At 69.1% G+C, this 57671-nt stretch carries 51 protein-coding genes, 1 tRNA gene, 2 pseudogenes and 1 other annotated feature; of the genes and pseudogenes, 17 read left to right on the top strand and 37 right to left on the bottom strand.

The genetic code is table 11. The features are described 5' to 3' along the window. Positions 1–30: 30 nt before the first annotated feature. Positions 31–735, bottom strand: coding sequence for a hypothetical protein (locus MFF22_RS07350; protein ID WP_238248312.1), 705 nt, complete (start codon positions 733–735; stop codon positions 31–33). A 321-nt stretch (positions 736–1056) separates the two neighbouring features. Between MFF22_RS07350 and MFF22_RS07345 the strand changes: the two genes are divergently transcribed. Beyond that, a complete protein-coding gene (locus MFF22_RS07345) occupies positions 1057–1332 on the top strand; it encodes a hypothetical protein (protein ID WP_238248311.1) in 276 nt (91 codons plus the stop codon). Here MFF22_RS07345 and MFF22_RS07340 read toward each other — a convergent pair. The 9 genes from MFF22_RS07340 to MFF22_RS07305 all read right to left on the bottom strand — a co-directional run bounded on the left by MFF22_RS07340 (position 1326) and on the right by MFF22_RS07305 (position 11260). Then, the gene (locus tag MFF22_RS07340) at positions 1326–2297 is read right to left on the bottom strand and encodes a lytic transglycosylase domain-containing protein (protein ID WP_238248310.1); all 972 of its coding nucleotides are present in this window, start codon (positions 2295–2297) and stop codon (positions 1326–1328) included. The two genes, MFF22_RS07345 and MFF22_RS07340, sit on opposite strands and share 7 nt — an antisense overlap. Positions 2298–2299: 2 nt before the next feature. After that, positions 2300–3124, bottom strand: a complete 825-nt coding sequence (locus tag MFF22_RS07335) for a CsgG/HfaB family protein (RefSeq protein ID WP_238248309.1) — start codon at positions 3122–3124, stop codon at positions 2300–2302. A 161-nt stretch (positions 3125–3285) separates the two neighbouring features. Then, positions 3286–3726, bottom strand: a complete 441-nt coding sequence (locus MFF22_RS07330) for a curli assembly protein CsgF (protein ID WP_238248308.1) — start codon at positions 3724–3726, stop codon at positions 3286–3288. A 24-nt stretch (positions 3727–3750) separates the two neighbouring features. Next, a complete protein-coding gene (locus MFF22_RS07325; RefSeq protein WP_238248307.1) occupies positions 3751–4290 on the bottom strand; it encodes a hypothetical protein in 540 nt (179 codons plus the stop codon). After that, the gene (gene csgH / locus MFF22_RS24815; protein WP_370877617.1) at positions 4277–4600 is read right to left on the bottom strand and encodes a curli-like amyloid fiber formation chaperone CsgH; all 324 of its coding nucleotides are present in this window, start codon (positions 4598–4600) and stop codon (positions 4277–4279) included. The genes MFF22_RS07325 and csgH overlap by 14 nt, the downstream gene beginning before the upstream one ends. 96 nt (positions 4601–4696) lie before the next feature. Next, the gene (locus MFF22_RS07320) at positions 4697–6175 is read right to left on the bottom strand and encodes a hypothetical protein (RefSeq protein WP_238248306.1); all 1479 of its coding nucleotides are present in this window, start codon (positions 6173–6175) and stop codon (positions 4697–4699) included. Between the two features lie 1162 nt (positions 6176–7337). After that, positions 7338–7487 (bottom strand): hypothetical protein, encoded by a 150-nt coding sequence (locus MFF22_RS07315; protein WP_238248305.1) that lies wholly within the window; start codon positions 7485–7487, stop codon positions 7338–7340. A gap of 1609 nt (positions 7488–9096) precedes the next feature. After that, positions 9097–9173, bottom strand: a tRNA-Met gene (locus tag MFF22_RS07310). A gap of 95 nt (positions 9174–9268) precedes the next feature. Further along, positions 9269–11260, bottom strand: coding sequence for an OPT family oligopeptide transporter (locus MFF22_RS07305; protein WP_238248304.1), 1992 nt, complete (start codon positions 11258–11260; stop codon positions 9269–9271). A gap of 132 nt (positions 11261–11392) precedes the next feature. Here MFF22_RS07305 and MFF22_RS07300 point away from each other — a divergent pair, with 132 nt between their 5' ends. From MFF22_RS07300 to MFF22_RS07280, 5 genes are all read left to right on the top strand, one after another. Continuing rightward, positions 11393–11824, top strand: a complete 432-nt coding sequence (locus MFF22_RS07300; RefSeq protein ID WP_238248303.1) for a CHRD domain-containing protein — start codon at positions 11393–11395, stop codon at positions 11822–11824. A 45-nt stretch (positions 11825–11869) separates the two neighbouring features. Further along, positions 11870–12205 (top strand): hypothetical protein, encoded by a 336-nt coding sequence (locus MFF22_RS07295; RefSeq protein WP_238248302.1) that lies wholly within the window; start codon positions 11870–11872, stop codon positions 12203–12205. 42 nt (positions 12206–12247) lie between these two features. Continuing rightward, a complete protein-coding gene (locus tag MFF22_RS07290) occupies positions 12248–13150 on the top strand; it encodes an aldo/keto reductase (protein WP_238248301.1) in 903 nt (300 codons plus the stop codon). Then, positions 13140–13880 carry an NADPH-dependent F420 reductase gene (locus tag MFF22_RS07285; RefSeq protein ID WP_238248300.1) on the top strand — a complete coding sequence of 247 codons (741 nt, stop codon included), beginning with the start codon at positions 13140–13142 and terminating at the stop codon, positions 13878–13880. Before MFF22_RS07290 ends, MFF22_RS07285 begins: the two co-directional genes overlap by 11 nt. A 172-nt stretch (positions 13881–14052) precedes the next feature. Then, entirely contained in the window at positions 14053–15354 is a 1302-nt protein-coding gene (locus MFF22_RS07280) for an NTP/NDP exchange transporter (RefSeq protein ID WP_238248299.1), read from the top strand. Positions 15355–16806: 1452 nt separating this feature from the next. Here the strand turns inward: MFF22_RS07280 and MFF22_RS07275 are convergent. The 5 genes from MFF22_RS07275 to MFF22_RS07255 form a co-directional block, all read right to left on the bottom strand. Beyond that, positions 16807–18864 carry an AAA family ATPase gene (locus MFF22_RS07275; RefSeq protein ID WP_122160795.1) on the bottom strand — a complete coding sequence of 686 codons (2058 nt, stop codon included), beginning with the start codon at positions 18862–18864 and terminating at the stop codon, positions 16807–16809. Continuing rightward, the gene (locus tag MFF22_RS07270; protein WP_122160796.1) at positions 18861–19391 is read right to left on the bottom strand and encodes a hypothetical protein; all 531 of its coding nucleotides are present in this window, start codon (positions 19389–19391) and stop codon (positions 18861–18863) included. Before MFF22_RS07270 ends, MFF22_RS07275 begins: the two co-directional genes overlap by 4 nt. Beyond that, positions 19391–20743, bottom strand: a complete 1353-nt coding sequence (locus MFF22_RS07265; protein WP_238248298.1) for an SIR2 family protein — start codon at positions 20741–20743, stop codon at positions 19391–19393. The genes MFF22_RS07270 and MFF22_RS07265 overlap by 1 nt, the downstream gene beginning before the upstream one ends. A gap of 243 nt (positions 20744–20986) precedes the next feature. Then, positions 20987–21655, bottom strand: a complete 669-nt coding sequence (locus MFF22_RS07260; protein ID WP_050735148.1) for a uracil-DNA glycosylase — start codon at positions 21653–21655, stop codon at positions 20987–20989. Beyond that, entirely contained in the window at positions 21652–22803 is a 1152-nt protein-coding gene (locus MFF22_RS07255; RefSeq protein WP_122160798.1) for a nucleoside triphosphate pyrophosphohydrolase family protein, read from the bottom strand. Before MFF22_RS07255 ends, MFF22_RS07260 begins: the two co-directional genes overlap by 4 nt. Before the next feature lie 204 nt (positions 22804–23007). Between MFF22_RS07255 and MFF22_RS07250 the strand changes: the two genes are divergently transcribed. Together MFF22_RS07250 and MFF22_RS07245 are read left to right on the top strand one after the other, a co-directional pair. After that, complete coding sequence (locus tag MFF22_RS07250) at positions 23008–23535, top strand: hypothetical protein (protein WP_122160799.1); 528 nt, start codon at positions 23008–23010, stop codon at positions 23533–23535. Between the two features lie 7 nt (positions 23536–23542). Then, complete coding sequence (locus tag MFF22_RS07245; RefSeq protein ID WP_122160800.1) at positions 23543–24136, top strand: Nmad2 family putative nucleotide modification protein; 594 nt, start codon at positions 23543–23545, stop codon at positions 24134–24136. A gap of 617 nt (positions 24137–24753) precedes the next feature. Here the strand turns inward: MFF22_RS07245 and MFF22_RS07240 are convergent. The 3 genes from MFF22_RS07240 to MFF22_RS07230 form a co-directional block, all read right to left on the bottom strand. Then, entirely contained in the window at positions 24754–28047 is a 3294-nt protein-coding gene (locus MFF22_RS07240; RefSeq protein WP_122160801.1) for an efflux RND transporter permease subunit, read from the bottom strand. A gap of 3 nt (positions 28048–28050) precedes the next feature. Continuing rightward, positions 28051–29277: an efflux RND transporter periplasmic adaptor subunit gene (locus MFF22_RS07235; protein ID WP_122162802.1), complete on the bottom strand. Its 1227-nt coding sequence runs from the start codon at positions 29275–29277 to the stop codon at positions 28051–28053. A gap of 70 nt (positions 29278–29347) precedes the next feature. Then, complete coding sequence (locus MFF22_RS07230; protein ID WP_122160802.1) at positions 29348–29659, bottom strand: hypothetical protein; 312 nt, start codon at positions 29657–29659, stop codon at positions 29348–29350. Between the two features lie 107 nt (positions 29660–29766). Between MFF22_RS07230 and MFF22_RS07225 the strand changes: the two genes are divergently transcribed. Together MFF22_RS07225 and MFF22_RS07220 are read left to right on the top strand one after the other, a co-directional pair. Further along, the gene (locus tag MFF22_RS07225; protein ID WP_122160803.1) at positions 29767–30039 is read left to right on the top strand and encodes a metal-sensing transcriptional repressor; all 273 of its coding nucleotides are present in this window, start codon (positions 29767–29769) and stop codon (positions 30037–30039) included. An 8-nt stretch (positions 30040–30047) separates the two neighbouring features. Continuing rightward, entirely contained in the window at positions 30048–31382 is a 1335-nt protein-coding gene (locus MFF22_RS07220; RefSeq protein WP_122160804.1) for an MFS transporter, read from the top strand. Between the two features lie 299 nt (positions 31383–31681). Here MFF22_RS07220 and MFF22_RS07215 read toward each other — a convergent pair whose 3' ends face one another. Together MFF22_RS07215 and MFF22_RS07210 are read right to left on the bottom strand one after the other, a co-directional pair. Continuing rightward, complete coding sequence (locus MFF22_RS07215) at positions 31682–32806, bottom strand: nickel/cobalt efflux transporter (RefSeq protein ID WP_122160805.1); 1125 nt, start codon at positions 32804–32806, stop codon at positions 31682–31684. 13 nt (positions 32807–32819) lie between these two features. Continuing rightward, positions 32820–33098, bottom strand: a complete 279-nt coding sequence (locus tag MFF22_RS07210) for a metal/formaldehyde-sensitive transcriptional repressor (protein ID WP_050735140.1) — start codon at positions 33096–33098, stop codon at positions 32820–32822. A gap of 45 nt (positions 33099–33143) precedes the next feature. Between MFF22_RS07210 and MFF22_RS07205 the strand changes: the two genes are divergently transcribed. Beyond that, complete coding sequence (locus MFF22_RS07205; protein ID WP_306424667.1) at positions 33144–33389, top strand: DUF1289 domain-containing protein; 246 nt, start codon at positions 33144–33146, stop codon at positions 33387–33389. A 93-nt stretch (positions 33390–33482) separates the two neighbouring features. Here the strand turns inward: MFF22_RS07205 and MFF22_RS07200 are convergent, their stop codons facing one another. From MFF22_RS07200 to MFF22_RS07125, 16 genes are all read right to left on the bottom strand, one after another. Then, complete coding sequence (locus MFF22_RS07200) at positions 33483–33698, bottom strand: hypothetical protein (RefSeq protein WP_122160807.1); 216 nt, start codon at positions 33696–33698, stop codon at positions 33483–33485. Positions 33699–33931: 233 nt separating this feature from the next. Then, positions 33932–35887 carry a TniQ family protein gene (locus MFF22_RS07195; protein ID WP_238248297.1) on the bottom strand — a complete coding sequence of 652 codons (1956 nt, stop codon included), beginning with the start codon at positions 35885–35887 and terminating at the stop codon, positions 33932–33934. A gap of 162 nt (positions 35888–36049) precedes the next feature. Then, positions 36050–37180: an ATP-binding protein gene (locus MFF22_RS07190; RefSeq protein ID WP_122160808.1), complete on the bottom strand. Its 1131-nt coding sequence runs from the start codon at positions 37178–37180 to the stop codon at positions 36050–36052. Positions 37181–37190: 10 nt separating this feature from the next. After that, entirely contained in the window at positions 37191–39425 is a 2235-nt protein-coding gene (locus MFF22_RS07185) for a TnsB C-terminal domain-containing protein (protein ID WP_238248296.1), read from the bottom strand. 2 nt (positions 39426–39427) lie between these two features. Beyond that, positions 39428–39649: a hypothetical protein gene (locus MFF22_RS07180; protein ID WP_122160809.1), complete on the bottom strand. Its 222-nt coding sequence runs from the start codon at positions 39647–39649 to the stop codon at positions 39428–39430. Next, entirely contained in the window at positions 39646–40341 is a 696-nt protein-coding gene (locus MFF22_RS07175; RefSeq protein ID WP_122160810.1) for a TnsA endonuclease N-terminal domain-containing protein, read from the bottom strand. Before MFF22_RS07175 ends, MFF22_RS07180 begins: the two co-directional genes overlap by 4 nt. Beyond that, entirely contained in the window at positions 40341–41540 is a 1200-nt protein-coding gene (locus tag MFF22_RS07170) for a hypothetical protein (protein ID WP_122160811.1), read from the bottom strand. The genes MFF22_RS07175 and MFF22_RS07170 overlap by 1 nt, the downstream gene beginning before the upstream one ends. A 108-nt stretch (positions 41541–41648) precedes the next feature. Beyond that, on the bottom strand, positions 41649–41819 hold the full coding sequence (locus tag MFF22_RS07165; protein ID WP_163006047.1) for a hypothetical protein: 171 nt from the start codon (positions 41817–41819) through the stop codon (positions 41649–41651). A gap of 464 nt (positions 41820–42283) precedes the next feature. Further along, positions 42284–42793: a hypothetical protein gene (locus MFF22_RS07160; RefSeq protein WP_122160812.1), complete on the bottom strand. Its 510-nt coding sequence runs from the start codon at positions 42791–42793 to the stop codon at positions 42284–42286. Between the two features lie 544 nt (positions 42794–43337). Further along, positions 43338–44702, bottom strand: a complete 1365-nt coding sequence (locus MFF22_RS07155; RefSeq protein WP_122160813.1) for a hypothetical protein — start codon at positions 44700–44702, stop codon at positions 43338–43340. 551 nt (positions 44703–45253) lie between these two features. Then, positions 45254–46174 carry a 3'-5' exonuclease gene (locus tag MFF22_RS07150; protein ID WP_238248295.1) on the bottom strand — a complete coding sequence of 307 codons (921 nt, stop codon included), beginning with the start codon at positions 46172–46174 and terminating at the stop codon, positions 45254–45256. Between the two features lie 23 nt (positions 46175–46197). Further along, positions 46198–47178 carry a metallophosphoesterase family protein gene (locus MFF22_RS07145; protein ID WP_122160815.1) on the bottom strand — a complete coding sequence of 327 codons (981 nt, stop codon included), beginning with the start codon at positions 47176–47178 and terminating at the stop codon, positions 46198–46200. Continuing rightward, positions 47175–49118 carry an AAA family ATPase gene (locus tag MFF22_RS07140; RefSeq protein WP_238248294.1) on the bottom strand — a complete coding sequence of 648 codons (1944 nt, stop codon included), beginning with the start codon at positions 49116–49118 and terminating at the stop codon, positions 47175–47177. Before MFF22_RS07140 ends, MFF22_RS07145 begins: the two co-directional genes overlap by 4 nt. An 84-nt stretch (positions 49119–49202) precedes the next feature. Further along, positions 49203–49988, bottom strand: coding sequence for a metallophosphoesterase (locus MFF22_RS07135; RefSeq protein ID WP_053620337.1), 786 nt, complete (start codon positions 49986–49988; stop codon positions 49203–49205). A 54-nt stretch (positions 49989–50042) separates the two neighbouring features. Continuing rightward, the gene (locus tag MFF22_RS07130) at positions 50043–50474 is read right to left on the bottom strand and encodes a hypothetical protein (RefSeq protein WP_122160817.1); all 432 of its coding nucleotides are present in this window, start codon (positions 50472–50474) and stop codon (positions 50043–50045) included. An 89-nt stretch (positions 50475–50563) separates the two neighbouring features. Next, on the bottom strand, positions 50564–51592 hold the full coding sequence (locus tag MFF22_RS07125; RefSeq protein ID WP_122160818.1) for a hypothetical protein: 1029 nt from the start codon (positions 51590–51592) through the stop codon (positions 50564–50566). Positions 51593–52237: 645 nt separating this feature from the next. Here MFF22_RS07125 and MFF22_RS07120 point away from each other — a divergent pair. From MFF22_RS07120 to MFF22_RS07095, 6 genes and pseudogenes are all read left to right on the top strand, one after another. Next, positions 52238–53023, top strand: a complete 786-nt coding sequence (locus MFF22_RS07120) for a hypothetical protein (protein ID WP_122160819.1) — start codon at positions 52238–52240, stop codon at positions 53021–53023. 128 nt (positions 53024–53151) lie between these two features. Continuing rightward, on the top strand, positions 53152–53373 hold the full coding sequence (locus MFF22_RS07115) for a hypothetical protein (protein ID WP_122160820.1): 222 nt from the start codon (positions 53152–53154) through the stop codon (positions 53371–53373). Positions 53374–53990: 617 nt separating this feature from the next. After that, positions 53991–54296 carry an ArsR/SmtB family transcription factor gene (locus MFF22_RS07110; protein WP_122160821.1) on the top strand — a complete coding sequence of 102 codons (306 nt, stop codon included), beginning with the start codon at positions 53991–53993 and terminating at the stop codon, positions 54294–54296. 217 nt (positions 54297–54513) lie between these two features. Then, positions 54514–55036: pseudogene (locus MFF22_RS07105) on the top strand (transposase); the annotation flags it as partial. Beyond that, positions 54791–54907 (top strand) — a sequence feature (AL1L pseudoknot). It overlaps the preceding pseudogene by 117 nt. A gap of 474 nt (positions 55037–55510) precedes the next feature. Continuing rightward, complete coding sequence (locus MFF22_RS07100; RefSeq protein ID WP_238248293.1) at positions 55511–56161, top strand: sigma-70 family RNA polymerase sigma factor; 651 nt, start codon at positions 55511–55513, stop codon at positions 56159–56161. A gap of 168 nt (positions 56162–56329) precedes the next feature. Beyond that, complete coding sequence (locus tag MFF22_RS07095; RefSeq protein WP_163006048.1) at positions 56330–56593, top strand: hypothetical protein; 264 nt, start codon at positions 56330–56332, stop codon at positions 56591–56593. A gap of 466 nt (positions 56594–57059) precedes the next feature. Here MFF22_RS07095 and MFF22_RS07090 read toward each other — a convergent pair. Further along, positions 57060–57549 (bottom strand): annotated as a pseudogene (locus MFF22_RS07090) (transposase); the annotation flags it as partial. Between the last annotated feature and the right edge of the window lie 122 nt (positions 57550–57671).

Raw genomic sequence — 57671 nt, 5'->3', positions numbered from 1 at the left:
AAACGGATATGGGGGGTCGCAGGTCCGCACTTACCGGCCGGTGGGATTGACCTGAAGAATTTCGATGCTGTTCGGTTCCCCGGGTTTCGGCTTGCGCTTCGGGGGCGGCAGGGCGACGGGGGCGGCAGGTCCGCCGGGCTGCGGCGGGGCGGTCGCCACGCGTCCGCCCTGGGGGGTCGGCGGCAGGCCGCGTCCGTTCAACCGGCCGAGGCGGACCGTCACGCCCTCGACGCGCTGGGTGGCCGAATTGAAGGCGCACTCGTACGTGATGCGGACCCATTCCCGTTGCGGGCTCATGAAGCGGATTGAATCTCCCTTGTAGCGCACGACGGCACTGCCGGCCGCCGGGGGATCGGCCTCTTGGAAGATGCCGCCATACGGACGCGTCAGCCACTCGAAGTCGAAGGGCGCTTCATTCTCGATCCGGGGCGAACAGGATTGCGAGGCCCGTTCGGCCCCCGCGCGAACGCATGCCGCATCGCAGCTGGACGGTCGCGCCTCGGCGGTCGCCGGGCTCTGGGCTGACGCGGGCGCCTCGGTCTTTGAAACCTCACCTTTGGGGGCCTCGGCCTTCGGCGTTTGCGCAGACGCGGCCATCGCCCAAGCCACCACCGGATAGACGGCGAGGCAGGCGGGCACCCACCGCCGCAGGTCATGGCGCCTCCGGCGCCAGCCACCGGAGCGCGGGGACCCGACCGGGCGTTTCAGGTCGAACGGGATGCCGGGCGTTCTCACTAGGGTGATCCTCACGACAGATCGGGCAGCGATCGCGCTACACGGATGGCTTTACTGGCTCAGAATTGAATCGGGGATTATTTCGGAATGGGTTTCCAATACTTTTCAGTGTCGGGCTCGATGCAGCTTCGGGAACCTCGCGACAAGGACGACGTTGGGCCGACAGGTTAGGTCGACAGCTGTTGACAGACGGCGCCCACGATCGATCACCGTGCAGGCCGATCATCTCCTATGTTCAGAAAGCTCATCCTGTCGTTCCTTCTCGTCCTGGCATCGGTCGCAGGGGTCCGGGCGCAATTCATCGAGCGGCGCAACGTCCCGGTGAACATCAACGACTGCACGTTCGTGCGCGACCCGACGATCCTTCGCGATTGCATCGACCTAATACAGGGTCAGCGGCTCGGGCCTCCCATCGATCGCAGTCCGTCCGATCCGATCGTCAGTTCGAAGCTCCTGCGGCAGGCTGGCCCCATTCCGGCTGGCAACCGCCGAGCCGATCGCCGGGAGCGTGCGCGCTCGCCGGTCCGGCCCGTTGCGTTCGATCCGGTGCGCGTCGAGCAGGTCGCGCCGCTTCGGCGAGGCGCGCGGGCTCAATAGGTCCTCCTCACGATGCAGGCGTTGGAATGGCCGCCGACCAGAGCGCACAGCTCATCTTCTGATCGGGCCGTGGCGTCGAAGCGCCGTGCTTCGATGCTGCGGGGACCGGCCTTTCCGGCCTTGAGGCGCGGGGTCGGCCGTTCGGCCGGGGGATGTAGCGACAGGGCGCCCGGCATCGGCAACCGAACCGCCCATCCCGGGCCGGCCGGGGCCATCTGGTCCGGTCCGCGTTCCAGGGAAACCCACCGTCCGGCTGGCGCCCAACCCTCCACCGTCCGGCCGGTCACGATCTGCACATAGTCGCGCGTCTCCTGCGGAATGCCGGACTGGCCGGCCAGCCACTTCTCGACCCGTCCGGGGCCGGCGTTGTAGGCTGCCGCCGCGAGCCCGAGACTGCCGAAGCGGACCCAATGGTCCCGCAGCAGCTCGGCCGCCTTGATGACCGCTTGGCTGGGGTCGAACGGGTTGGTCAGGCCGCGTTCCAGAGCCGTCGCCGGCATGAACTGCGCGATTCCCAAGGCGCCCTTGGGACTGATCGCGTCGGCCCGCAATCCACTTTCCTGACGCAGCAGGCGGTAAAGGAAATCATAGGGCACCCCCGTACGGGCGGCGGCGTCGGAGATCAGCGGACTGAAGCTGACGTCGCGATGCCGAACGGGCCATGCGCCCCAGAGCGCGGTGGCGGGCTGGTCGGGGCCCGCCCCCTCCGTGAGCGATAGCATCGGCTCGGAGGATGCGGGCCGATCGCTGTCGCGCAGGGCAATGTCGCGAAGATCGATCGCCGCGATGGGACTGGAGAGGGCCGCCTTCGGTGCAGGCTTACTCTCGGTCGCCTGATCGGGTACGTCGACGGACGCCGCCGCCATCCGCGGCGCGGCGACGCTGTTGCCGCGGACCTGCGGGATCAGTGCGAACGTGGAGAGTAAGGCGGCCGCGGCGAGCGCGGCTGTCAGGCGGACGGTCATGGTCAGTTCTTCGCCGTGACGACGACCTCCCGTTTCGGCGCCTGGGTGACCGCCTCGACGGGAACTTCCCCCTTGTCGCGGAGCAGGTACTCATCGACCAGGAGCCGTCCGACGCCGGGATCCCGGAAGCGCCAGAGGCCTTTCTTCACGCCCTCCATGACGGTCGAGTAGACGGCGAGCTCGATCGCCTCGCGCACCGCCATCTGGGTGGGCTCGTTGCGGGTGATGCCCGCATCAACGGCCAGCAGCTTGTTGAGGGCGGTGTAGCGGTAGGTGCTGGCATCCAGGGCGACCGAGTAGATCGTCTTGGTCACGGTGACGTTCTCGAGCACCTCGGCGGTCTGCACTGATACGATCCGCATCCCGACCGTGACGATGTCCCGGCGATACTTCATGTCGCCGCCGATGCCGAGGTAGCGCGCACCGAGGCCGCCGGTGATCGTGTTGGCGTCGTAGGCTAGGATGCCGCCCTCGACGATCAGGCCGGCGAAGCGGACCGGGGGCAGCGGCTTGGCGTTCTCGGGCGCGAATTCCGTGCGCGTGGCCCGGATCAGCTGGCGCTCCTGCAGCACGTCGGCGAGGTTGGCGCGTTCGACGACCCGGAACCACGCGCCGTTGCCGGCCCGGCGCAGGGCATCGATCACGAAGGCCGCGCCGCCCTGCGTCACCGCGCGCGAATACTCGGCGATGTTGTCGTTAGGCTTGTTCTGACCGGTCAGATCCGGAAAGTTGTAGACCGCGATATCGACGCTGCGCGACGGCGGCGGCAGGCTCGCCAGATTGAACCCCGTCGTCGATTGCGGCGTGATGGTGGGTGCCTCCGACAACGGGTCGCCGAGCCAGGACCCGGTAGAGCACGAACTGGTGGTAAATACGGCCGCGGCCAAGGCAGCACAGCGCAACATTTTGCAGACCAAAACAATATCCCCCCGCCTGATGCATTTATAGCTTTCAATGCTATACTTAAAGCATCAAGTTTTAGATTTCATTATGGCCCGGCCGGGACGGTGACTTGCGTGATTGTCTGGCCGTCGTTGATCGTGACATTCACGTTCGCACCATCGCGCACGAACGAAATGGACGTTCCCTGAAAGCTGAATTGGCCGCTGTTCTGCGCGTTCTCGCCGAAGATCGCGGAGGTGATCTTGTTGGCAAGGGAGCTGTAGAGCTGTGACTGCAGCTGCTGGGCAAAAATTTGGCCAGGCGTCTGCCTCTGCTGCTGCTGCTGAAGCGTGCTTTGGATGGTGGACCGACGCTGCTCCTCGCGTTGGTAGAAATTCTGCGCCGTGGCCTCAGATTGCAACCATGTGCCGTTGAGCGGGCTGCCGCCGAAGGCCGGGTTGACCGGCTGGTAGATGAGATTGCCGGCCTGCGCTCCAGAGGCGGCGAGGGCGAGCAGCGCCGTGACGGCGGTTAGGCTGGTGCGCATCTTCAGTCCTCTGACAGACCCGGCTTATCGGCTCTGGACCACGGATACCGCTTTGCCGACTCCGCCCTGCGTGATCGCATTGCTCATGCCGGATCCGATTTGTTGGCTCGTCACAGTTGCGCCTTGGCCAAAGAGCTTGATGTCGGAACGATTGTTGTCCCCGATTTGCTGGACGCCGACAGTGTTAGAGCCGATCGTGGTGATCGAACTCGTATTGCCGGTGCCTGTCTGGATGAGGGACAGAGCGTTCTGATCGCCGCGCAGCGTCGCGCTCGCCGTGTTGGAAGAACCGAGCTGTTGCGTCATCGCGACGGAGCGGCCCTGCTGCTCAAGGTTGAGCGCATTGGATTGCCCCGTCTGCGTGACGGAGGCCTGGTTTCCGCCAATCGAGAGAAGCGGGATCGGGATGGTCTCGCGGCCGATCACTGCGTATTCCTGAGCCGGCGCGGCCATTTGCGCCTCGGGGGTCAGGACCGTCTGCGCCGCGGCAGGGCCGGCACCGAACAGACTCACGAGCGCCAGTGCAGCGCGACCTTGAAGGGTTGCCTTTCTAAAGTCTCTCATGGACATCCTCGCATTCGGCGCGGCTGTCGCCGGACGCTACCAGAAGGTGAGCAGTGTAGCCGCCGCCCGCCTCGACGCTGAGAGCCAGATGTCCGATCGGACTCGCCTCAGAAGGCTTCGCCGTGAACGTTCCGCCCTGATTGAGAACAGAGGTGCCGGCCGGCCCCTTCTTCACGACCCGGAGCTGGTAAGTACCCACCTTAACTTCGCTTGCGAATACCAATCCCGTGATTGATACGGTCGCACCCTGAACTTGCTGGGTCAATTCACAGCGCAGTCCCGGAGGATCAGGGGGAGTGGATAACGGCATACTGTGACCTCGCGGATACAGCAATGAGGAGGGCCGCACTAGTCAGCGCGGCCCCCACACGGATCTACGCCGCGTAATTTGTCTCTATTGAGACGATCAACGCTGCGTGACGGTCAGACGGTTTCCGCTGCCGCTCTGACCGTAGCCCACCGTGTTGGAGTTGTTGTACTGCGACACGGTAGCGTGATTGTCCTGTCCGATCTGCTGGCCATTGATCACGTTGTTATCGCCACTCTGAAGCAAGGTGGCCTGGTTCCGGATACCGTCCTGCGTGGAGTTAACGTAGTTGCTGTTGCCGTTCTGTGTCACCATCAGCATCGCCAAGTCGCTGCCAGACGTCTGGTTGCTGAACACCTGGTTCGAGTTGCCGACCTGGCTGGACGTCATGCTGCCGCGCGACCCGTACTGATCGTTCCTCAGATAGTTGCTGTTACCCTGCTGCAGGACATCGGCCGTGTTGCCCGAACCGCGCTGCGTGTTGAACAGCTGATTGTAATTTCCATTCTGATAAGCGGCCTGCTGGTAGGGATAGCTGAAGTCAGATCCCGGCCCGCGCAGAGCGTTGTTCTCGCCGCCCTGCGAGGAAATTGCGTAGTTGCCGGTGCCGGCCTGCTGGAGGCTGGCGTAGGCGTTATAGCTGCCGCTGTCCTGCGCGATTGAAGCGTAGTTGCCGTCTCCCTGACGCTGGAAAATGGCGGCCGTCCCAGCGCTGCCGTACTGGCTGGAGTAAGCCTGGTTGCTGTTTCCGTCGTACTGGAAGGTATACGCCTTGTTGTTATTCCCGTATTGAGTTGCTTGGATGACGTTGCCGACATTGGTGCCGGAATTGAAGTAATTCTGCTGCCCGGCATCGACGCGGTTGTTATTGCCGGCCTGCGTCACGGTGATCGAACTGAACGCTTGATCATTCTGATAAGCGCTGGCGTAGTTCTGATTCTGAAGCGAAGTCCCCGTCTGCGTGACCGAGATGCTGCTGTTGTTGGTCGTCGAGGCCTGGTTGGTTGCCACCTGGTTGCCGTCGCCCGACTGGCGCACGGTCTGCCGGTTGTCGGCGCCGCTCTGGATCAAGCTGAACTCGCCGCCATTGGAGCCGTCCTGGCGCAGATCAATGGTGCTGCGGAGGGCGTTGGAATCCTGCTTGATCAGGTTGCTGGCAGTGGAGTTGTCATTCGCGTCCAGGAAGACGCGGCCGGAGACTTGACCATTGTTGCTGCCGTTCTGCAGCAGTTCGACCCGGCCGTCCCGGCCCTGCTGCAGCACGTTCGCGGTGTTGTTCGTGCCAGCCTGCGAGCCGACATCGAAACCGAGGGCGTTGCTGGTGCCGGTCTGATTAACGGTCAGGGCATTGCCGTAACCGGACTGCTGGAACGAATGGCCGTCGTAGCCGACATAGTTGTTGCCGCCATCGCCAGCAGTCACAACACGACCATTGTCGCCCGAATTCTGGTTGATGACGATGCTGCCACCAGTGCCCGACTGGTCAGTATAAGACTTGTTGCTGCCAGCGGCGAAGGCGGCACCCGCGAGAGCGCAAGCGGCGACGCCCATGGACAGCCCGAGAAGATGCTTTTTCATGGAATGAATCTCCCTTGAAGACTTGAAATTTGTTGGACGCGCCGTCTCAATGGGTGCGTCAGGTGTCGTTCCGGAACATCCACTCCGATCGAACCTTAAGCATCCAGTAACCGCTTTCTCCGAGGTGTCCAGCCCAGAGATGCGGCCTACGCAGTATTCGCGCTTCGCAGAGACTAATTTGCAACATCGAATACTTGTAATCGCCGGTCGATTGACTGCTATGCAAGGAAAAATACGCGCAGCACCCACATTCCCGGGCGCTGAGCTGCGCACAGGTCGCGATCGAACAAACTGGATTGATTAATTCCAGCCCTACACGCGGACTTGCCGCGATCCGTCTGCAGCCTAGACTGCATTCACAGCCTGATAACCATTGCGAATCGATCTGTCCAGCGGAATTCGATGCAACGGATAGTTTATGATCTCGATATACTGAGGGTATCTGTTTTGAAGATTTGCAGATAGCGAAATGCGATTATCAGATCTGATCATTAACAGTAGTCGCCGCAATCGGAACCTAACAGCTAAGTTTGCCGTGGCTCAAATCGAATTTAACTCGATGAGTAAGAAATTTAACTTTGTTTGGCTCGGTTCGAATTGATTGGAATACGATTATTTATGCAGCCTACCTCAAGTGCTGCAACGCGCCGTCGGGGAGGCTGCGCCGATCACGCGAACGGGGGCGATTCGAACGCCGCGCGATGGCGCCGCCGATCGGGGCGGGTGGCCTCAGATCCGCAGCACCGGCGGCAGTGGCTCAGCCAGGAGTTGTGGGGGACGCCTATGACCGAATCGACCGGTCCGCTGCAGAGCTGGACCGCCTGCGGCGGGCGACATTCGAGATGTGGCTCAGGGTCGGCATTTCGGCGAAAGTTGGCGCCGGAGAGCGCGGCGGCCTCGCGAACCGGTGCGGCCTGCCCCTCGACACACCGTAAGGGAAGGGTTGAGTGCGTTCCTGATTGTCCGCGTCGGCCTCGTGCGGGCGACAGCGAATTTCAGCTGGCAGGCAGCCAGCACCAGAGGATGGATGTCCGCCCGTCGTTCGGCTCGGGCGGATATACCTGCACCGACGCCGAAGCTGCGACCCCCACTCCGAGTCCGTCAGCGGGGCTCCTCGCTCCGCGAACGCGAGCTTCCAGCGGGCCATCGCTTCCGCTCGCATTCAGAGGCATGGATGTCGGCCGGGCCGCGAGCGGTACGTGATGACGGCCTGCTGGGGGCGGCCCAGCATCGGGCTCGACTTGAAGGCGAAGGCCAGCATTTCACGAACGGCGCCGATCTCGTCTTGCACCTGCGGAAGGTGGTCGGACACGACTCGTAAAATGGCTACATCGCGTCAGCGATGGCCTCGATCTGCGCCAGCACCGCTTCTCAGCAACGTCGGCATGACCGGCGCGTTGTCGTAACCGACTAATCTGCGCACCGTAGGCAGGATGGGATTCTCGCCGTTCGCCAGCAGCTTCGGGCAGGCCTCAGCCTTTTCTTGGGGTAGCCTTCAGGACGCTGACGCACTGTCCGCACGGTAGCCATGAAGCCCCAACCGATGAACGGGAGCGTCTCGCCGGACACGATGCGTCCCCTCGCCGACTGAGGGGTGCCGATGACCATGAACGAATAGACGCAATACCGTTCGAGCTCGCGCCGCTGGTGCGTGGTCTTGGCATCTTCGATGGCGAGCGAGCAACGGGCCGGTCATCGGCACGGCCATTCGATCGGCTCAAAGCGGAGGGCCGGAAGTGAAGAGAAGCAGGCCTATTGCTGAGATCGCGCCGATGTCTGCTTCGGAGAAGTCACCAAACGCGACTGAGCGGCCGAGATGGGCGCAAAGCAGCCAGCCAAACTTGGCCGTTATCTGACTGCTTTGCGCCCATCCCGGTCGTTCATACGGGTTCGACGATCTCCCGTTAGCGGACGCGGCCCGCTGCGATGGGCCCTTCACCTAAGGGCGGTGAGGGTGATATCGGCGCAAGAAGTGGTGCCGTCATGCCGACGATGGCTGTAATTTTTTGTTCAAAGCCGGTGAAGTCACGCGCTCGATACTTCCAACATTGAAACCGAAGGTCGTCGCCGGCATCTTAAATCCGTCCGAGGGTAGGAATGCGAAACGTCGATCGCGAACCGAAGTGCGCCTCGACGAACGCGCAAGTCCGCGGGTCGGGCGATGCCTCCCAGTTATCGCGTCAGGCTATCTCTGAGGTCTAAGACTCAGATCGGCTTGATGACACCCTGCATTCCAAACACGGTTTCTTGTGCGAGCGATCAATCTCAATCGGCCCGGTCGAAAGCCAGCCGGTCACGTCACGACGCGGTTAAAGGAACGACACGACCAGCACGGGTGTCCGCGCGAAGGAACAAACGTACCCGCCGCGATCCGCCCTCGGGTTGTCGGTTCGTGGCGCGATTTGGCGGCACGACGTAATCCTTTGTGTAAGCCACGCATTCCCGATCTGGCGAGAGCTGGGAATTTGCGACCGCTTAAGTGACCTTAATCGCTCAAAAAATTTAATGGAGCGGGCGATCGGGATCGAACCAACGAAATTCAGCTTGGGAAGCGGACCGATAAGAAGGTGTCGACGTCAAGCGCCTGACGTCGCAAGCTCGCGCGCGGCCCAGGTTAACAACCTTATCAGCACGGTTTCAGGTCGCGAGTAGCCCCGGTTTAAGGAGTGCCAATATCTTCGCGAAGCGACACTGGGGACGGTGCGGAACCATTGCTTCGCAGCAAGCGAGAGGCGTGATGGAGGCTCGCTTCAAATGCCATAGAAGCGCTCGACCGAAAGAACGGAGTTTCCAGGTAAGGGCCGCCAGCGGAGGTGGGTGCGATCCTTGGACCCGCCGGACCTTCTGCGACCCAAATGCGACCCAGAGATGGATTACTTCGAGCGTCGCTTTCAAATCTGCACTTAAGTTACTGAAACCTTTGGTAGCGAGGGAGGGATTTGAACCCCCGACACAAGGATTATGATTCCTCTGCTCTAACCAGCTGAGCTACCCCGCCCCAATGCGCCGCCGGCCCTCAGGGGGCTCGACGAGACCGGCGGGGTATAGGGAAATGGAACGCCCGGTGTCAACGGGCGCCCGGACCATTCCGACTCAATTCGCGTGGGCGCGTGGACGGGTCAGCGCGGCGGCGAAGGCACCGAGGCCGAGGCCGAAAACGGCCAGCCCGAGCCAGGCCGCCCCAGGCTCCCCGACAAGCCATGCCAGGGACAATGATCCCGTCCGGCCGGTGAACGCGTCGATGGCGGCAAGGCCAACGCCGACGAAACTCTCGCCCACCAGCAGCCCCGACGCGATCAGGATCCCCCGACGCCGGGACGGATCAAGGGCTTCGGAATCGCGCCGTCGCAGGTACCGCTCGCAGACGAAACCGAGGAGGCCACCGAGCCCGATCGTCACCTCTACGGAAAGGGGCAGATACATCCCGATCCCGACGGTCAGCGCCGGGAAACCGAAGCCCCGGCGCTTCAGAACCACCTCAAGCCCCACGGCGAGGACGCCCAGCAGAACGCCCAGCAGCAGCATCGGCCAGGGTAAGGTGGCGTGCACGATGCCCAGGGCGATCTGCGTGACGAGGGAGGCCTGCGGAACCGCCAGGGCCTCCCGCGGGTCCATGCCCGGCCGCGGCATGGCGCCGACGAAGCCATAGGCGTTGTAGAGCAGCGACAGGAGCGGCACGATCACCACGGACCCCACCGCCACCCCGAGCAACAGGACCGCCTGCTGGCGCCAGGGTGTCGCTCCCACGATTTGCCCGGTCTTCAAATCCTGCAAGTTGTCGTTGGCGATGGATGACGCCGTGACCACCACCGAAGCCGCGAGCAGCACGGTCGCCAGGGCGAAGCGCTGAAGGTCGGGATCGGCGGAGATACCGATCAGGGAAGGCACGACCGACGCGCCGACCATCGCCGCCAGGATCCCGATCCCCGAGATCGGACTGGTGGAGGAGCCCAGAAGCCCCGCAAGGTAACCGCATACGGCGGCCATCGCCGCGCCGAAGAGCAGACAGAAGAGGACGCAGGCCGCCGTGACGCCCGCCGTGGCCGGGACCGACAGGCCGGCCGACAGGCTGAAGCGCGCGAAGAGGGCGGCCAGGGGCAAGGTGAGGAGCAGGGCTCCCACCGCGACCCACCGGATGGGAAGGTCCCTCTCCTGCCGCGGCAGGTCACGGATGGGGCGGCCGGCAGCGGAGGCCGCCGTGACGATGCTCATCAGGATCGGCCGCGCCAGGGCGCCCACCGTCCAGAACCCGCCGACCGCGATGATGCCGGCGCCAACGAGGCGCACCTGCCCGGCCCAGACCGCCTGCGCCGCGTCCCCCGGCGTCCCGCCGACGGAGGGGCCGAAGGCAGTCAGCAGGGGCACGAGAATCCCCCAGGCGATCACGACGCCGGTCAGGAGGGCGAGGCAGGCACCGATCCCGACGAGGTAGCCGACCCCGATGAGGGCAAGGGAGAAGCCGCTGCCCAGGCTGAACGCGGCGCCGCGGACGGCAAAGGCCGTCAGCACGCCATCGGCGAGAAGACGCAAGCCGCTGGTGAGAAAGGCCACGAGGCCTGAGCCCGCCGCAGCGGTGAGGAGGACCGCGAGCCCACCCCTGCCCTCTTCCGTATGCCCGGCACGCAGGACCTCGGCCGCGGCGATCCCTTCCGGATAGGGAAGGTTGCTTCCCGACACGAGGGCGCGCCGGAGGGGGATCGAGAACCCCACGCCCAACCAGCCTCCCACGAGGCAGATTAGGCTCGTCTCCCAGAAGGGGAAACCGTGCCACGTGCCGATCAGCACGAGGCCCGGCAGGACAAGGATGACGTTGCAGAGGGTGCCCGCGGCCGAGGCCTGCGTCTGGACGATGTTGTTCTCGAGGATGCCGCCGCCGGCAAGACGCAAGGCTCCCATGGACAGGAGCGCGGCGGGGATAGAGGACGAGAACGTCATCCCCGTCTTCAGCCCCATGTAGATGTTGGCGGCCATGAACGCGACAGTGATCACTGCGCCGAGAATGAGGCCCCGTACGGTGATCTCGGCACCGTGGATCTCGCCCATCTGACCGCCCGTGACGGCCGCGACCTCGTTCCTGACGTCCATCACCCCTCGCCCATTGCCCCGCCCGGAAGACACCACGTTCCCGCTGACACCACAACGGGATGGCCCCAGGCGCCTCAGGCCCCTATCTGCGACGCCGGGCCCCACGCAGGGCTCGACCGGGAGACGACGACCATGAAGACGCGCGCCGCATTCCTCAGCCTGGGCTTCGCCTGCCTTACCCTGTCCGCCGCACAGGCCGCGGGCGAGTCGACCCGCTACACGGCCCATCTCGTTGGAACGAGTGAAGTCCCCAAGACCGAGTCGAAGGGCACAGGCGACATCACCGCGACCTACGATCCCTCGACCAAGCGGCTGAGCTGGAATGGCAGCTACAGCGGCCTGACCGGGCCCGTCACCGCGGCCCATTTCCATGGCCCGGCCAAGGCCGGCGAGAATGCGGGGGTGCTGGTGCCGGTGGACGCCAAGACGAGCCCCTTCTCCGGCGAAGCGACCCTGGACGACGCCAAGGCCGCGGATCTCAGTGCCGGGACGGTGTATTTCAACCTGCATACCGCCGCGAACCCGAAGGGCGAGCTGCGCGGGCAGGTCGAGGCGGCGCGCTAAGGCCGTCCCACGGGCCGCGGCGCTCAGGACGGGATACCCGACACAATGAAGCAACTTGAGGCCATTATCGCCTGGACGCCGGCCCGCTGGGCGGAGCTCCGCCCGGACACGGCCGGGCAAGTCACGGTGCTGCCCCTCGACGCCGCCGGGGAGGCCAGACGTTTCGCCATGCGGGCGGGGGCGAGTTCCTCCGCCCTCGCCACCCTGTCGGAGGAGGCGCGGATCGCGCGCCTGTTCATCGACTTCCAGACTCTCGTGGTCCGGGACGGGATCGACGTCCAGGCCGCCCACCGGGCCTTTCTGGCCATCGACGAGTACCGCTTCCGGATCGCCCCGGACACCGAAGGTGCGGAGTTCGAGGATCCACCCGAAGAGGACTGACGACCCTTCCGTCTGGCTCCCCCGCCTGGAGACACAAGCCCGATGCCCGTATCCCGCCGCGCCTTCATCGCCGCCGCCCTCGCGCCCGTTGCGATCCGGGCGGCCGGGGCGGAGCCCGCCCTGATCCGGCGGCCGATCCCCTCCTCCGGCGAGATGCTGCCCGCCATCGGCATCGGAACGTCCCGCCGGTACGAGGTCGAGCCGGTCGCGGAACAGGTGAAGCCCCTGCGCGAGGCGGTGGAGACCTTCCTGCGCCTGGGCGGCTCGGTGATCGACACCGCCCCGAGCTATGGCACCGCCGAGGACGTCCTGGGAATGATCCTCTCCGACGGGGACCTGCGCCGGAAGGTCTTCCTGGCGACCAAGGTCGACACACGCGGCCGTGACGAGACCCGGGCCGAGTTCGCGCGTTCCCTGAAGCGCCTGAGGACGGACACGATCGATCTGGCGGCCGTCCACAACCTCATCGACGCGAAGGACAACCTCGCCGTCCTGCGCGACCTGAAGGGGGAAAAGAAAATCCGCTACGTCGGCGTGACGGTCTGGAAGGACAACCAGTTCGAGGGCCTCGAGCCGGTGATGCGTAGCGAGTCCATGGACTTCGTGCAGGTGAACTACACCATCGACAACCGGGGTGCCGCAGAGCGCATCCTGCCGCTGGCCGCGGAGAAGGGCATCGCCGTCATGGTCAACGTGCCGTTCGGGCGCGATCGGTTGTTCAAGGCCGTGCACGGCAAGGAGCTTCCTCCGGTGGCGAAGGAGATCGGCTGCGCGAGCTGGCCGCAGTTCTTCCTGAAATACGTCCTCGGGAACAGGGCCGTGACCTGTCCGATCCCCGGAATGGCCAAGGCCGCCTACGTCGAGGACAACCTCGGCGCCGCCCACGATCCGCTGCCCGATCCCGGCCAGCGCAAGCAGATGGAAGCCTTTATCGATGCGCTCTGACTTCCTTTCGCGCCGCGCGGCGCTCGCCCTCGGGGCCGCCCTGGCCCTCGCCGCCTCCCCCGTGCTTGCCCAGGATATGCCGGCCAAGATCAAGATCGGCATCATCGGTGGCGGCAATATCGGCGGCACGATCGGCGGTTTGTGGGTGAAGGACGGCCACGAGGTGATGTTCGCCTCCCGCCACCCTGAGAAACTCAAGCCGCTGGTGGACGAACTCGGCTCCAAGGCGAAGGCCGGCACGCCGGAGGAGGCGATCAAGTTCGGCGACGCGGTGTTCCTGGCGGTGCCCTACAAGTCCTATCCCGAGCTGTCGAAGGAGGTCGCACCCCTGCTGAAGGGCAAGGTCGTTCTCGATGCCGGCAACGCCACCGAGCGGCGCGACGGTGACCTCTACGCCGAGGCGCAGAAGAACGGCATCGGCGAGACGTCGGCGAAGTACTTCCCCGGCGCGAAGCTGGTTCGTGCCTTCAACGCGGCGAACTACAAGGTCTTCGCGAAGGAAGGGGCCAACGGCGGAAAGGACCGCACCGGCGGACGCATGGCGATCCCGATCGCCGGAGACGACCCGGAGGCGCTGAAGGTGGCCGAGGGGCTGGTGCGCGACGCCGGTTTCGAGCCCGTCGTGGTCGGGGGACTTAAGGATGCCGACAAGTTCGCCATGGGCACTCCGGGCTTCGGGCACGATGTGACGGCGCCGGAACTGAAGGAAAAGCTCGGGCTGACGCAGTGACGGCCCGCCGCCGGGCGGCGCCGACCTGAACCGTCTTTGCGAGCGAAGCGAAGCAATCCAGGGACACGCGACATCCTGAGCCGTCCCGCTGCCCTGGGTCGCTTCGCTGCGCTCGCGATGACGGCGTGGGTGTCGCGGGACGAGGCATCCTTCCGGAATCGAAGTACCAAAGATGCTTGATGCAACTCCCGCCCGCGGACCCTTCGCCCGGCTCATCGACATCCGGCCGGGGGAAGGGCCGGCGCTGGCGTGGTCGTGGGCGTATATCTTCTCGATTCTTGCCGCCTACTACGTGCTGCGTCCGATCCGCGACCAGATGGGCGTGGCAGGGGGTATCGAGAACCTGCCCTGGCTGTTCACCGCCACCCTCGTCGGGATGCTGACGCTCAACGTGCCCTTCGCGTGGCTTGTGAAGCGGATGCCCCGGGCACGGTTCGTACCGCTGACCTACCGCTTCTTCGCCCTGAACATCATCGGCTTCGCCGCCGCCCTCTACCTCGCTCCGCCGGATTGGGACGTGTGGATCGGCCGGGTGTTCTTCATCTGGTTGTCGATCTTCAACCTGTTCGTGGTTTCGATCTTCTGGGCGACCATCGTCGATGTCTTCTCGAACGAGCAGGGCCGGCGCCTGTTCGGCTTCATCGCGGCGGGGGCGACGCTGGGCGCCATCGCCGGCTCGGCCACCACGGCCGGGCTCGCCAAGAACGTCCCGACCTGGGGGCTGATGCTCTGCGCCGTGGTGCTGCTGGAGGCGGCGGTCTTCTCCATGCGCGGCCTCGCCCGGTTGGCGCAGCAGCTCCACGAGGTGCCGGGTGGCGGCAACGAGGGTACGACCCGGGACACCGCCATCGGCGGCAGCATCTGGTCGGGCATCACGCGAACCCTCGCCTCACCCTACCTCTTGAACATCGCCCTGTTCCTGCTGCTGTTCTCCATCACCTCGACCTTCCTCTATTTCGAGCAGGCGGGCATCGCGAAGCGCAGCTTCCCCGACCGGCAGTCGCAGACGGCGTTCTTTGCGAGCGTCGACCTTGCGGTGAACGTGCTGACCCTGGGGGTGCAGCTGTTCCTGACGGGGCGGATCGTGGCACGGCTCGGGGTGGCGGCAACGCTCGCCCTGTTGCCCGCCTTCAGCGTCCTCGGCTTTGCGGCCCTGGCCGTCGCGCCGACCATCGGCGTCATCGTAGCCTTCCAGGTCCTGCGCCGGGCGGGGAACTTCGCCATCGCCCGGCCGATTCGGGAGGTGCTGTTCACGGTGGTCCCAAGGGAGGACCGCTACAAGGCCAAGAGCTTCATCGATACGGTGGTCTACCGACTTGGGGACCAGGCCGGGGCATGGTCTTTCACCGGTCTCGGCGCGGTCGGCCTCGGGGTGGCGGGGGTTTCCGGCGTCGCGGTGCCGCTCTCGATGCTGTGGTTCGTCAACAGCCTCTGGCTCGGCCGGGCCCAGGAAAAGCGGCGGGCAGACCACTAGAGCCGTTTCGGCAATCCAGCGGTTTCGGCAATCCTTGGATCGCGTGCTTTCCATCATTGCGAGCGGAGCGAAGCAATTCAGGGGCACACCATAGTCTGGGATGGCCTATACCCCAGGATTGCTTCACGCCGTTCGCAATAACGAGGGTGTCATTTCTCGGCAAAGCTTGTCCTGATTTGAGGGATCCCCACAGGGAGTGCCCTCAAATGAGTTTGACTTAAAGCACACGGAACTCTGTCCTTACAGATCCGTGCTTACAGAGAAGTTTGACCCTGTTCGCGAACGGCCTCTCACGTCCGCTCAGCTTTGGGTTTCCGCGTTCTCGACCGACTGCGGCTTCCTCGATGGCTCGGAGGATAACAGATTGCCCTCTTCTCACCGTCAGGCGGGCACAGTTTTCCGGATTGAGGCGGCTGCACCACAGCCTGGTTCGGGAAAACAGTCTGCGCAGAACATTCCGCAGCAGATCCGACAACCCGCCTTGGCGCAAGCTAACATGAGAATTTGCCTCGATTTCTGTTACTCCCGGAGGGGCGGTCTCATTTAAGTTTATCTCGATTTGTAGGGAACGTGGTCCGCCTGCTCCCTAGACCCGACATGCCCAGGCGCGGATGCCTGGTCCAACCCTTGGAAACAGAGGCCGGCATCAAACCCGATGCCGGCTCGATCATAGGGCCGATGGGTCCAGACCGCACCCTTAGCGTGATCTGCGGACCGGGCCATGCCCTTCGAGTTTCCGTACTTTCTTTTCGGAATGGCCGCGAGGATACCACCGGCCCCCAACGCCGGGGTGGGCATCCGGTCGAGCGCCCAGATCGGTCAGGCCCGCGAAGGCGCCCTGGCGGTCGGCTCGGCTGGCTTCGCCGATACAGTCGCTGCGGTCCTCACGTGGTCGGATCGGCCGCTCCACGATGATCTGGACGGCGGCCCGGCACGCACGAGGAAGCCGCCTCGGGACGAGGCGAGCCGGACGGCTAGGACAGCCGAGGCAGACTATCAGGAAAGCGTGTCCCGATTTGCGGCCCTGCCAATGGTACGAACTCAAGAGAGCTTGTCCCGATTGTCAGGGAAGCCTGTCCTCACGCCCGGGATGTGCTTGAACCCGGTGGCCTCCGCAGAGGGGCGCCCGTGACCGCGCGCCCCTCTGCGGACATGATGATCCCCGTGTCGGGCTTGAGCCAGGACCGCTGGCCGGGACGAAACCTTTTCGATTTCGCGGCCTGATCGGGCATCCACTCCCCGGAATTGCCGCGCGCAGGAATGCTCTCCGCTTTCGGCGGGCAGGGCGCCACCCACGTCGGACGCGGTCTGCGGAGAGCGGGGAGCGTTTGCGAGGCGGTCGTCGAGCTCCCTGCCCTCTTCCCTCGTCGAGGTCACGAAATCGGGGACCGCGGGTCGAAACACCGGTCCGGGGCGGGCACAGTCCCGACGCCGTCGGTAATCAAGGCCGTTTCAGCTCGCCGCGCTCAGGTCCCTTGCCCTCCTGAGCACGCCGACCATGGCTGGTGCGATGTCCGTCGAGCGAGTGACCGAGGCACCCCCGCCGGGAACAAGATCCAGGTCGTGGCGGCGACCGAGCGCCGTGGGCTCGCTCATGAGGCGCCGGCACAGCAATTCCGCCAACGACGGATCCTCGACGGCACAGACGATCTGCCGCCCCGACCGCTGCAGGGCCGACAGGACCTCGACCAAGTGCAAGGCCCGGAAATCATCGATGTGCTGGACCGGATCGTCGAGCATGAGCGTCCGCCAATTGCACCAAGGCCGGGACAGGTGAACGGAGAGGAGGAAGGCCAGCCCGGCCGCGCGCCTCTGCCCGCTGCTGAACACGAATTGCGGGTTCAAGCCGTTGCCGACCCGCAGGCTCAGGAAACGCCTGACGTCGCCGCGTATGCCGTAATCGATGGACCGCCACTCGGAATGCGGGCGAAGCCGCTGGTACAGCTCGTTCAGCAGCGGGCTGATAACCGCCAGGCGCTCGTCGATGATCTCGGCATTCGTCCTGCGGACCGTACGGTCCAGCGTCCGGGTGGTCCTCACCGCAGCGTGGGCGCGCGCGAGCCGGTCGCTCGCGTCGTCGGCCTCTGCCCGGAGCGCTTCGAGGCGCGCTTCGAGCTCCGTTACGCGTTCCACCGCCTGCGAAGCTTCCAAGGTGAGGATGCTTCGTTCCAGGTCGATCAACCGACTCCGTTCGGCCTGCACCACCTCCTCCAGGGCCTCTGGGTCGTAGGCCAGCCCTCCATCCAGGGAACGTCGCACGAGCTCGGCCGAAAGCGCCTCTTCCCGGGCTTCCAGTTCGGCTTGGGCGGACGCGAGCCGATGGACGACCGTCTCGGCCTGCTTCAGGATCTCGCCGGCATCCTCGACCCGGGTTCGGGCCGCCGCGACCTCGCCGCGCGCCTCCGGCACTGCCGACCGCCGGGCGGCGAGGCGCTCGCGCGCGGATGCGAGCCCCTTCTCGAACTCGGGGGCGCCCTGCGGCGCGCGGCATAGCGGGCAGCGGTCGTCATGCAGGCCGATCCGGCTGCCGTGATCGACCAGGATCGCGAGCGACGCGGCGAGGCCGTCGCTTTCCTGTTCCCGGTCCAGGCGCGCCTCGGCGGCCTGCAGCTGGCGGCGGGCTTCCTGGACCGCGATCTCGGCTTCGGCCACCGCCGCCGCGTCACGGCCTGCGCTGTCGCCGTGTCGCGCGACCGTGTCGCGCAATGCGGCCACCGCGCGAGCCTCGTCGGCGACCCATCCCATCTCGCCGAGGTTCGACCGGCGCCTGGCCAGCGCCTTCCGGGCTGCCGCGACCCGAGCTCCCAGGTCGGGGCCGGCCCCGGGCGTTAGCTCGTCCAGGGTGGTAAGGACGGCCGCGACGTCCCCGGCCTGCAGGGCGACGTCCCGGATCTGCTCCAGGTCGGTCAGCGCCGCAGTCAGACGTGCGCGCGCCTCCTCATAGGACTGCGCGGCGGCATTGTGCACGGCCTCGGCGGAGGACAGGGCCTCGCGAGCCTTGGCGGCGTAATCCGGACCCTCGATGGCGCCCAGCGCCGCGCGCACGAACTCGAACCGTTGCGTTTCCGTCAGGTCGAGGCTGAGCGCAGCGATCCATTCGTCGCGAATGATGGATGTCCTGCAGACCTGCTGGAGCGCCCGCTCGGGCTTCGCGCCCGGAACGCAGAGCATCGCCTCGATGCGTGCCGCGTCCCGGTCGGCGCCGGTCTCGCGCGAGCGCGTCACCGCGAAGCCGCTCCCGTCATCGGCGCGGAATCCCACGGTGACGAAGTGCGCCTCCGGGTGGCCTTCGCCGCGCCACCAGACGTAGTCGTCGAGGCTTTCCTTCGCCGCCTTGTCGACGAGGTACTTGTCGATTTGGCCGGTGAGGGCGAATTCGACCGCGTCGCACAGCGTGCTCTTCCCGACGCCGTTGCGTCCGCAGATCACGGTGAAGCCAGTGCCGAAATCGACCCGTTGGCGCTCCAGGAAGCCCCGGAAGCCGCACAGTTCGAGGTAGTCGAGCCTCATGGCGCATCCACCAGGATGCGCGCCACCTCGGAAGCGCTCGCCGCGCCCAGGAACGCGGCCACCGCGTCGTCCGGAAGGTCGCTCAACCGCGCCCGCAGACGGGCCCGGTAATCGGCCCCGCCGATTACGGGTGCGCTGAGGACCGGCAGGAGGGGCAACAACGTCCTTCGCAAGTCGGCCACCGTGCGCAAGTCGCCCCGCGCGATCTTGCGGGTCATGGAGAAATCCTCCTCGATCCGCTCGATCCGCCGCGCGAGGGCCGGTTCGGAGCCGCAAGCCAGGAACAAGGCGTAAACGTTCCAGGCCTTCGTGCCTGCAGAGCGCAACGAGGCCGCATGCCGGCCGAGCGTGGTCTGCTGGATTTGCTGCCAATCGGCGAGCAGGCTCTCGCCGCTCGCGAAGACGTGCAGGAAACCGACGACCGTTGCGTTCTCGAAGCAGACGACCGGCACGCTGCCGCCCGGCCAGGTCCACGTCTCATAACCTGCCGACCGAAGGAGCACCTCGGACTGGGTCGCTATGTCCATCACACGTCGAGCTCCCTGCGGGCGGCAGAAAGGTCGAGCCATGCCGCGGAGGCGCTCGGCCGGATTATGTCGCCCGGTCGCCCTTCCCGAACGACGTTCAACGGCAGGCCGACGTCGGTGGCTCCGGCGCAGACCACGATATCGGCGACCTCGAACGGCGTCTCCCTGAACCGGTCCTGCACCGTCTGGAGCAGCATGCCCGAACCGTTCACGACCCTGATCCGGCGGCCCGCGAGATCATAGCCGACGGGGGTCTGGCTGGCACCGGCACGCCTCAGCAACAGGTGCGCGTAGCCCAGGACCTCGGACGGCCCCGGGTTCCGCAAGGTCGCCGCGGCGGTGGCCGGCACGCCCTCGGCGTCCCGTCGAAGGTCGTAGAGTTCCTCGCTGCCCAGGTCGGGCGGATCGAGCCAGCCCGCCTCGCACTCCGCCCCGAGCTCGCTCTCCAACGCGGCGCGCCCGGCGTGCAGGACCTTGCGTAGGTACGCCTGGGAAAACGCCCTCCGGAGTTCGTCCAGGACTTCGGCCCCCGAACGCTGGACATGCGTGAACCGGACGTTCTCCGAATTGGCCAGGGTCCAGAGTTCGGGCGCCTTGGCCTGCAGGACGTCCTCGGGCGCCAGGTCGACCAGCGTCACCGACAGCGGCGCGACGCCCGTCAGCGCCTCGGCGAGAACGGTGTTGAGATAGGACCAATCCGACCAGAAGCCGACCACGAGCAGGTCGCTCTCGCGGAGGTGGTGGGCCATCCACGTCTTCGTCTTCTCGATGCGCGCGGCGATCACCCGGTCCTCGGTGAGCTGCGAGGCCGTCCAGACCGTGGCTCGCCGCTCGCGGACGGAGCAGCCATGAAACTTGAGCAGGGGCGCGTGCTTGCGGGCCTGGACCTTTGCCTCGTCGCCGTCGAGGGAGGCGAGGAGATCGAACCCGTATTCCTGCGCGCGGCGCTCGATCAGGGTGTCGTAATTCGCCGACACGACACCGGCGGCCAAGCGCGTGATCAGGAAGTCCGCCACCGCGGCGTGCCCGACGTTGGGCGGCCGGACGAAATCCTCCCAGGGCACGAGAGCGTCGATGAAGACCGACCCGAGCATGTCCTCCTTGGCGAAGATCTCCGCCAGGGACTCCAGGTCGCCGCGCAGTTCCTGCGGGCACGCCGGATCGATGCTCATGACATAGCGGTCGTAGCACCTGGCGGCCACGGTCCAGGCCGACGGCAGGGAACTCGGCGGCGCCATCGACAGGCCGGCGCCGCAGAGGAGGACGAGGCGCCCGGCTTCCATGGAGGCGAGCAATCGCGCACGAACCGCCGCGTCCAAACCGCCCCCCTTCGTCCGCCGGATCTTCGCCAAGGCGATAGACCGGAGGCACGCCTAAGGTAAAGCAAGGTGATCCGGCTTCCCCTTGCCCACTCCTAGGGTTCACCGGTGCGTCGCACCCTGGAAGTCTCGCCGGCATAGGTGCGCGTGGCCGCCGGCGCGATGGGAAGGTTCGAGGCGTCTCATCCCGGGCCAGCATACGATCACGTACTGGTGCATCATGCCTGACCTGGAGGCCCGCCAGACCAACGTCGGGAAGACCCGGCTGCGGTTTCCTTACGGCAGCGTGAGTTGCACCGCGTGCGGAGCTTTGGCGGGTAGGCCGTACAACTCGCCCATCCGAGCGACGAACTCGGTCTGACCTCCGTAGCTGGGGTGCCGGACCCGCTCGGCCGCCATACCCAAGTCCGCCAACGCCGCCTCGGCATCCCTCCCGATGGCGACCAGGACCCGGGGCCGCAATTCCGACACCAGCCATTCGAGGAGGTGGCGGGACGCCTGCCGTTCCCGACGGGTGTGGCAGCGATTGGACAGCGGGTCGCCCGACGCGTGCGGATGGAGCGGGAAGACGTTCCAGAGGAAGATCGGACGTCGCAGGTCCCGGAGAACCTGCCAGATCACCGTCGCCGTGCGCTCGGTCATCGCGGGGCCGCGGGTTGCCCGCGCCAGCGGCAATTGACCGTAGAGGCCGGCATGGGCGGAGAGGTGGGCCTCGTCCGTGAGCGCCAGGCCCGTGCGCCGCCCGCCACGGTACCCGAGGTCGCGCGCGATCCAGATCGAGTCGACGCCTCCGGCGAGGGCCGCCTCCAGCACGAGGCGCAGGTTCTCACGCCGGACCTGGGGCGCACCGACGCCGTCGTGGTCCGGGCAGGCCTCGGCGTAGGGGTTGAAGGTGTCGCTGAAGCGAAGCGCCGCGAGGGCCTCGATGAAGGCGCCAGGTGTCATGTCGGCAGGTCCTCGACCAGCATCTTCCGCCCGACCAGATCGAGCCGAAGGCGCCCGCGGCGTTTCTCCCGCAAGAAACGAAACGCTTCGTTACCGGCGAGGATGGCCTCTTCCCAAAGCCAGAGCGGGCAGGCCTCGACCTCGTAGCCGCGCACGAATTGCCTCACCGATTTCAGGAAGGCGAAGCCCAGGTCGCCCGGGCGCTGTCCTTCGAAGAAGCCGAGCTGCTTCGCCTCACCGAAGACGAACGTCGCCACGCCCTCCTCGATCAGGATCGCGCGCGCTCCGTCCTGCCCCTCGTCGACGCGGGCCTCGCTTTTCCTCTTCAGGCGGAACAGCGCGCGCGTCACCGGCGACCAGCCGAGGACGGCGGCGTAGGCATAGTGGAAGGCGTCGTGGAACCGGTAATCGTCCGGCTTCATGATGTTGTCGGTCAGGCGGTCGCCGATGAAGATGCCGTTGCATCGCTGCACGACGTACCGCCTGTCGTTCCCGCCGGTGCGCTCGAAGATGTCGATGGTCAACGCGCGGGGCAGGCGTTCCTCGTCCGGGAACGCCTCGTCGAACAGCGGCGGGGCGACGCGCGTCGCCGGCCAACGGTCCTCGGCCTTCGCGAGGTTGCGCATGGCGGCCTGCTCCAGGGTGACGCCGGCCTCGTTCGCGGCCGAGACGAGAAGGCCGAACACTGCGGAGAGACGCTCCAGGAGGTCCGGGCTTCCCGCGAGGTCGCCCCGCGCCCCCAGCGCGGCCAGCCGGCCGACGGCCCCGGCCAGCTGTAGCAGGGTGTGCTCGAAGGCGACGGTCGGGACGTGCAAAGGCAAGGCACGCTGTGGCTGCACGTCCGCGAAGGTCGGCTCGGGTCCCCCGGCGAGGTCCCGGCCGGCGAGATCCCCCAAGCGCAGCCCGGCGTGATCGGCGATCACCGCCAGGTACCAGAGCGCGTCGCCCATCTCCTCGACGACGCTCGCCTCGTAGCCGAGATAGGACCGCGCGTCGCGCTGCTTCTTCTTGGTCTCGCTCAGCAGGCTGCCCGTCTCGCCGAAGAGGCCGAGCACGGCCAGGTCGAGGCCGGTGCCCTTCCCTCGCGTCCGGTCCGTCCGGATCGCCGCGGCTTGATAACCGTTCAGGCTAAGCGGCGCCGTATCCATGTCCCCTCCCCGCTCCGGGTTGGCATATCCTCAGGTTGCCATCGTCGGACCTTTCCGGCGCTCAGTCCAGGGTTGCCTGTATCCACACACGCGGCGGACGCACCCTTGCCATACCGACCGCGGCTGACCACCTAAGCTTTACTGAGCCAGGCTCCCGGGCGGAATGCGCGACGGAAGGACCTGGGCACCGGGGAGAAGCCGCACATGCCGAAGGTTTGCGTGCTCGGTCCTGTCGACGACGAGGAACGCACGGCCCTGCTCAAGCTCTTGGCCGAGGCGGGCTGCGAGGTCGTGGACGAGGAGGTCGCCGTTGTCGAGCCCGACGAAGAGGAGGACGACGAAGGGGAAGACGGCGAGCACGTCGAGGATCCCGTTGCACCGGAAGACGACGAGCCCGTACCCGCAAATGACGAGGCGCCGGCCGGTCACGCCGAGACGCCGGACGAGGACTTGGGGGTGATCGTGCTGTCTCCCGATTGCCTCGCGGACGAGGAGCTGGGGCGCGTGATGCAGCGGGCCGCCGCCCAGGGTCGTCGCGTGATCGGGATCTGGCCTCCTGGAACCCAGGACGAAACGCTGCCGCGCGCGTTCGAGGATTACGGCGGGGATACCGTTCCCTGGGATGCGGGCAGCCTGCGCGGCGCCCTACCGCGGAGGAACGCGAAGCCCGAGTGGTTGAAGCCCGACGCCCAGCCGCGGGCGGAGCGCCAGACCAAGCGGAACAAGTGCTGAGGCCGGCGTGCGCGTCCACTCCTACGTGATCGACCACGACCTCGGGTTCGCGCCCAATCCGTTCCACCGGGTGTGCACGCTGAGCGCGTGCAAACCGCTGATCCGGCAGCACGCGAGCGTCGGGGACTTCGTGGTCGGGACCGGCTCGATCCCGAACGGGATCAAGGACCGTGTCGTCTACTGGATGCGGGTCGACGAGATCCTCACCTTCGACCGGTACTGGGACGACGCTCGGTTCGGCGCCAAGCGACCCGTGATGTCCGGCAGCCGCATGCAGATCTACGGCGACAACATCTATCGCCGCTCGGCCGACGGCACCTTCGTCCAGGCCGATTCCTTCCATAGCGAGCCGGGGGGCGTCACCAGCCTGCCGAACCTGGTGCGCGACACCGGTCGGACGGACAGGGTGCTTCTCGGGCGCGAATACGCCTACTGGGGCGGGTCGGGCCCGCTGGTCCCCCAGGAACTGCGCGATCTCGTGCACAGCACGCAGGGCCATCGAAACCAGTTCACGCCCGAGCGGGTGAGCGCCTTCGTGACATGGCTCCGCGGCATGCCAGGCCGCGGCTTGCTGGGTCGGCCGGCGAACTGGCCAGCCTGAGAGCCGAGCGCCCCGGCGGCCCCACCGCCGGCGAGGACGGCCGGCGAACCCGGCCACGAGGCCATGGGCGTGACTCGCGGCGAGGTGGCCTCACCCCGGTCCTTCTGCGACATCGACGCCGCGCGCCGGCTGCCCCCGACGGGCGGCTGGGAAGGCGCGGCGCCTGCCGGAATGAGCCTGGCTCAGAAGCCTCTACCGCCGAGTTGTCCCGTGCGATGCCCAGGGGCTTTCGAGTAGGGGCGACGGACGGCGACCTTTCATCCAAGCCGGTCGGAAGCCCGGGCGGACAGCCGCTCGTGGCCCCCGATCTGGCCTCGATCCGTCGAGCCACGGTGGCGGCACGCGATCAGAGACAGGGCGTTCCCAAAGGCGAAGAATGACGGCGGCACGCATCGGGTTACGCCGTCCCGCCGCTTGGGCGCCGTCTCATTCGGTCCGGGCAGCCTCGGTGATGCCGATCCATCCGCGCGGCTGCGCAGGACACGCTCTCATGAAAGCTTGTCCCGTTTTCGGCTCCGCGACAGCGCCGCTCTCAACACAGCTTGTCCCGATTTGCCCGGGACCTTGTCCCGCCGTGATGCGGTCGCCCAGATCCGACCGCTCACGAGGTCGTCCGGCTAAGGTGTTGGTGGGTCGGTCCACGACACGACATGGCCTCGTGGAGCGGACCGGAAGGACGTCTTGGCCTTGCCGAACCGGACGTAAAGCGCCGGAAGAACAAGCAGCGTCAGGACGGTCGCGCTGGCCAAGCCGCCGATGACGACGGTCGCCAGCGGCCGCTGCACCTCCGCACCCGTGCCCGTCGCCAGGGCCATCGGTACGAAGCCCAGGGCGGCGACCAAGGCCGTCATCGCCACCGGTCGCAGCCGGGTCAGGGCGCCCTCGCGGACAGCATCCGGAATCGCCGTTCCCTCCTCCACGAGCGCGCGGATGTGGTTGAGCAGCACCAAGCCGTTCAGAACCGCGACGCCCGAGAGCGCGATGAACCCGACCGCCGCCGAGACCGAGAAGGGCATGTCGCGCAGCCACAGGGCCGCCACGCCGCCGGTCAGGGCCATCGGCACGGCGCTGAACACGATCAGCGCGTCACGCCCGGACCCGAGCGCCCCGAGGAGCAGGATGAAGATCAGCGCGAAGCAGGCCGGCACGACCACCGCCAGGCGCTGGCGAGCGGCCGTCAGGTTCTCGAACTGCCCTCCCCACTTCACCTCGTAACCGGGCGGCAGCCGCACCTCGGCGGCGATGCGCGCCTGCGCATCGGCCACCAGCGAGCCGATGTCGCGCCCGCGCACATTCGCGGTGACTACGACGCGGCGGCGTCCGTTCTCGCGGCTCACCTGGTTCGGCCCCTCGCCGAAGGCGAACGAGGCGAGCTGCCGCAGCGGCACGCTCGTCCCGCCGGCCGGCCCGGGAGCGGCCGGGCCCCCGGTGCCCGCCCGTGCGGGCGCGGCCTGCGAGGGCGGTAGCGGCACCGGCAGGTTCCTCAGCGCCTCGACATCGCCCCGGACGTCGTCGGCCAACCGGACCACGATGGCGAAGCGACGGTCGCCCTCGAACACGAGCCCGGCGTCCTTTCCGCCGACCGCCGTGCCGATGACGTCCTGCACGTCCGCCATGCTCAAGCCGCGCCGGGCGATCTCGCGCCGGTCGACCTTGATCTCCAGGAACGGCAGCCCGACCGCCTCCTCGACCTTCACGTCGGCGGCGCCCTCCAGGCCGCGCAGGATGCCGGCGATCTTGCGGGCGCCGTCGACCATCGGGCCGAACTCCTCGCCGAACACCTTCACCGCGAGGTCGTCGCGAACGCCCGCGATCAGCTCGTTGAAGCGCATCTGGATGGGCTGCGAGAACCCGAGGAGCGTGCCCGGGATCAGCTTCGCCTCGGCGTCCATGCGGGCGATCAACGATTCCTTCGCCTCGGACGGGTCCGGCCACTCCGCTTGGGGCCTCAGGATCAGGTAGGTGTCACAGGCGTTCGGCGGCATCGGGTCGGCGGCGATGTCGGGCGTGCCGCAGCGCGAGTAGACGAAGGCCACCTCCGGGAACTTGCTCATGGCGTCCTCGACGCCGAGCTGCATGGCCTGCGACTGCGTGATGGCCGTCGAGGGGATGCGCCGCGCCTCCATGACGATGTTCTTCTCGTCGAGCGTCGGGGTGAACTCCTGGCCGAGCCGCGTCGCCAGGGCCCCGGCCAGCCCGAGGACGACCACCGCGCCGCCTATGAAAGCCAAGGGCGTCCGAATCGCCCCGCCCATCACCGGTCGATAGGCCGCCTTCAGTCCTCGGATCAGCAGGTTGTCGCCCTCGCCGACCCGCCCGGTGATGAAGGTCGCGACCATCGCCGGGACGAAGGTCAGGGACAGCACGAAGGCCGCCACGAGCGCGATCAGCACCGTCAGCGCCATGGGTGCGAAGGTCTTGCCCTCCACGCCGGTGAAGGTCAGCAGCGGCACGTAGACCAGGATGATGATGGCCTGCCCGTAGACGCTCGGCTTGATCATCTCCTCGGCCGAGACGCGGACGGTCTCCAGCCGCTCGTCCAGGCTCAGCTTCCGTCCCAGCGCGTGCTGCCGCTCCGCCAGGTGCCGCAGGCTGTTCTCGGCGATGATGACCGCGCCGTCGACGATGAGCCCGAAGTCGAGCGCGCCGAGGCTCATCAGGTTGGCGCTGATGCGGCCCGCCAGCATGCCGGTGGCCGTCAGCATCATGGCGATCGGGATGACCAGGGCCGTGATGATCGCCGCGCGGATGTTGCCGAGCGCCAGGAACAGCACCGCGACGACCAGCAGCGCGCCCTCGGCCAGGTTCCTGGACACCGTCCGGACCGTGGCGTCGACGAGGTCGGTCCGGCTCAGCAGCGTCCGAGCCTGGATGCCTGGCGGGAGAAGCTTGTTGATCTCCTTGATCTTGGCGTCCGCGGCCGCCGAGACGGTTCGGCTGTTCTCGCCGATGAGCATGAGGGCGGTGCCCAGCACGACCTCGCGGCCGTTCTCGCTGGCCGAGCCGGTCCGGAGCTCGCGGCCGATCCCGACCTCGGCGACGTCCCTCACCAGGATCGGTATCCCGGCCCGGGTCGCCACGACGACGTCGCGGATCTGGTCGACGTTCTCGATCAGCCCTCTGGCCCGGACGACATAGCCCTCGCCGTTGCGCTCGACGTAGTTGGCGCCCCGGGTCACGTTGTTGGCTCCGATGGCCCGGGTCAGGTCGGCGAAGCCCAGGCCGTAGCCGACGAGCTTCATCGGGTCCGGCTTGACCTGGTACTCCTTGACGAAGCCGCCGATGGCGTCGGCGCCGGCCACGCCCGGCACGCTCTTCATCTGTGGCCGGATGATCCAATCCTGGACCGTGCGCAGGTAGACCGTGCGCTCGAAGTCGGACCTCAGCCGCTCGCCCTCGGGCGTCAGGTAGCTGCCGTCCGACTGCCAGCCCGGCAGGCCATCGCGGACCGGGGCGCCGTCGCCGGCGGCCTGGTACTCGACCGCCCACCAGTAGATCTCGCCGAGGCCGGTCGAGATCGGCCCGAGCCTGACCTCGACCCCGGGTGGCAGGGTGTTGCGCACCTCGCCCAGGCGCTCGTTCACCTGTTGCCTGGCGAAGTAGACGTCGACCTTGTCGCTGAACACGGCCGTGAGCTGGGCGAAGCCGTTGCGCGAGAAGGAGCGCAAGCTCTCCAGGCCCGGCGTGCCGGCGAGCGCCCGCTCGACCAGGACCGTGACCTGCTTCTCGATCTCGACCGGCGTCAGCGCCGGCGCTATGGCGTTGACCTGGACCTGGTTGTTGGTGACATCCGGCACCGCGTCGATGGGCAGCCGCGCGAGCGACCAGGCCCCGAAGGCGGTGGCGATGAGCGTCACCAGGATGACCGCGTAGCGGTTGGCGACGGAGAAGGCGAGGATCGGGCGGATCACGGTTCAGTCCTCCGCCGCGGCCTTGCCGAGCTCGGACTTCAGCGTGAAGGTGTTGGCCACCGCCACGGCCTCGCCGGGCTCCAGCCCCTCCGTCACCTCCACGGCGGCGTCGTCCGACCGCCCGAGCTTCACCGGCCGCGCCTCGAAGCCCGCGGCCACCCGCACGAAGACGTTCGGTCTGCCCTCCAAGGTCTGGATGGCCGAGCCCGGGATGAGCACCCGCACCGGCTTGTCGGAGATCACGATCTCGGCACCCACGAAAGACCCGGGCCGCCAAGTCTCGTCCGGGTTGGCCAGTTCCGCGACGACCCGCGCCGCGCGCGTGGCCTGGTCGAGGACGGGCACGATGATGACGATGCGACCGCGCGCGGCCTCGCCGGTCGCCTCGGCCCGCACGGCCACCGTCTGGCCCTCGCGGACCAGCGGCAGGTCGCCGGGGCTCACCGCGAGATCGACCCAGACCGTCGACAGGTCGACGACGCTGTAGAGCTCGGTCTCCAGGTTGTCCCGGCCGACGGCCGCCCCGAGGTCGACGCGCCGCTCCACGACCTTGCCACCGAGCGGCGAGCGGATCTCCTGGCGCTCGAACTGCGCCTCCGGCTGGTTCGGCAACGCCTGGATCTCGGCTTGGCTGAGGCCGAGGAAGGTCAGCTTGCGGCGGGCCGCGTCCTCCTTGACCTTCAGGTCCTGGTAGCTCGCCTGCGAGCGCAGGTACTGCTGCTCGGACGAGATGCGCCTGTCCCAGAGCTCCTTGTCGCGCTCGTAGAGCGTCTTCTGCAGGGCGGCCGACACGCGTGCCGCCAAGTATTCCCCCTTGGCGTCGGCGATCTCGCGGCTGTCGAGGAGCGCCACGACCTCGCCCTTGGCGACCTTGTCGCCGAGCCCCTTGCGCAGCTCCACCACCGTGCCGGTGGTCTTCACCGCGATGCGGGCGGTCAGGTTGGCGTTCGGGACGATTGTGCCCGGCACGTGCAGGTGGCGCGAGAGGTTCCCGCCACCGACCCAGTCCGTGCGGATGCCGGCCTTGCCGACTTGGTCGTCCGTCAGCTTGACGAGGCCGGATCTCTCCGGCTCCGGACCGGCCGCCGCGTGCGGTTCGGGCTTGGCGGGCGCGGCCCCCCTGGCGGCCGCCAGCATGGCGCGGACCGCATCGGGAGCGCCGGGCCACCAGGTCGCGATCAGGACGCCGCCGGCGAGGGCCAGCAGAACGGGAATGAGACGTCTGGACATGTCGGTGCCATGGACGGGCGGCCGCACGCGCACGGCGCCGTCGTTCGAGGATGGGAAGAGGCGGAAAGCCTCAGGCCCTCGGAGGCTCGAACGGTCCCTGCGCCCCGCCCCCGACTCGGAAGACGTCGTCAAGGCGGGCGAACGACCGCGCCGCCGACGTGGCCACGCTCGCGGGAGCCTTGGCGGCGACGGGCATCACGCCCTGCGCGTGCGATTGCGCGTGGTGGACCAGGTCATCGGCATCCTGGTGGGCCTTGGCGTCGTCCTGTCCCGCCACCGGCGGTATGGCGAGCGCGATGGAACCGGAGGCCGCGTGCCGGGCCTCGGCGAGCAATGGCATCACCGTCACGGCCGCCAGGAGCAACGCGACGGCCACCGTCATGAGACGCCGTCCGAATGACACCCGACACCCTCTTCCCGGCGAGCGCCGTCCATCCCGGCGCGTCGAACACCCTTCCCTTATCCCCTCCGGGGGGATAGCATGTCAACATGGATCACGTGCACGCCTCCCACCCGGAGATCATCAAGCGGCTGAAGCGCGCCCACGGCCATCTCGCCGGCGTCATCGCGATGATCGAGGAGGGCCGCCCCTGCGTGGACCTCGCTCAGCAGTTGCAGGCGGTCGAGAGCGCCATCGCCAACGCGAAGCGCACGCTGATCGAGGACCACATGGAGCACTGCATCGGCGACGGCGTCGCGGACGGCGGCAAGTCCGCCAAGGCGGCGCTGGCCGAGTTCAAGGCGCTGGCCAAGTACCTGTGAAGGCCCCGATGCTGAGCGTCCTCGCGAACCGCACCTACCGGCACCTGTTCGCCGCGCAGGTCATCGCCCTGATCGGCACCGGCCTGCTGACGGTGGCCCTCGGCCTGCTGGCCTACCGGTTGGCCGGGGCCGAGGCCGGGGCGGTGCTGGGCACGGCGCTCGCCATCAAGATGGTCGCCTACGTGCTGGTGGCGCCCATCGCGAACGCCTTCACCGGGCAGTTGCCCCGCCGCGCTTTCCTGGTTGCGACCGACCTCGTCCGGGCCGGCGTCGCCCTGATCCTGCCCTTCGTCGACCAGGTCTGGCAGGTCTACCTGCTGGTGTTCGTTCTGCAAGCCTGCTCGGCGGCCTTCACGCCGACCTTCCAGGCGACCATCCCGGACATCCTCCCGGACGAGCGTGACTACACCCGGGCGCTGTCGCTCTCGCGCCTCGCCTACGACCTGGAGAACCTGCTCAGTCCGACACTGGCCGCCTTGCTGCTGACGGTCATCGACTTCCACTGGCTGTTCGGCGGCACGGTCGTCGGATTCCTGTGTTCGGCCGCCCTGGTCGTCTCGGTGGCGCTCCCGTCCCCGACGCCGCCCGAGCGCCGGGCGGGGGTCTACGAGCGCACCACGCGCGGTCTGCGGATCTACCTCGCCACGCCGCGGCTGCGCGGGCTTCTCGCCCTGAACCTCGCGGTGGCGGCGGCCGGCTCCATGGTCATCGTCAACACGGTGGTGATCGTGCAGGCCCTCCTGCAACGGCCCCAGAACGACGTCGCGGTGGCGCTCGGTCTGTTCGGGGGCGGCTCGATGCTGGCGGCTCTGCTGCTGCCGCGGGTGCTCGACCGGCTGCCCGACCGAACGGTCATGCTCCCGGCGGCGGCGTTCCTCGGCGTCGTGCTGCTCGGCTTCGCCGCCACGACCTGGGGCGGCGTCATCGGCTGGCCCATGCTGCTGGCCGCCTGGCTGGCGCTCGGGATCGGCTACTCCGCCGCGCAGACCCCGACCGGACGGCTGCTCCGGCGCTCCGCGACGCCCGGCGACCGCCCGGCCGTGTTCGCCGCCCAGTTCGCGCTCTCGCACGTCGCCTGGCTCTTGACCTACCCGCTGGCCGGCTGGCTCGGCGCGAAGGCGGGCATGCCGGTCACGCTGGCGGTGCTGGGCGCACTGACCTTGGTCGCCATCGCCGCGGCGGCGGCGCTCTGGCCGGCCTCGGACCCGGACGTCGTCGAGCACGCGCACCCCGACCTCGAATCTGGCCATCCGCACCTGGAAGGCGTCGGGACGCGCCGGCATGCCCACGCCTTCGTCATCGACGACCTGCACCAACGCTGGCCCGCGGCCCGGCCGGGTTGAACCGAGCCGGATGTTCGTCGGGCGCTTCGGTCACGAGGCCGTGGACGCCACGCGCCGCGGCTTCGACCGAATGGCGAAGGTGCGGCGCGATGCGCCGCCGGAACCCCGCCATGCGGGTCTTCGCGGTGGCAGCCCGGTCAGTCCGTCGGCTTGACCCACGCGTACTGAGGCTCGACCGGCTCGCTCCGAGCGGGCAGCCGCGTCCATCTCGCCCACATCCGCCGATGCACCGGCGCCTCGACGGCTGTGGGCTTTCGCGGCGAGGACCGGCGGGGCGACCAAGCCCGCCGGGACCGCGCTTACGATGGGCTGACCGACGGGGCGATCCCGACCGCGTACGCCGCGGGGTCGGGATGGATGCCCTGCCAGCCAAGCCAGCCGGTGTAGAGGCCGACGAGCACGATCAGGGCTGCCGAGGCGTAGGGCGCCCGACGGGCGAAGGCACCGAACCCGGACCACCGCGACGCGACGTGCTTGACGCTGAGGGCGGCCAGCACCCCGGCCGAGACCATCGTGACCGCGAGGCCGATGCCGAAGCAGACGACCAGCGCGAAGCCGAGGCTGAACTGCTTGAGCTGGATGCACAGGAGCAGGACGGTGATGGCGGCCGGGCACGGGATCAGGCCGCCGGTCAGCCCGAACAGCACGATCTGTCCGGTCGTCGCCTGACGCCCGGCGAAGCGTCGCCGAATGTCCTCCGCATGCGCCCGGGCATGGGCGTCGTCCTCGTCGCCCAGGTTCATATGACCGTGGTCGTGATCGTGCTCCTCGAACGCGACCTCGTGGGTTTCCGCACCCGCGGACCCGTCAAGGTGCAGTCGCGCCGTGAAGGCGTGCGGCTCGGGGATCTCCTCCAGGCTCTCCAGGAAGTCGCCCCCATCGGCGAAGGCGAACGTCTGCCGCCCGCCGTCCGGACGGACCGTCTCGACGGTGACCGCACCCGGCGCGGGCAGCGGACCCGTCCCGGCCCGGAGGCGCCAGCGCGGCGGCACGTCGTCCTCGTACACCTCCAGCGTCAACCGGCCGTCGCCGGTCACGACGTGCCGGTGCTCGCCATGGTGATGATGGTGACCGTGGTGCTGCTCGCGCCAGGTCCGCCACGCCATCCAGAGCGCGATGCCGACGATGAGAACCGCCGACGCCAGCTGGAAATACGGCTCGGCCGTCTCGCCACCCCATTCCTGGCCGAGATACTGTCCGCCCAGCGCGATCACCCAGACGACCGCGGTGTGCGAGAGCGTCGCCGCCAGCCCGAGCAGGACCGCCTGCGTGACCGTGCCCCGGACCGCGATGATGAAGGCGGCCATCATCGTCTTCGAATGGCCGGGCTCCAGGCCGTGCAGGGCGCCGAGCAGGATGGCGCTCGGCACGAACAGCCAGGCATGCGCGGTCCCCTGCTGCAGCAGGTCGGCGAACGGTGTCATGGGGCGGCTCTCGTCATTTGAGGTAGGTCCGCACCACCTCGATCAGCTCGGCGGCGCCCCGGGCGCGCTCGGCGTCCGGCTCGGCGTCCGGGTTCACGACGTGGTGGCGGATGTGGTCTTCCATCAGCTCGGCGGTCAGCCCGTTGATGGCCCCGCGCATCGAGGCGACCAGCATCAGCACGTCGGCGCAGCCGTGCTCGGCCTCCAGGGCCCGTTCGACGGCTTCGGCCTGTCCCTTGATCCGGCGCACCCGCGCCAGCAGCTTGGTCCTGTCCTTGATCGTGTGAGCCATGAATGGCGTCCTCGTCCTCGCAATACATAGGGGGGTACCCTATTTATGTCCAGCGGCCGATGCGTCGCGTGGCGGGGAGGCCCTAACATGAGGAAGGACGACCCCTGCATAGGGGTTTGCCAGTGGGACGGGCGGACCGGCTGGTGTCTCGGTTGCGGCCGCACGGTCCCGGAAATACGCGCGTGGCGGAAGATGACGCCGTACAGGAAGGCCGCCCTCGCTCGCGAATTGCCGCGTCGGATAAGGCTGGTCGCCATGGCGCAGACCGAAGCCGAGCCTGGCAAGTCTTGAAGCCGCTTGTAGATCGCAGGGTCCGCACCGCGGAACGGGGCCACCGCAAGCCTATCGCGACGTGATTTCCGTCGAGCCGGCTTGGACGCCCCGTCAGGCCGCGCCGGGATAGGCAAGCCAGAGGAAATAGACGCCGTAACCCGTGACCATCACCGCTGCGATACCGTCCAGCACGTCAGGCGACCCGCGCCGGAAGTTGACCGCATTCCTCAGCAGCAAGCCCAGCGAAGCGGTGACAGCATGCCCCGCCCCAACTCCGGCGGTCGCGGTCGCCGACCCCTCGCGCGGCGACATGCCCATCCAGACCACGAGGATCTCCAGCCCCTCCGATGCCGATGCCCAAGCCGCGACCCCGCCCCGCAGGCATTGACCGGCAGGCGCCAGCCTGTACCGCGAGGCCGGACGTCGGAACCGTGTCGTTCTCGCAAGCCGGTGACGAACCCATAAGCGAGGCAGAGGCCGCCCCGACCAAGTGCAGGGCGGCGATCCAATCCAGTCAATGCAGGGCGATCCGATAGGCCGCCACCCGCAACAGCGTCACGTCATTCCTCCGTCGACGCCGCGCGCAGACCCTCATCACTCCGGGCATAGCCTGGCGCCGACGCCGCTTGTGCGGCACGGCGGTCTCGTATGTACTCCCAGGGCTGCGGCGCATGCGTCCTGGTGATGCGGCGCCGAAGGTCCATTGGGACATCCACTCGGCGCCATACCGTCGTAGTCTTTCGGCCCGTGATCGCGAAGGCCGGCTCGACCGCGGCCCGGTCCAGGGCCTCCCGCACCCACCGCGCGCCGGATGCCATCTCCCTGGCGAGCGCACCCGTGGTGACGTACTCGGCCTCGTAAGCCGCGAGCGCGTCGTCCCTGACGAGGATTTCCCCGCACGGCATCGCCGTCCCCGCCATGAGGCCTGCCCGGACGATCAGGCCGACGCTGTCCGTCGGGACCCTGAGCCGTCGGCCGACCTCTTCGAGAGTGAGGCCCCCGCCTTCGCGTGAACGCCGCGCGGCCCTGATGTCCTCCGGGTCGACGAGGAAGCCCGCGAGGCCTGGCACGTCCCGCAGCACCGCCCTGACCCGAACCTGACCGGCCAGGATCATGTCGCAGGTGCCGCGCACGCCGTCGACCTTGCCGTGCTGGCTGGCGCGCGCGAGCGGTAGGAGGCCTGCGGGGGTGGCCTCGACGGTCGGCGCCGAGCCGCGGATCCGGGATAGCACGGCGGCTACGGCATCCCGGTCGAAGACGTCGGCCTTGATGCCGGCGCGCGTGTGGATCTCGGCGGTCGGGACGATCCGCGCCGCCACCAGCATCCTCGTCTGGCGCTTCGCCAGCCCGAGCGCCGCAGGCAGATCCTCGGCGCGGACCGCGCGGTCGAGGATCGCCCGGATCTCGGCGGCGGTCCCGCGGGCGATGCCGATGGGCGTGCCCCTCTTGGTTCGTTCCGGCCAGGCCCCCAGGGCCTTGACGTAGCCGGCGATGAATTCCGGCCGGCGGCCGCATTGCACAGCGATGTCGGCGAGGCTGACCGAGGGGACGTCGGCATGCCGGATCACCACGGAGGTCTTGTGAACCGGACCCCGGCCGGCGTGATGCGCGTAAAGCGCCGCCCTGACCGCGTCGCCGCTCGCTCCTGCCGGCAATCGCTTCGCCCAGAGATACAGGTAGCCATAGACCTGTTCGGCGCCCCAGGCGCCGAGCCCGACATGGTCGGCTCGGGCCATCCCGTCGAGCAGAGCGTCGAAGGCGTGCGGCCAGTCCCGGGCGGTGGCGAGACCAGCCGAAAACACCTCCGGATGGCGCTCCGCCGGAAACTTCGAGAGGGCCCCGTCGGCGCCCCCGAGGAGGGCGACGCCCAGCCGCTCCATGGCATCGCAGGCCTCGGCGAGCGTCAGGCCGTCGAGGAGGGGCACGCTCGTCCGGGCCGTGCCGCCGAGGCGGCCGACCACGTAGGCATCCGCCAGCGTCGTCGCTGGTGGGACCGGGACGCCGTCGCAGGCGAGAAGGGAATGGCCGTTCTTGCAACGCGTCAGCGAGCCGGCTTCCCAGGTGACGCCCGTCCCGCAACTCAGGCACGAGGTCGCCAGACGGACATGATGAAGGGGGCAGGTGCCGACAGCGGCCACGTCCCACCAGAAGCGCCGGTGGATGTTCCAATGCGCGTGTCGTCCAGACGGCGCCCTGCGGAGATCGTCCTGCCAACAGCAGGGACACCACCGCCGCACGTTCGTCGTCCAGTCATCCCGGTGGATCACCTCGCCCGCGATCACGACTCTCCTCTTGGTGATCTCGGTGGGCGTCCAACTCCGGAAGGCGTCCTCGCCCCGACCGAGCCGGTCCGCGAGGGGGCCGGCGGCGCGGCCGTGCAGGATGTCGCTCATGGAGTGGCCCGCGGTCCTGAGGCGTTCGCGGCTCCACGGCTCCCCGTTGACGTCGAAGGCGCGCAGCAGGTGCGCCGCGGCGGATTCCCCGTCGATGACGGGCGGAATGATGGTCAGCCGCACCGTTGTCCTCCGAGTGGGCAAAGTCCGACGGCAGAACATGCCGTCTGAGCATTTCGAGCTTGGTTTCCCCTGCGCTCATCGGGGCAGCATAGCCGACCCGCTGCCAAAAATCCCGGCATCCCCCGCCCGCCGTCGAGGCGGGTACCGAGCGTCAGGTTCGAGCTACTGGGCGTCATCGTCTTGCGTCTCCGCCCCGGCTTCGGCGGTCCCCATCAAGCGCGTGAGCTTCTCGAACTCGATCTCCTTCATCTTCGGCAGGGTCGAGATGTCGGTGACCAAGAATGGGTTCCTGCGCGGGCCGAGCTCGAAGATCTCCTCGAAGACGAAGCCGAGATGCTCGACCTGCCCGATGCTCGGTGCGCCCGCCTGGATGGCGCGGAAGGCCGCCTTCTTGACGAAGTGCATCATGCGACCGGTGTAGCCGTTCGAAGCCTTGAGCATGCGCTGCACCATATCGTGCTCCGAGAGGCCGCACGGGGCCGGGAAGCCGAGCCTCGGCTCGACCAGCGCCAGGAATTTAGTGGCCTTCTTCACGCAGGCGTTCGAGTGACCCAGCGGCGTGATCGGCTTGAAGACGCAGCGCCGGAGAAGCTGGAAATCCTCCTTCAGCACCCTCTTGAGCCAGGGCATGCCCGAGAGCACGAGCGAGATCGGGCGCAACTCCGCGCCGGGCGGCCGAAGCGGATCGTTCGGATCCGGGATGACGAGGTTCTTGAGGGTCTCGACCAGGGTGCGCCGCTCGTCGCTGGTCCGTCCGCGGAAGGCATGGTGGAACTCGTCGATCATGATGATGGACACGAGCTGGGCGTGCATCTGGTGGCGCACCCTGGTCCAGATGTCGTGCTCCTTCAGGTTGGCGCTGAGCTCCTTCTCCGTCATGGCGAAGTACAGCGCGAGCCCCAGCGTCTTCAGCGTGCAGGGGCTCGGCGCCTTGATGTAGACCAGCGGGCGCACGGGGCCGAACTCGTCGCGGAACGGCACGAGCGCCGGGCGTAGCTGCAACCGGGCGAGCAGGTGCGACTTGCCGGCCCCGGAAGCGGCCGGGATGACGAGGCACTGACCCTCGACATCGTCGCCGAGGTCCTTGAGCATCTCGTCGAAGCGCGCGACGGTCTTGATCACGACGTCGGTGTTGACGTGGATCGTATCCACCCTCCGCTTCCAGGCCCGCCGTTCGAGGTCCAGCGGGCTCAGGCGGATCGCGAACCGCTCACGCCGGACCGGGACGGCCTGGGCGACCGGGAGGATGGTGACGTCGGGGCGGAAGATTTCCCCGTCCTGGCTTTGCGGCATGCAATGGCCCTCACTCGGCAGTCCAGTTGTCGGGATCGTCGGGGTCGAGCTCGGCGCCGCCGTCCGCCGTCACGCTCGGCGGATCGGCCTCGGCGGCGAGGGGCGTCGAACCGGCCGGGCGGGTCGCCGGCGCGGCGTCCTCCGCGGCGCGGACCGGGCGCGGGGCGGTCTTGCGGCCACCCTGCCCGACCCGGGGCGCGCGTGCCGGCTCGGCCTCGGCCGCAGCCGTTGGCGTGGCCCTCCGCGGGCGTCGGGTCCGCAGCCGCTCTTCCTCGTGGGCGCCCTCGTCTGCGACGTCCCAGGCCACCTCGAACATCGGGTCGTCGGCATGGTCGCGGAACCAGTCGACGTCGGCGCTGGCCAAGCGCTGTGGCTTGACGCCGGCCTTGCGGCATTCGGCGCGCAGCAGCTCCATCGCACGGACGAGTGTCGCGCGAGCGACGCGCTGGCCTTCCTGCGTCATCTGACGCGCCGTACGGACCACGTCGCGCCATTCCGCCAGGGACGTCCCGTCGGCCAACCCGTCTTCGCAGGGAACCTTGATCCAACCGGCCTGCTCGTCCACCAGGACGAGGAGGTGACCGAGGTCGGACGCGTCGGCCTTGACGAGGAATTCCTCGCCGAAGTGGAAGCCCTTCCTGCGACGGACGCCCTTCAGTTCGTCGGACTGGTAGGTGAGGCCGAGGAAGGTGATCCCGTTCCGCTGGATGGTCCGAGGGACCACCAGGGCGATGAGCGGGTCGAGGTCGTCGGCCGATGGCGGGAGGCGCGTGCCGTAGCCCGCGAGGTCAAGCCAGCGCAGCAGGGGCGTGCGCCCGAGCAGGCCGCCGTGCTTGCGGTTGTGGTAGATGTCGACCACCCAGATCGTGAAGAACTCGATGAGTTGGGCTAGGGTCAGGGCGGCCTGCGCGACGCTGTCGTAGTCGCCGCGTTCGCGCACGTCCCGGAAGGTCCGGCCGGGAAGGTAGGCGCAGAAATCGCGCGCGATCGTGCCGAGCGCGCGCTCGACCTTGCCCTTCAGGTGGGGCTTGCGCCGGGGCATGTAGCGGAGCTCGAACCGCAGCTGCCCGGCTGCCGCCTTCATCGACCGGGAGTGGAATTCCTTCCCGTTGTCGAGCTTGACCACCTCCGGCACGCCGAACACGGGCCAGGTCGTGTCGACACGGATGCCGGTCAGGTCCTTCGGCAGCACCGCCATGCGCAGGCAGTGCATGACCGATGTCCAGGACGGGCGCTCGTCGCTGAGGTGGAATCCCACGATCATGCGGGTCGCGGCGCAGATGGCGATTGTCAGCCAGACCCGCTTGGTGCGCTTGTCCTTGCGACGCCGGTCACGCGCCGGCGTGCCGTCGCCCTCCAGGACGAGCACGTCGAGCGGCGTGTGGTCGATCTCCACGATTTCGAGCGGCCGCGTCGCCTGGGGGGCCTTCTTGACGTGCCGGAAGGCCTGCTCCGCCGCCGCGGGGCCCTCACGGTGATAGATCACGTCGAACTGGCTGACGTTCGCCTTCACCCAGCGCCGGATGGTCATGCCGTCGGGCACGTCGAACGGCACGATGCGCGTCTTGTTCTCGCGCTCGATCCTGCCCTGGACGAAGAGGATGACGTGGCTCAGCGGCGGACCGTTCCGGGTGAGCCAGTCCTCGCGCACCCGCTCGGCGATGATCATCTCGACCTCGGGGTCGAGGCGGAAACCCGCCCGCCCCTTGAGGTCGTCGAGCGGGATCAGCGCCACGATGGACTTGCCGCCCTTGCGCCAGCGCCCGTACCAGCCCTTCAGCGTGGACCCGCTCACCCGTTCGAGCGGCACGTCGTCGGGATGGGAGCCCTCGTCCTCGATGGTCCGCTGCCGGCGCTCGGTCGCGACGAGCTTGGCGATGTCGGCGTAGCCCGTCGGGACCTTCCTATGGGTCCGCTCTGCGAAGCACCGGTCGCAGGCCTGCACGTAGTCGAGGCGCATCAGCGCCGCGTCCTGCTGGCGGACGTCGAAGGTGTCGATGCTGCGCAGGAGGTTGTCCACGACGCCTTGGGGCAGCCCGGCGGTGGTGTCCTCCACCAGTTGAAGGCGCCTGGGCTCGCCGAAGTAGAGGTCGGCCAGCTCGGCGTGGGTCTTCGTGACCGTGACCGGCCTCGCCCCGAGGGTGCGCAGGGTGACGCCGCTCTCGTCGCGCGAAAGCACCTTGTGGTAGACGCCCTCGACGATGACGAGCGCGCCCTCGTGGACGCGGATCTGGCACGCGCCCATGTTCAGCGCCGCCCCCCGCAGGCATCGGGTTCCGCCATGCGCATCCTCCCGCCACGGTGGAGGTCCAGCAGGACGGCGTCGCACAGGACGACGGTCTCGCAACCGCCCGCGAGCCGGCGCAGGGTAAGGCCCGCCCGTTCGCGGGTGACGAGCGCGTAGGGGACGCCGTCGATGACGACGACTGCGTCGGTCGGAAGGTGGAACTGCTGGGCGATCCTGTTCAAGGTGTCCTCCTGGGGTTCGCGGGACGGCGGATCACGGCGTGGTCGTCGAAGGGCCGGCCGGGGTCGGCCAGCTCGGCCTCGCCGCGGGCGACCAGGGCCACGACGGCCCGGAAGGCGCGGTCCTGGAGCCCCGACGCCGCTCGGAGTTCCCGGACGCGACCCTGGCCGCCGCAGCGGTCAAGGACGACGCGCATGGTGTGCTGCTCCGCCTCGTCGACCACGAAGGTGCGCTCGCTCGCGAGGAGCGCGGCGTTCGCGACGCGGAGCGCGTCGATCTCGGCCTCGGTCCAGAGCTCGAAGCCGTCGTAGCCGGCAGCCCTGGCGCCGGCCTCGATGCGGGGCCGGATCCCGTCCCAGCCCAGCCTGATGACCCGTTTCCGCGGCTTGACCTCGACGGAGATGCGCCGCCCGTCGTCGATCTCGACGGCGAAGTCGGGCGTGTAGCGGCGCCACCGGACGCCGTCGTGCCACCGGAAGGGAACGGGCTCCTCCTGGTAGCGCAGGACGGCATCGTCCTGCTCCAGGATCAGGATGAAGTCCCGCGCGAGCAGTCCCTCGTAGGCCACCATGCGGTAGCCCATCCCGACCTTGCCGGAGGGGACCTCGCCCGTGATGCAGTCCCGCCGGCCGGTGACGATCCGGCGCGACGGGGTCGGCTTGCCGACGTGGCGACTTCGAAGGGTCGGCGGCATCAGGGCCTCCGCCGAGCATCGCGGCCGCCAGGCCCCTCGGCGCCGTCGGCGCCACCCGATTCCTCGCCGGTCTGGATCGCGGGAGCGACCCCCGGCGACAGCCGAATGGGATAGCGCGCGACCCCCTCCTGCCAGCGGTCGAGCGGGGTCCGCCGGTCCGCTCCGGAGCGGCGGAAGTCCAGATCGGCGAGCCAGGCGTGCGCCCCCGCCATCAGGCCTCCTGCGTCCTCGACCGCCTCCCCCCGGGCCGTCAGCCAGCGCTGCAGGCCCGCTGCCCGGCAGGGAGCGCCCGGATGGTCGACCCCGGCGAAGTGCAGCCGGATGCCGAGCGCCGCCGCGGAATGCTGGAACGTGGCGCCGAGGAAGGCGGGATCATGGTCCAGCACGATCACCTCCGGCAGCCCCATGCACAGGCGGGCGGCGCCGAGCGGCTCCGCGGCAGCCGTCGCGGTCCGCGCCCCGAACAGGCCGAGCAGGTCCTCCCCGTCCGGCGGCGCAATGCCGAGCGCCGCCGCCACGATCACGCCGCTGTAGCTGTCGCGCGCGGTGACCAGGTGGACGCGGTCGGCGCCGAGTTCCGGGATGGCGAGCCGCAGGACTTCCCGGGCGACGACGACCGCGGCGAGAGGACGCCCGCACGAGAGCTGCCGGTACCGATACGCCTGCTGCAGGGAACGCAGACGGTCGCCGACCATCCGCACGAGGGTCCGGAAACCGGGAACGTGGGCGGCCGCGCCGCCCCGCGCAGGCGCCGCTTCCAGGCACCTCGCCTGTGCGAGGCGGGCCATGGCCGTCAGCGTGACGCCCAGGCGCGGGTCGGCCTCGGCCACGACCTGGTCGACAAGCTCGCCGATCCACGGGGCCCAGTGGGTCTGCTGCCGGGGCAACCGCGCCATCCGCCGGTCGGCGAGGCCGGCCGGGTTGCCGCCGGCCTCCCTAAGCCGCGCTTCCCATGTCCTGACCTGGCGCGGCGTGGGCGGATCGACGTCGCCGCTCAGCTCGCAGACGGCGCGGATCGCGGCCCGCAGGTGGCGGTCACCCCGCCGTCCCTGCGGGAGGTCCTGGACCGCCCGCACGTAGCGGTGGCGGCGCAGCGCGGCGGCGCGCTCGCGCTCGGTCATCTCGTCGAGGGCCTGGATCTCGGCCCGGAGCCGGTCAGCGTCGGCAGTCGTCGACGGAAAAAGTTCGAGCTGCTTCATGGTCGTATGGGTCCTTGAAAGGCGGACGGGGCCAGCCTTGTTGATGGGATGGGATGGGATGGGATGGGGCGGTGGCCCCGGCCCGGAGGCCGGGGCTTCGTCGGCGGCTCAGATCTCGGTGGGCTCGCTGGCCTCGGTCTCCGGCTCGAACGTCTCCCGCGGGACGCCGAGCAGCGCGGCGACGTCCCCGTCCCAGGCATCGAAGGCCCGGTCGATCAGGGGGGCGAGGGGCGGCTGGAAGTCGGCCGTGAGGGGCTCGACGCGGTACGGCTCGTTCATGATGCTCTCCTCGGATGGGGTCGCGCGGGGCCGGTCCGGATCCGTCGCGGGGACGGTCCGGGCGCGGCCGGCTTGGGCCGGCGGATCCCGAGGAGGCGGAGCGCAGCCTGCTTGCTTTCGCAGGCGAGAGCTGGCATACGTCGTCGGTCTCGAATGTCGGCCTTGATCCCGGTGGTTGGCCGGTCTGGTTTTCGGCAATCGTGATCACGAGGTCTGGCAATGACGCGGTTGAGAGGGCTCAAGCTCTCGGCCGACGGGCCAGTCCTAACCTGCTACGGCTTCGCAGCTCGGTTGCGGGCAAGCTCAAAGCGTGCGGTCCGGATCGGACCGTGCGCTTTTATTTTGCCGCTCCGATCACTTCCCGACCCGGTGGCTCGCGCGAGCGCGCGCGGAGGGCTGCGCGAGATATGTTGCGCATTGCCATTCTCCTCGATGATTGATGAGTTGTTGGATCTATACTGGTCTTATGACGCCGGGGCCTTCGTTGGATCTTTCAGATACCAATGTTGTGCCTTGCGATCATGGTAAACGAGGTTTTTATTCTTAAGGCGGGTTTTGTTTTTCTCCGAGGCATCGAGCGTGAAGCCGGCGTCCCGAACCGCGTCATTGACTTCACTTCCCGACAGTCCCTTGGCGCCCGCCCGCGCAAGTGCGTCGACGATCACCTGGGCGACCAGGCCCGAGACTTGCGGCACCGGCATCTGTTCGGCCCCGCCCGAGACCTGATCGTCGGCCGGCGCCAGCCGGACCGGCGCTTCCTTCTCGGCCGGGGCCGCCCCCTGGGTCGGTTCCGGCGCGTATGCAGCCCCTTGCTGCAGCGTCGCGATCACCTGGTCGAGGCGGGCCGCCTTGGCGGTCTCCGCCGCGATGGCGCCCACGTATTCCGACACGAGCTCCTGAAGCTGCCGCGTCTTGTCCGCGGCGGCTTGCCGTGCCCGGTCACGCTCCTCGCGCATCTGGGTGATCACATCCACTTGGCACCCCCGACCAGGTCCAGGTCCTCGCTCAGGTCCGGGAGAACCCCGCGGCCTGATGATCGGACCTTAGACCCGGTCCGCTCCATGCCGCAAGTTCTTTCGCCCAGGTCCACCGGACGTGGTAAACGGAAGCTGACCCGGTTGCCCCGGCCGATCGAGGCGCCTCGGCGGGCCAGGACCGGGTCGACTTCCGGGCCGCACCAGGCCCTGCCCGTCCACGGTGCGGACCCCCGGTCGAGTGCGGCGCAGGACGGGCGGCTGGCGATCAGTGACGTCACCACCGACGCCCGTCGGCACGAAGCCCTCGCCCGAAAGCGGCCTTGTCGAGGGGGTCCTAGATCGTATGACGGCTCCCGGTCCGAAGCTCGGCCTGCGTCGTCGGCCCGCGTTCTCGCCGAGACTGAGACACCGGCCCCGATATATCAGGCTGCGTCTCAAGGGTCTGCAGAGGTCGGGGAAATCCCACTGGCCGAGCGGCCCTGACGGAGACCTGGTCGCCGACACGGACGCCAACCTGGTCGGGACATGCCGGACCGGGTTGTCATGGGCCCGGCCGCCTAGTGGGCTCGACCGGGGTGCGTAGGAGGTACCGCCGACCGGCGGGCCCGTCTTGCCACGCGAAGCCGAGCTCGACCAGGCTGGACGCCAGCACCAGGTCGCGGACGGGATCGAACCTGATGGCGCTTCCCTCCTCGTCGGCGGTGCGAACGAGCTCCTCCAGCAGCCCGGCATCCTGCTCCCGACCGGCCTCGGAAGCGACCTGGAGCTCCCCGGTCCCGTTGACGTGCATGTGGGGAACGGGCGCGCCGTCCCGCCGCGAGAGGCGGCGCATCGCGCGATGGGCGGCCGTGTCGAGTGTGCCAGGGATGGCGGCATCGAGGATCGCATCGGCGTCCTCGGGCGCGAGCGCCGTCACAGCGCCGTCCTGCGAGACGACGGCGGACGATTGCTCGAACCGCCCGGCGGCGATGTCGAAGCGGACCGACAGGAGCAGCCTGACGCCGGCGCGGGACAGAGTGAGGTCCAATCGGCCTCCGTGTCCCTCGCCCCGCACATAGCGCGCATCCCCGATCTCCAGGCCGGCATGCCGGCGTAGCACGCGACCTGCGGCCGGCGCGAGCGCCTCGTCGACCAGATCGCGTGAGAGCGCGTTGGCGAGGCTCCGGCGCCATTGCGGACCGCCGCGGTCCGATCGCCGGCCGCCGCGCGCCGGCGGCGCGAGGAGCGCGGCGGCCGTCCATCGTAGCGCGGGGATGTCGGCGCCGCCCAAGGGGCCGCGATAGACCAGGTCGGCGAAGTCCCGGACCAAGGACGGAAGGCCAGGCGACAGCGCCGCCTTGAGCCGGCTTCGGACCAGTGCGGTGGCGGCGGCGAGGTCCGCGGGGCCGGTTTCGGATGCGGGGCGGCCCGCTCGGGCGGCGCCGGGCGCGAGCACTTCGAGATCGGCGAGGGCCTGAAGGATGAGGGGCAGCATCCGCAGGTAATCGAAGGCCCGCCCGAGGTGCTCCCGTGTCCCGTCGGCATCCTCGGGGACCCATCGGGCGATCCGTTCCAGGGCGGCCTGCACCTCGGCGTGGGCCTTGAGGGCGAAGTCCTTCGGGATCGCGTCGAGCACGGCGCGGTCGGCCGGATGGCGCGACCGGGCAAGGGGGGCGATGATGCCATCCATCCAGGCCTGCCTGACGTGCTTGCGGATGGCGCTCTGCAGCCCGGGGATCTTGGAGACCTGGAGACCGCCTCCGGACAGCGCCGCATGCAGGGTGCCCATGGCCGTGTCGACGATCGACCGGGTGTCGGGGTGGGTCAGTGCGGAGAGGGCCTGCCGCGCCCTGGCGAGTTCGCGCACGTCCGCGCGCACCGGAGGGACGTCGGCGGGGGAAGCCGGAAGATCGGGGGTGGGATGCATGGCCGGACGGTGCCCCAGGCGCGCGGGCGTCCGGTCGAGGCGCGCGACACGGCCTCGCGCCGCGACTGCGCGCGGAAGCCGGGCCGGGTCGGTCCTGCCTTTGGACGGCGCCCGGGAATCGGACGCACAGCCCATTGTGCGAGGCGCGGGGCAAGGCACAAACGCCGCCCCCGGCCCTCCCGGAACGTGCCGCCGCGCCGCCGCAGGCCGCGACGTTCCCGACGGCGAGGCCGGTGAAGTTTCGCTCGCGCGTTCCGCCATGTCCTTCCTCAACCTCCACGAGTTCCCGACGACAGGGCCGCCCCAGGCGGCACGGCGCGAACGCACCGGGCGCCGAACCCCGGCGCGCAGCTTCGGCATCCGTCGCACGACGGCGCTCCCGGCGGGCGCCGCGGGTCCCGGTTCGCCCGTCGCCCTGCCGCTCGCAACGTGGCCGGTCCGGTGTGGCGGCTAGCAGGGCGGGCCCATGGCGCGATGATCCGGACCGGGACCCGAACCTGATACGGATGCCCCCCAGGTCGGGAAACCAGGCCTGGACCCGAAGGCGACGGTCATCCGCGCCGGCGGTCCCGGTCGGCGACGAACGCCGGCCGCGTGTCGGACAGCCGTCGCCAGGCGTCGAGGTACGTGCCGAGATGCGGACGGCGGGTCCGCTCCCGCTCCAGGTAATCCTGAAGGCCCGCGATCGCCCTGTCGTGGGCCGCGGCGTCGGTCCGGCCGGCGAGATACGCATGACGGACGTAGATGCCGAAGGTGGTCATCGTGTCGGTCTCGCAATACGCCCGGACGCGCCCGATCTGGCCGGAAGCGACCATGTCGGCCACCAGCGACCCGTGCTCGCCCAATTTGCCCGGCATGCCGACCAGCGCGGCGGCCTCCTCCAGGGTGAGCCGGTTGGCGCAACCGAACCCCGACATCTCGTCCATGAGGTCGACGTGGGCGCCGCCATACCGGTTGCCGTAGCCCGACCATCGCGTGCCGCGCCGGAACCAGGCTTCCGCCGAGATGCCGTGGAGCATCGTGCGGTGGAGCAGCGTCGGCATATCGAAGCCCCTGCCGTTCCAGGTGACGAGCCGGAAATTGCCGGACGCGAAGTGCCGCCAGAAGCCGCGCAGGATGCGGGCCTCGTCCCAGCCCTCCTCGCCGCCGCTCCTGCAGGCCACGACCCGGTATTCCTCCAGCCCGGTGTCGGCGTCGCGCAGGATGTCCGCCTGCACGAAGCTGACCGCCACCACGGCGTGCCATGCGTTTTTCGGGAACTTGTCCCGGGGCCACGCCGCGGGAGGCGGCATCAGGGATTCGTCCGGCACGGTCTCGATGTCGACGACGAGGAGCGCGTCCGAAACCGCGCCGGGTTCCGCCGCCGGCCGGCGGTCGTGGCGGGCGGCGGCGCGCGCGCCGGCCGCCGGTGCGTTCGCGGCGGGCATGGAGGGGAGCCGAAGCCGGGGCGACGGGGAGCGGGTTTGGTGCATGGGGTGGTTCTCCAGGGCGGCTTTCAGACCAGGATCGTGCGGCGGGCGTCGTACCCGTTCGTCGGATCGCCCGGGTCGTAGGGATTGCTCACCACCCGCGTGCGTCCGAGCCGGAGGTCGCAGGCCTGCGGCACGTTCCCGTGGATCCAGACGACCGGGGCGCCCCAACCCTCCATCACGGCGTCCAGGGCGGAGGCGTGCCAGCAGACCCGCCACGGGTCGAGCACGGGCCGGGCCAGGGTCGGTGGCAGGCAGGACCGCGATGGCGCGAAGCCGGTGACGACCGCGGCCCGGTCGCCCGGGCCGATATCGCGCAGGACCGGATTCGGCATATGGCCGTACAGGCCGGCACCGACGGCGACGGCGTTGAGCCCGTCCTCGATGAAGGCCCGCGAGCGGGCGTGCGCGCCGGCCGCATCGTGCGGGTAGAAGGGCACCCCGGGCGCGCTCGCCGCCTTGTCCGTCACCGTCCAGCGGCTCCGGGCGTGCGCGCGGGCGGCCCGGGCGTTCTCGACGCCGTCGAGGGCGAAGTCCGTCCAGAGCGTCGCTCCCAGGATGACCAATCCGGGACTGAGCGGATCGCCGAGGCGAACGGCGCCGTCGTGGAGCACGGTGATGCCCAGCGCCGCCCCGAGCGGCAGGGCCTCGGCGAGCGCCTCGCCCACGGGTTCGCCGTCGAGGTACTCCGCCGGTCCCGGGACGAGGACGACCGGCCGCCGACCCTGGCGGCCGCCGAGCGCGTCCGCCAGCCAGCGCACGGACCGACACAGGCCGGGTGCGATCCCGCCCGGGACGAGCAAGGCGTCGAAGTCCGGCAGTGGGTCCGGCAGCACGTGCGCCGCCCGGTCGACCCTGAGGTCGGACAGGATCCATAGACGGAACGGGGCGGGCCCCGACGGGGCGGACCGCGCCGCGAGGGCGGCCGGCACGGCGGCCGGGCCTTCCGGTCGTGCCGGTGCATGCACCTCGGCCCGGGCCTCTGGATCGGGAACGTGGAGCGTCATGCGTGGCCTCCGTTCGGGGCCGCATCGGCGGGCGTTGTGTCGGCGAGCAGTTTTCGGAGCGCGTCGCCCGACACCAGGCGCCGCTCGATCAGCAACTCGGCGACGGCCTGGACGGCGGTGCGGTTTGCCTCCATGACGGCCAAGGCCTGGCCGCTCAGCCGGGCGAGGTCGCGCTCGACCGCTTCGAGGAGCCTGGTGTCGAGCGACAGCGCGACCGCGACTTCGTGGGGGGCGCCGCGATACGCCAGCCGGTCGCCCAGGCCGAGGGAGGCATGGGCCCCGGCGATCAGGGTCGTCACGCGCGCGAGGTCCGAGCGGCTGTCGCCGCCCGCCCCGGCGCTGGGCTCCCCGAGGAACAGGATCTCGGCGGCCCGTCCGCACAGGAGCGCGACCGCGAGGCCCTCGATCTCCGCGCGGGTCGGCGACTGGCCGATGTGGGCCGCCACGGATGTGGCCCCCAGCGAATCCCTGCGCGGGACGAGGTCGACCTGGGCGACGCGAGCGCCGATCCGCTCGAACGCCACGGCGTGCCCCGCCTCGTGGAACGCGCTTCGACGTCGGTCGGCCGGGCTCCCCTGATCCGGCGGCGCGACGCGGCCGAACAGGTCCTCCGGCCGCATCGGTCGTCCGGCGGCACGCGCGTCGGCACGGGCCTCGGACACCCACCCGGCGACCTGCGCGCCGCTGGCGCCGAGCGCGAGCTCGCCGAGCGGCGCGAGGTCCATGCCGGGCACCTCGCCATCGTCGAGGTGGTGCCGGAAGATGACCGCTAGGTCGGCGGCCGAGGGCGGCTTGATCTCGATCACCCGGCTCAGCCGTCCGGGCCGGACGAGGGCGGGGTCGAGCCTGTCGCCCTGGTTCGTCGCCGCGATGATGCACACCTCGGGGGCGCCGGGCGCGTTGAGCGCATCGAAACCGAGCAAAATGCTCGTGCACAAGGGGGTCCACCACTCGCGCGCGTGGTTGTCCATCGTCGCCCTGTTAGGAATACTATCAGCCTCGTCTAGGAACAAAATGCTAGGCGCCAGCGCGCACGCGTGCGTGTACGCGGCATCCCAGGCGCGGAGCACGCCACCCAGGTGTCCGTCGGATCCGGTGAACCAGGCGCCGACCGAGGTCGCGACCAGCGGCAGGCCCGCGGCCTTCGCGAGCGAGCGGACGAAAGAAGACTTTCCTAGTCCTGGAGCGGAAGTGAGGGCGACGTGTCGGTCGAGCCTCTGGAATGCGGTCGTGCCGCCGGAGGCGCGCCAAGTTGCGAGTTCGTCGATGAGGCGCGTGCCCCAGGCATGCGCCTCGCCGTAGCCGACCAGGGTGGCGAAGTCGGGCGCCGACCCGACGGTCGGATCCGCGGTGGCCTTCGAGCGCGCCGCCGCGGCGAGACGCGCCACGCAGGCCCGCGCCGTCGTCCCGCGCACCGCGGCGGCGATCTCGAAGTAGTCCAGACCGCGCGCGATCCCGGGCGGCAGGGTCGGACGCCGCCCGGTGGCCGCCCGCACGACGCGCGCGACGACCGCGTCGGTCGCGCCCGGAAGCCGCACGTGCAGGTCCGCCGCGGCGACGAGGGCCGAAGGCAGGTACCGCGTGGGCGATTGCGAGACGCCGAGCACCCGGTCGCCGCGGGCGAGCCGGTCCGCCACCCGGTCGTTGCCACGGTCCGGACGATCTTCGGTTCTCGACCCGCCGGAGCGCGCCGCCACGAAGCCCCAATCCGCCAAGCGCCCGCACGCCTCGCGGATCGGTTCGACCCAGTCGGCGGCCGGGACCTGGACGACGAGGGCGAAGGCGGGATCGGCGGCGATGCGGCGGCGCTGGGCGGGCGAGAGCGCCGCTTCGAGCGCGAAGGCCGCGAGCGTCTCGGTCGCGGGACGGCGCTCGTCGGCGGCGACATCCCCGGTCTCCGCCTCGTTCAGGTCGTCGCGCAGGAAGGTCAGGTGGGGCATGGTCGCCTTGCTCCGAGGGGGGGTCGGGGTCCGGGTCCGGGTCGCGGCGGGTCCCGTTTCGCGGCACGCATCCGCGGGGGCGGCCTACGACGGCACCTCGACGACGCAGGCCGGGTCGAAGGCGGGGTTCTCGCCGTCGTAGCCGAGGGGGTTGCACAGGATCCGGGTCGGGCCGATCCGGTGGTCGCGACGGGCGTGGACGTGGCCGTGAAGCCAGAGGTCCGGGCGGCCGGCGGCGATGAGGTCGCCGAGGTCGCTCGCGAAGGCCGGGTTCAGCACGCTTCCGGCAAAGCTCGGGTCGAGTGAGGCACGGGCCGGGGCGTGGTGCGTGACCACGACGTGCGGTCGCGCCCGCGCGTCCGGCGGGTCGACCTCCAGCAGCGCGCGGTGCAGGAAGCCGCGGGTGGTGGCGTGCAGGGCAGCCGCATCCCCCGGCCGGAAGGTGCGCCAACCCGGATTTCGGGTCGTCGCCACGCAGCGGTGGTCGTTGAGACCGGCCTGCGCGGCCGCCATGGCCCGCCGGCGGTCGCCGTCGAGGCCGTAGTCGGTCCAGAGCGTGCCCCCGGAGAAGGCGACGCCGCCGATCTCGACGGTATCGTCGTCGAGCAGGGTCACGCCGTGCCGTTCCGCGGCCCGGCGCCCGAGCGCGCGCTCCTCGTCCACGGCCGAGCCGTAGAATTCATGGTTTCCCGCGACGACCAGGACCGGCATGAGCGGACGGATGGTTTGGCCCAGCCAGAGGACGGTGTCCGCCAGGCCCTGCCCGACGTCGCCCGCGACGACGGCGACGTCGGCGTCGGGGATGTGCGCGGGTGTCCAGGGCGCCCGCGACAGGTCGCGGTGCAAGTCGCTGAAAGTCCAGATTCGCACGTGTTTGGCTCCTGGGTTCTCAGGATCGTCTCGCTGTTCGGGAGGCGGCGGCGGTCACCGCCGCGGCGGGGGGCGGCGCCTGGGCCGCGACCTTTCGCGTCGGACTGGACCACCGCCGCGCCGGTCGGGCGACAGCCTGGCGAGAACGTGGGCGAGGACGGTGCGCGCCGCCGCATCCCCCCGCCAGGCGGCGACGAGCACCGCTGAGAGCGCGAGGTCCACGACGGCGGGATCCGGTTCGGTGCCCCGGGTGAGGTCGAGCGTGACGGCAATGGCGGCCGCGGCCTCGCCTCTCCGGGCCGCGGGCCAGGACTTGTGATGCAGGCAGACGCCACCGGCGAGGGCTCGGCGGACCTCCTGGATCGCGGCGGCCGCGATGTTCGGAAGCGGTTCCGTGCGCCAGAGCGCGAGCGGGTGGCATCCCCGGGCCAGCTCGCAGCGCAGGGAAGTCGGGTCGGAGGGCTGGGTGTCGTCGCTCGGGCGCATGCGTCCTCCGGGCTCGCGATGGGCAAGACGGCCCCGCTCCCGCGTGCCGAGGCGCGCGGGCGGGGTTCGTCGGACGGGATGTCGGAGGGCTAGTGCCGGTCGAGGCGCTCGGCGCCGGCGTCGGGGTGTCCCAGGACGAAGTACCTCGACAAGGTGCGCGCCCAGCGCCGGCCATCGGAGGCATACAGGTCGCTGGTCGTGATGCGCCGCCCATCGGGGAAGTTCGGATGGCCGTAGACGTCGCCGGTGAGCACCCTCACGGACCGGGTGGCAGACCGCCACCGCTCCAAGCGTGGGGCGCCCTGCAAGTCATCCGGCGTCGGCTTGACCTGATCGCGGATGCCCTGGAGTTCGTCGGCGAGGTCGCGCAGCCGATCGCCGGCCTCCCGTTCGTCCGGGCTTCGTGCCTGCTCGGCGTCGACGCCGAGGGCGGCGGCGTAGGCGGCGGGGTCGACCGCGTCGGCGCGCGGCTCCTCGGCGGCGGCGCGCAGGGCCGCGAGCAGGGCCACGGAGGCCACGAGGCTGCGGCTCGTGCGATCCCCTTCGGCGATGCGCTGTGCCTCCCCGCGGCCGAACGCCGGCACGACCATCGGCAGAGTCCGGACACGACCTCGACCCGGCACGAGCGCCTCGTGCCCGCGCATGACGCGGCCGAACGCGTCGGCGGCCGAGGCGCCGCCGCTGCGGCCGCAGCCGAGAAGCCAGGGCGTCGAGACGACGTCCAGACCGAAGTCCTCCGACGGGTTCATGCCCGCGAGCGCCGACGCCGCGGCATGCTCCTCGAAGGGGGTCGGACCAACCGGCAGAACCGGCGCGTCGATGCGCGCCCTCAGCCCGAGGTTCCCCAGGCACGCCGCGGGCAGGTCGAGGACGAGATCATCGTCCCGCCCCACGGCCTCGGCCGCAATCTCGCCCGCCTCGCGTGCGTCGCGCGCCTCGCGCTCGATCACGGTGAGGCCCTCCTCCGTGACGGTCCGGACCGGCAACGGCGCCTCCTCGGGGAACCTGACGCGGAGGAGCGTGACGGGCCGGCTGAGAACGCCATAGGCGTCGGCGAGGAGGAGCGCGGCGTAGGCGGCATGGGTCCGGCCGGCGGAGCCAAAGAAGGCAGAGATCAAGGGCAATCTCCATGACGGAATCCGGACGTCGCACGCCCGGTGGAATGGCCACCGGGCGCGCGACGTCGGACGGGTTGTGATTGATCCGTGAATCGTAAGGCAAAAGAGCGGAAATGAACAGCATATTCTGCTCGTTATCAAGAGCCTGATTTCCGTCATGGTTAACGGCAGCGTAGTCTTACTGATTTGGGTCCGCAGGATTACTTACGCATGTGCGCGAGGTGGCTCGGTGCCGCCGCTCCGGGGATACGCTCGCCACGACCGGCACGAGGCAGGTCCGCACCCTCCGAACGTGCAAGGCGGCGGCATCGGCTTATCCCGCGCGAAGTACGCCGGTCCTTGGAGCTTCACGCGCCATGCATTGTCGCACGGATGACCCGGAGCGCCGGCGAGAGGCGGCTCCGTCCGGCATGCCGGTGCGGCGGGCGCCCGGAACCGAGCCGGTGCCGGGACGGGCCAGCGGTGCGACACAGGGGGAGAGCGGGACGATGACGGTGATCGGCACGACCGTGGGAACGCGAGTGACCCGATAGACTGTCAGCGAGCGCGGCCAGGGATCCGATAACCAGTAATTTCGGTATTTCTAGACTTACAGAAATAAGGATGGCAGGATTCCCTCGATGCATCGGCCCAAAGGAGGACGCCGTGATCGCGACCATCCATTCCAACGACCGCACCGGCCTGCTGGCCGCAGCGCTGGTGGCCGGCGGCCTGACCGCCGCCGGTACCCGTCCGACCGTCGTCGCGGTCGGCGCCAACGGCGCCCAGGCCTGTGGCCTGGCACGCCTCTCGGGATCGTTCGACCTGCTCCGCCCCGATCCCCGCGACGCGGCGGCCGTCCTCTCGGGACTGGCGGCACGGTCGGAAGGCGACGTGATCGCCGTCCTGCCGACGGACCTGCTTCGCGAGGGCGGTCCGGGCAAACCCGGACACCTGCGCGTCGTGGCCACGGCGTGCCGGCTGACCGCGGCCCAGGCCCTGCACGCGACCGCGTCGGGGGCGTGGCACCTTCGGTGCGACAGCGAGCTCGGCCAGCCAGCCTGGCGGATCGCCCCGCGCGTCCTGCCGCTCAGGCTGCCGAGGCTCTCGCCGCTGGAACAGATGCGGCTGCTCGCGGGCGATCTCGGCGAGGGCATGCGGTACGCGGCGGTCGCGCTCGCGGCCACACTCCTCGCCGTCTCGGCGGATCCGGACGCCGAGCGCTTCGAGGCGGGTGACCTGACCGCGCTCATGTCGCCGCTCTCCCCGGCTCGGGACCGTGACCTGCACGAGCGGCTCCTCGACTGTGCCGCCGCCCTGGGCGACCCGGCCCTCCAGGGCGCGGCCGTCGGGACCACCGTGGCCGCCGGCGGACGCCTCCGCAATGCCCGCCCGACGCCGGTGGCGACCGCTCGCCTCCGCGCCACGCAACCCGCCCGCCTCCGCGCCTGACGGAAAGGACCAGAGCGATGTTGAACCGCACGAAGCCGAACCGCGTCTCGCTGGCTCCCCGGCCGCGCGTCGCCTCACCCGGGACCGGTCGTCCCGGTCGCTCCGGAAGCGCCCGGCGAGCGCGCGCGGTGGCGAGTTCCCCGCGGGCCCGGATCGGCCGGGGGAACGTCCCCCGGGACGAGCCGCCGACGGCGGCCCCGCGCTGGGACGCGAACCCCTACGAGGCGTTCTACGCCTTGTCGGCGGACGGGGTGGGCCTGCTCGATCCCGGGTTCGACGACTGGGACTTGGACCCGTGCGTCCTCGTCGGCCTGGCGCCGAACGGTGGCGACGAGCGGGACGACACGTGACCGTTCTTCCGAGCGGCCCGTGCGACCGGCGCCCGGACGCGGCGGGCCGGGACAGGCCGGCTTCCGCTTCGCCGCGGGAGCCGCGGCCCGGCGAAGGATCAGCCTTCCGGGTTCCGGAATCCGTATGGCACCCGTAACGGGTATCGCTACGCGTAATCCGTTATGGGTCGCGATCCCCGGGCATGATCCGAGAGCCGGAGACTGGGAAATTTGCCGCGAGCGGAGAGCGCTCGGTCGTGCGGCCCGAGCCGTCCCCATAAGGGCACTTCGGGGTCGCCGCGTCGGGATTGCCGCTATGCCGCCAATAATCGAAGTAAACGGTGGAACCGGCGACGGTTCGAGTCCGCCCGGCGTGCCGGAGGATGGAGCCGGGCGGCGTGGTCACGCGTCGCCTCGCGGCCGATCTCGACGCCGATGTCGGTGGATCCGACACCCTCACGACGTCGCGCCGAGCTGATGGGGCGAGACTTCCGAACGCGAAGGAGCCCCGCCGCGGTCGCGAAGGATCGCACCCTCCGGCATCGACGCGCCTCGCCGAATGCCGATAGCGGTGCGGTCGTGCTCGACGCATCGAGTCAGGGGTTGCGCGGCCCGTTACGCTTCTTCATGCTAATTCCATGGAGATCGAATTAGCGGCACGACAATTGGAGGCGCTCGGCAATCTGACCCGCCTAAAGGTGTACCGTACGCTCGTCCGGGCGGGCCATGACGGTTTGCCGGTCGGTGCCCTCCAGCAGCGCGTCGACGTCCCGGCCTCGACGCTCTCCCATCATCTGCACCGTCTGATCCATACCGGACTGGTCGTTCAGGAGCGCCGAGCCACGACCCTGATTTGCCGGGCGGCCTATCCGGCGATGACCGATCTGGTCGGCTTCCTCGGCGAGGGAGGGCACGGCGGGGGATCGGCCGGATCCGCATCGTGAGGACGTGATAATTACGAGACGACGACGGGGCATGGAAGCGTCGTTCGGACGGCGCTGTTCGACCCCGGTGGCCCGTCGTGGCCCGCGCAATTTCGCGCGCTGGCGGGCGGCCCGAACCTTGCCCGGCGCGAGATGCTCGCAGCGGGGGTCGCAAATCCCGAGGCCGAAGCGGTCCGCGCCGAGATCGAGCACGCCGACCGTCGTCGGGCCCATAGCCATGACGAAGCGTACCCCACCCTTCTCCCTTCAGGCTCGCGAGCGGACCGTCCGGCTGGTGCGGGAGCACGAGAGCGAGCACGGCTCGCGATGGTTTGCGGTCCCGTCGATTGCCGGCAAGATCAGCTGCTCGGGTGAGACGCTGCGCAACTGGATCCGGCAAGCCGAGCGGGGCCAAGGCGGGCCGGTCCCACGAGCGAAGAGCGCGAGCGGATCAAGGTGCTGGAGCGGGAGGTGCGCGAACTCCGGCAAGCCAACGAGATCCTGAGGAGGGCATCGGCGTGTTTTGCCCATTCGAAGCTCAACCTCCGGTTCAAGCGATGATCGCCTTCATCGACGGTCACCGCGCGCTCTACGGGGTCGAGCCGATCTGCAGGGTGCTGCCGTTCGCCCCGTCGACGTACCACGCCCATGCCGCGCGGCGGGCCGATGCCGGAAGGCTGCCGGCTCGGGCCAAGCGGGACGCAACGCTCGTGGTCGAGACCCGGCGTGTGCACGCGGCCAAATTCGGCGTCTGCGGGGTTTATGGCGCGCCGTCTGTTCCGGAGGGGCGCCTCTTCGTACGCTGGAGGATGGTGCGGATCGCGGGCGCGCCGCACCTGCTGATCGAGTTGGCCGAGAACAGCGGCCCGCCCGTCACGCTGCCTACACCGGGGGGCGGCTCCCGCCTGGTACAGCGTGGCCTCGCGCAGGAACTCGGGGGCGAGATCAAGCTCAACTTCGCAGCCGCCGGCCTGTTCTGCGTCATCACCGTCCCGCTCGGCGGGACGGCCGTGCCGGAAGCCGGGGGCGCAGCCATCCCCGCGGCGCCGGGGCCGTGACGCCCGGCAGGGTGCCGACCTGAACGGCGGCCTCAGTCTCCGTTCATCGACGCGTCGCCAGAAGGTCCCGGCTTGATTGCCGCCTCCGAGAAAGGCCGGCAGGCGTCAGGAGGGGGCTCTTCGATGCGTTCCGGGAAACACTGTCGCCGACCCGTCGCGGGCGAAGACGCGTCTGCGATGTCGGCTCGCAGTTTGCCTGCGTCGGTGCGCGACCACATCGGCGCCGAGTTGCGGGCAGCCTACGCCGGCGTCGAAGCGGGCGACCTCCCGGGCCGCGTGCTCGACCTGCTTTCCCGTCTCGACGGCGCCCTCGCGCGCGAGGCGGCGGCGGCCGGAGCCGCCTTCCGGAACGGGCTCATGAGCGCCGTTCCGGGCTTGCGGGCCTTCGCGCTATCGCTCGGGGTCGACCCGACGCAGGCGGAGGACCTCGTGCAGGAGACGCTGCTGAAGGCGTGGGCCAACCAGCACCGGTTCCAGTCCGGCACGAACCTGATGGCTTGGCTGTGCACTATCTTGCGCAACCATTTCTACACGGAGTGTCGCAGGCGCAGGCGCGAGGTCGAGGATGCCGACGGTGCCATGGCCGCGCAGCTGACGGCGCCAGCCGCCCAGGAGCACGGCTCCGACCTCAGGACGGTCTGGAAGCACCTCGGCGGGTTGCCCCCGTTGCAGCGTGAGGCTCTGATGCTGGTCGCGGCCCGGGGCATGACCTACGAGGCCGCGGCCGAGGTGATGGGGTGCCAGGTCGGCACCATGAAGAGCCGGGTCAGCCGTGCCCGCTCGTTCCTCGTCGAGTCTCTCGGCTTGGCGGAGACGTCCGCCGCGTAGGCCCTGGACGCACCATCAGGCCAGGCTCGCCCGCGGTCAGAGTTCCCCCCACCGAGCCGGGCATCTGGCCGCACAGGCTCGCCGGGTGGCCCCGCTGCGGTCCGCGATGTCGATGCCTATCTGCCACCGGCCGCCAGCCAGCCCTTTCCCTCAACCCGTGTTATGCGAATGACCGAGAATGCCGACGACGAGATCACGTGGCTGGTGCTGACCCTGGCCGAAGAGGCAGACGTCTCCGGGGCAGCCGTAGGCCTGATGGTGGAGCGGCTGCGCCGCATGGAGGACGAGGCCCGCCTGGGTGGGGCCGACAGCCAAACGTTACAGCGGATCATGTCCGGTCGCCGCGTTCTGGGTGACAGGGTGGATTTCGGGCTGGCTCCGCGGGTACCGGGCGACCGACAGGGAGTCGCCGAAGGGCGGCGTGGATCCTGAACCGGCCTCAAGGCACGGGAGGTAACGAGTCGTCGACACCCGCAAAACCGACTGCTCGACGTCAGACGTAGGGGTAGAAAACCGGACCGTAGTCATAGCCCACCGGGCGATGCCCGAACCGTCGTGGCCCATGATAACCGCTACGCTCTTCCGCAACCTCGCGGACCACTCGACCAGGCCGGTAGTTGGCCCGGGTCGCCTCCAGGGGCTACGTGGGGTGCCGGCTGGTCTGCATCAGGCAGCCCACCCCTGCCGCCACCAGCAGCGGTAGCCGGCCGCCTTCGAATAGCTTCAGGGTGTAAGCGCTGAAGAAGGTTAGGTTTACAATCAGTCAGAAGCCATTGCATCCCGGCTCGAACAATGGGTTCAAGCTCCAGCGCAAGGCGATCAGCCCCGCCAAAACGCTTTTGATCGTCATCATGAGCGACACCGCAATGCCGTAGGCGCCCGAAACTGCAGGGCCCGATCAGCCGGAACAACAAGCATGATCCTCGGAGACGGCAGCCGTGAAGTGGTTGCGGTACTTCTCCGCCTGGAAGCGAAGAAGGCTTTGTGGATCGTCTCACGAAGATCGCCGTCGGTCTCGGTCGCCGCGCTGCGCAGGAGCGCTTCCGGTTTCTCGCAGGTACATTCAATCGGTTTGAACTCAGGGGAGTATGGCGGGAGTACAGGAGCCAGGCTTCGGCTGCCTCGATGGCCTCGCGTACGCCCGCGACCTTGTGAGCGCCGAGGTTGTCCAGGATGAGTGTGTCGCCGCGTCAGGCTTTGGACCAGCGTGTCGGCCCCGTAGGCGCGGAAGCGCTCGCCCGCCACGGGCCCGTCCGGTGACGAGACCGCCCTTGGCCCACTCGTGCGCAGCCATCCGATGACAGTGGCGGTTCCAAGTGCCCGGCTGGCGCCGCGATCCGGCAGTGTTCGCAGCGCGAAGCCCAGTCGTAACGGCGAACCATGCCGGTCAGCGGTCGGATTGCTCCAAAATCCGTCCTGAGCGACGCCGTGGCTTTCGATTCATCGCTGCGTGGGTGCACCACGGTTCGACGACCATTCGCCTAGCCGCTGGTCGTGTCCCTAGGCGTGG

Source organism: Methylobacterium persicinum (genome assembly GCF_022179525.1).
Lineage (GTDB): Bacteria > Pseudomonadota > Alphaproteobacteria > Rhizobiales > Beijerinckiaceae > Methylobacterium > Methylobacterium persicinum.
This window is presented reverse-complemented; position numbering and strand designations above follow the sequence as displayed.

Bases quoted from the DNA above. Each gene is read 5' to 3' on its own strand.
- MFF22_RS07340 (WP_238248310.1), bottom strand. From the start codon at position 2,297: ATGACCGTCCGCCTGACAGCCGCGCTCGCCGCGGCCGCCTTACTCTCC.
- MFF22_RS07330 (WP_238248308.1), bottom strand. From the start codon at position 3,726: ATGCGCACCAGCCTAACCGCCGTCACGGCGCTGCTCGCCCTCGCCGCC.
- MFF22_RS07325 (WP_238248307.1), bottom strand. From the start codon at position 4,290: ATGAGAGACTTTAGAAAGGCAACCCTTCAAGGTCGCGCTGCACTGGCG.
- csgH (WP_370877617.1), bottom strand. From the start codon at position 4,600: ATGCCGTTATCCACTCCCCCTGATCCTCCGGGACTGCGCTGTGAATTG.
- MFF22_RS07320 (WP_238248306.1), bottom strand. From the start codon at position 6,175: ATGAAAAAGCATCTTCTCGGGCTGTCCATGGGCGTCGCCGCTTGCGCT.
- MFF22_RS07305 (WP_238248304.1), bottom strand. From the start codon at position 11,260: ATGGACGTCAGGAACGAGGTCGCGGCCGTCACGGGCGGTCAGATGGGC.
- MFF22_RS07300 (WP_238248303.1), top strand. From the start codon at position 11,393: ATGAAGACGCGCGCCGCATTCCTCAGCCTGGGCTTCGCCTGCCTTACC.
- MFF22_RS07295 (WP_238248302.1), top strand. From the start codon at position 11,870: ATGAAGCAACTTGAGGCCATTATCGCCTGGACGCCGGCCCGCTGGGCG.
- MFF22_RS07290 (WP_238248301.1), top strand. From the start codon at position 12,248: ATGCCCGTATCCCGCCGCGCCTTCATCGCCGCCGCCCTCGCGCCCGTT.
- MFF22_RS07285 (WP_238248300.1), top strand. From the start codon at position 13,140: ATGCGCTCTGACTTCCTTTCGCGCCGCGCGGCGCTCGCCCTCGGGGCC.
- MFF22_RS07280 (WP_238248299.1), top strand. From the start codon at position 14,053: ATGCTTGATGCAACTCCCGCCCGCGGACCCTTCGCCCGGCTCATCGAC.
- MFF22_RS07275 (WP_122160795.1), bottom strand. From the start codon at position 18,864: ATGAGGCTCGACTACCTCGAACTGTGCGGCTTCCGGGGCTTCCTGGAG.
- MFF22_RS07270 (WP_122160796.1), bottom strand. From the start codon at position 19,391: ATGGACATAGCGACCCAGTCCGAGGTGCTCCTTCGGTCGGCAGGTTAT.
- MFF22_RS07260 (WP_050735148.1), bottom strand. From the start codon at position 21,655: ATGACACCTGGCGCCTTCATCGAGGCCCTCGCGGCGCTTCGCTTCAGC.
- MFF22_RS07255 (WP_122160798.1), bottom strand. From the start codon at position 22,803: ATGGATACGGCGCCGCTTAGCCTGAACGGTTATCAAGCCGCGGCGATC.
- MFF22_RS07250 (WP_122160799.1), top strand. From the start codon at position 23,008: ATGCCGAAGGTTTGCGTGCTCGGTCCTGTCGACGACGAGGAACGCACG.
- MFF22_RS07235 (WP_122162802.1), bottom strand. From the start codon at position 29,277: ATGTCCAGACGTCTCATTCCCGTTCTGCTGGCCCTCGCCGGCGGCGTC.
- MFF22_RS07230 (WP_122160802.1), bottom strand. From the start codon at position 29,659: ATGACGGTGGCCGTCGCGTTGCTCCTGGCGGCCGTGACGGTGATGCCA.
- MFF22_RS07225 (WP_122160803.1), top strand. From the start codon at position 29,767: ATGGATCACGTGCACGCCTCCCACCCGGAGATCATCAAGCGGCTGAAG.
- MFF22_RS07220 (WP_122160804.1), top strand. From the start codon at position 30,048: ATGCTGAGCGTCCTCGCGAACCGCACCTACCGGCACCTGTTCGCCGCG.
- MFF22_RS07215 (WP_122160805.1), bottom strand. From the start codon at position 32,806: ATGACACCGTTCGCCGACCTGCTGCAGCAGGGGACCGCGCATGCCTGG.
- MFF22_RS07210 (WP_050735140.1), bottom strand. From the start codon at position 33,098: ATGGCTCACACGATCAAGGACAGGACCAAGCTGCTGGCGCGGGTGCGC.
- MFF22_RS07205 (WP_306424667.1), top strand. From the start codon at position 33,144: ATGTCCAGCGGCCGATGCGTCGCGTGGCGGGGAGGCCCTAACATGAGG.
- MFF22_RS07190 (WP_122160808.1), bottom strand. From the start codon at position 37,180: ATGCCGCAAAGCCAGGACGGGGAAATCTTCCGCCCCGACGTCACCATC.
- MFF22_RS07185 (WP_238248296.1), bottom strand. From the start codon at position 39,425: ATGGGCGCGTGCCAGATCCGCGTCCACGAGGGCGCGCTCGTCATCGTC.
- MFF22_RS07175 (WP_122160810.1), bottom strand. From the start codon at position 40,341: ATGCCGCCGACCCTTCGAAGTCGCCACGTCGGCAAGCCGACCCCGTCG.
- MFF22_RS07170 (WP_122160811.1), bottom strand. From the start codon at position 41,540: ATGAAGCAGCTCGAACTTTTTCCGTCGACGACTGCCGACGCTGACCGG.
- MFF22_RS07165 (WP_163006047.1), bottom strand. From the start codon at position 41,819: ATGAACGAGCCGTACCGCGTCGAGCCCCTCACGGCCGACTTCCAGCCG.
- MFF22_RS07155 (WP_122160813.1), bottom strand. From the start codon at position 44,702: ATGCATCCCACCCCCGATCTTCCGGCTTCCCCCGCCGACGTCCCTCCG.
- MFF22_RS07150 (WP_238248295.1), bottom strand. From the start codon at position 46,174: ATGCACCAAACCCGCTCCCCGTCGCCCCGGCTTCGGCTCCCCTCCATG.
- MFF22_RS07145 (WP_122160815.1), bottom strand. From the start codon at position 47,178: ATGACGCTCCACGTTCCCGATCCAGAGGCCCGGGCCGAGGTGCATGCA.
- MFF22_RS07140 (WP_238248294.1), bottom strand. From the start codon at position 49,118: ATGCCCCACCTGACCTTCCTGCGCGACGACCTGAACGAGGCGGAGACC.
- MFF22_RS07130 (WP_122160817.1), bottom strand. From the start codon at position 50,474: ATGCGCCCGAGCGACGACACCCAGCCCTCCGACCCGACTTCCCTGCGC.
- MFF22_RS07110 (WP_122160821.1), top strand. From the start codon at position 53,991: ATGGAGATCGAATTAGCGGCACGACAATTGGAGGCGCTCGGCAATCTG.
- MFF22_RS07100 (WP_238248293.1), top strand. From the start codon at position 55,511: ATGTCGGCTCGCAGTTTGCCTGCGTCGGTGCGCGACCACATCGGCGCC.
- MFF22_RS07095 (WP_163006048.1), top strand. From the start codon at position 56,330: ATGACCGAGAATGCCGACGACGAGATCACGTGGCTGGTGCTGACCCTG.